This window comes from Pedobacter antarcticus (assembly GCF_900103515.1).
Classification (GTDB): domain Bacteria; phylum Bacteroidota; class Bacteroidia; order Sphingobacteriales; family Sphingobacteriaceae; genus Pedobacter; species Pedobacter antarcticus.
The window spans coordinates 173,014-230,684 of record NZ_FNGZ01000004.1; the positions used below are offsets into that span (position 1 = coordinate 173,014).

Consider the following 57,671-nt stretch of genomic DNA (forward strand, 5'->3'; position numbering starts at 1 on the left):
CATAGAATTATTAGGCCGACATCAAACTTACTTAACTGCCTTACAATTTCAGATCCTATAGATCCGGCAGCTCCGGTAATTAAAATACGTTTATCTTTTAGTTGACTACCTATACCATCAATATCTATAGTGATAGATTTACGGTTCAATAAATCTTCAATATTCAGTTTTTTGATCTGTCCCGGCTGAATCTTACCACCCGTCCATGCATTCGGAGGTGGGATATTTAAGACTTTAATACCATTCTCCAGACAGATGTCAACAATATTAGCCTGTACATCGGCAGGTATCGAGTAAGTGGCGAATATAATTTCTTCTAACTCGTGCTTGGCGATAATCTGTTCCAGGTTCTTCGCATCCAGAATTATAATCCCCTCAATAGTTTTTCCTACTTTACGGGTGTCATCATCCACGAAGGCGACGATCCTTTTGTTCACTTTAGGATCATGATCAAATGTACGTTTCGTCAAAATACCAGCTTCACCGGCACCGTAGATCATTACTTTTACCTTATCCAGCTTCATGTTTTTGATATACATGAAGAAGTATTTAATCAATATGCGGTAGCTGATTAGCAAGCCGAAACAGGTTAGCGCATTTACTACAAGAACTGTTGTTGGAATCAAGGGATGTGAACCAGTGGCTACGAAAGCCATATTCACAACGAAGTATAAAGAATTTGAGAATAAAATAGAATATAAGATACGGAAAGAATCTTGTGCACTCGTGTAGCGAATAATTCCCGAGTAGCTTTTCATTATAACAAAAACTATAGCATTCAGAGAGGTTAATATCAATACATTTCTACTGAATTCTACATAATCTAAATGATTGAGATCAAAGTTTAGCCTAAGTAAATAGGCAAACGTAAGTGAAATAATACAAATCGCTAAGTCAAGCGTAAAAATTATCCAGCGAGGAACTATATTAATCTGTGTAAACAAAATGCTAGTTATTTATGTTAGTTAAATTTAGCTAAAAAATCGTACCAAAAATGATATTAATATAATTATATCTAAATAACGTCATGCTAAAGTTGCTTTTGGCAACTTTAGCATGACGTTATATTAGCATTCTATCGATTTGAGAATATACCTGCAAGAACCTTTTTTATGCGATCCAACTCTGTAACTGTTAGATTAGAACCAGAGGGTAAACATAAACCATTCTGGAACAATTTATCAGACACGCCATTTCTATAAAATGGTGCTCCATTAAACACAGGCTGTGCATGCATTGGCTTCCATAAAGGCCGACTTTCAATATTATCTTCTTGCAAAGCCAATCTGATTGTCTCCTTAGTCACCCCGCCCGACACCTTCGGATCTACCAAGATTGTACTCAACCAACGATTAGAGAAGTAACCTTCCGGCTCTTCCAGCATAGAAATCCCATCAAATGGAGCGAAGGCATCTTTATAAAAAGCCCAGTTTCTGCGCCTTAAATCAATATGTGCATTAAGCACTTCCATCTGTCCCCTTCCAATGGCGGCACAGACATTGCTCATTCTGTAATTATAGCCGATTTCACTATGTTGGTAATGTGGTGCGTCATCCCTGGATTGTGTAGCCAAAAACCGGGATTTCACGATATACTCTTTGTCGTCTGAGATAAGGGAGCCACCTCCAGAAGTCGTTATAATCTTATTTCCATTAAATGAGAGAACACCCATTAGGCCGAATGTACCCATTGCCTTTTGATTAATACTAGATCCTAAAGCTTCCGCAGCATCCTCCAAAACCGGAATGCCGTATTCGTTAGCTACAGCTAATATCTCATCCATTTTAGCAGGCATCCCATACAGATGGACAGGAATGATTGCCTTAGGTTTTTTACCACGGGCAATTCGATCATTAATAGCTTCTTTCAACAATACTGGGCACATGTTCCAGGTTTCTTCTTCGCTGTCTACAAATACCGGCGTTGCGCCAAGATAGGCGATAGGATTTGCTGAAGCAGAAAAAGTCATAGACTGACAAATCACCTCATCACCCGGTTTAACATCCAGCATAATTAAAGCTAGATGTAAAGCAGCTGTTCCTGAGCTTAGTGCAGCGGCATGCGTCGCACCAGTATAAGTAACTAAATCATTTTCGAAGCCATCCACATGAGGTCCTAGTGGAGCAATCCAATTGCTCTCAAATGCTTCGTTAATATATTTCTGTTCCGTTCCTCCCATGTGGGGAGATGATAACCATATTTTTGAGTTCATATCCTATCGTTGTTCAACTATAATTTTAAGGTTGATTGTACTTAATTATTTTGCCAGGGTTTCCGACCACCACTGCAAAGTCGGGTAAATCATTAATAATAACGGCACCAGCACCGATTATTGCCCATTTACCGATTTTTATGCCCTGTATAACCACAGCGCCAATTCCTACGTGCGTACCCTCACCAACAAAAACATTCCCAGCTATCCCTGCCTGAGGAGATATATGTACGAAGTCGCCGATAATACAGTCATGGTCTACAGAAGCCATTGTATTGATGATTGCATAGTTCCCAATCACTGTGCAAGAATTAATAGTCGCATTTGCCATGATGACCGTACCTACCCCAACCATTACACTATTAGCAACAGCAGCCTGCGGATGAGATATTACAGGAGTATTTCCCGTTAAATGTAATGAAAGCTGTTGACGAACTCTATTATTTCCGATTGCAAGGACAGCATTCTTCTGAGGTATTGACTCTATAAACTTAGAGAAGTTGCCATTTATAGGATACCCCATTAAAGAAGTTTTTTCAAGATCTTCATCCCATATTCCTTCTATCAGAATTTCAGATCTTTCCAAAAGATCTATAATTACTTTTGCATGGCCTCCTGCCCCTATAATATGCATTTATTTTCCTTTAAATTTCTCCATAGTAACTGATGTGTCCGAAGATATGCCTTCTTTAATGACTACTTTTTTTACTGTCAAAAATAAGATCTTCAAATCTAACCAAAAACTAACATGCTCAACATACCAAGTATCAAATTTAAATTTCTCATTCCAACTGATGGCGTTACGCCCATTGACTTGTGCCCAACCAGTAATCCCAGGCCGAACGTCATGGCGTCTCGCTTGTTCTTTTGAATAGAGTGGTAAATACTCAGGCAGCAGGGGCCGCGGACCTATAAGACTCATCTCTCCTTTCAATACATTGATCAATTGAGGGATTTCGTCAAGCGATGTTTTCCGAACAAAATGACCTATTGGCGTTAATCTGACTGCGTCTGATAATAAATGGCCATTCGAGTCGAGCTTATCATTCATCGTTTTAAACTTAATAATCTTAAATAATCTGCCCTTTCTTCCAGGACGGATTTGAAAAAAGAAGGGCTTGCCATCATTTGCAAAATAAAGAAAAGTAAAAACTAACAACAGTAGTGGACTGAGTAAAATTAATCCAAATGATGCTATAAGGAGGTCAAATAAACGTTTGACATAATTTCTATACATTATTGCAGTCCTTTCTTGTTTAATAGGTTTTTATATTCGTTTAACAGAGCATCCCATACAACATGTTGCTCATACCTATTTTGAATCATTGGTCTAGCGTTTGAACGTAATATTTCATAATAACTTTTGTCAGTTACAAAACGTAACATCGCATCTGAAATGGCTTTAACATCTTTAACGGGAATAATAGTTCCATTTAGACCTTCAACAATAATCTCATTACAGCCGTTTATATTAGAAACAATACTGGGTAATTCCATTGCACCAGCTTGTATAACCACATTTGGAAACCCCTCTCGATAACTCGGAAAAACTAAGGCATCGGATATTGAAAAATAAGGGCGTACATCAGTTTGAAATCCCACAGATATTATGTTAGGATTCGAATCAATTTCTGTTTTTATATAATCCTGTAACGGATCTAAATCTTCCTCTAAAGGCCCAACAAGAAGTAATTTAACGCCTTTTGATAATCCCAATTCTTTGGATAAGATTGAAAACCCTTCGACAAGTTCATTAATACCTTTATCTCCGACGAGTCGACCAACAAAAATAAAAACAAAATCGCTAGGATTTATTCCCAATCTTGCCCTTAAATCTTTAGTACTTTCTAATATATCACTGTCAACTGCAAAATGACGTAAATCCACTCCATTCACGTTGCCATTTGCAATCACTTTAAGGGGTTTAGAAGTAATTTTATATTTGATCAGATCATACATAACCCCCTGTCCTTCCGGATAAATATTTGTTGCTGACCAACAAAGTAAGCGATCCATTTGTATCAGTAGTTTCTGTGTAAAACCTTTTTTTACAGGAAAAATCAGCCCTGTAAAAGTATGCATTCTTATGGGGACGCCAGTGAGTTTAGCGGCCACCATACACAAAAGACCAGCTTTTGGAGTAATAGAGTGCACAATCACTGGCTTCTCTCTGTTAAAACATTTAATTAGCCGTAACAGAGATACTAAGTCTCGGGTTAGACTAATACCTCGTTCCATGTCTATTGCAATAGTTTTTACACCTTCGCGATCTCCAACTTTAGAAAGTAATTCGCCATCGGATGAAAGGCCTATAATTTCGAAATAATTTGATAAAAATTTGAGCTGTCCCTTTAAGAGTACATCCAGGGATAATGGTATTGTTGAAGTACGGATTATTTTCATTACAAATATAAAGCTCGTATATCACTAATCAATCTGTTTCTACTTTCTGCAACTAAGTTCATTGACTCGTGTAATGATTTTTTAATATTGCTGTAATTCTCAATAGCATCATCAAACATCTCAATCAAACTCTCTGCATCGACCTCATGAATTTGTATAACATACTGCTCAAGAGAAAAATCACCCATAATTCCCTTGGCTTTATTGCCTCCGTATCCAATTGCTATTGACGGCACCAGCGACGTTAGTGAGAAAATTATTGAATGAAATCGAGTACCTACAAAAAAGTAAAAATTGGAATACAGGGCTTTTAAAACATCACACGTTATATTTTCATCAATCCAAACAACATTAGGGTGCTTAACTCGAGTCAAAAGTTCTCGTATAGCATTACGGTCGTCTTCGTGCGAATTTGGTCCTAGGGACTGATTGCAAAGCGCAACTTTATAACCTTTCTCCAAAATATGATTAGTTAATTTTTCCACGCTACTGATATAGTTTTCATAACGCTCTTTAGGATTTGAATGACCGGGAAATCGCCACGGTCTTATAGTTATTCCAACGATCTTATCTTCTTCAGATAAATTGTAATCTTTTAGGATTTTCAACGCTTCATCCTGAGAACCTTGCTCAAGAAAGAAACCTAAATCCATCTCAACAGGTATTTTTTTATCTAACAGCTCCCCAAGACTTGCAGCAGACACATATTCCCTAGCATATACGAGATCTAGCTTATTGAAGACTTTTCTTACCTGACTCTTAACTGTCAAGCCATCGAAAGGTCCATATGAGTTTGGTAAAAAAAACGACTTCTTTCCCCATAGCTTTCGCCAACCGAACATAAAATAAGAAATACCACATCAGATATGGTGCAGTTTTTTCTCCATAAGCATGGATAAACCCACCACCTTTAACAAAAATAGTCTTCGCTTTATGAAACTCCTCAACTGTCCGATATGTTCTAGCGTCAAAATGCTTTTTTACTTTATCCAAATCTTTACATATCCGAATAAGGAACCATGTATTATAAAAATCGACCCCTGCATTCCTAATTTGCTTGATTAGTTCGAACTTTGACTCTTTTATATGTTCGCCGCTCTTATGCCGGCCGCGACGAGGATGTTTGAGAATGTTTTCCAACAGTTTAAATCCGCGATCTTCAGATTGTTTACATAATAATTTTCTTTCCTCATCAGTATCTCCAGCGTCTAAGATGAGAATCTCATCATAGAGGCCAGTATCTTTAGCCAATCTCCAGCTTTCCCACACTAAAGCTTGATCCCCTTTATTAAGGTCTGTTACTCCTGGTACAATTATAGCGTTCATCTTAATTCTTGATTTCTTTTTTTATCTTTTGTAAAAACTGATATCTCGTTTTGTTAATCGTTTCAAAAATATAATCTTTGGAGCGAATGAAATTACTCTTACTCATTTCTTCCAACGTCTCTCTATCTTTCAACACCTTATCAATCAATTCACTTAATCTATTACTGTCTTTCACATTATATGTATAATTTTCAGGAATTAACTCAGGAATACCCCCGGCATTAGAAGCAATAACAGGACATGCCCTCGACATTGCCTCAATAACACTTCTGGGCAATCCTTCGGTTAGTGATGGCTGTACATACAAATCAAGTTCATCAAGAAAATTGTAAATTTTTTCTCTTTCATTTATCCTACCTAGGAGTATTACTTTATTCTCCAGGTGAAACCGGCTAATAAGTTGTTTGATCCATCTGGTATCTCCCCCACCTACGATGTAAAATTCAAAATTTATGGTAAGTTTCTTGAGGGCGTCAAAAAGAACTTTATATCCTTTATAAGGCAGAGCAACGTTACCTATCATACCTAATCTAAAAAAGGGTTTTATAATTTTCAGATAACGAATATGTTGGAACAGTACATCATCATCAAACCTATTAATTACAACGTTTGAAGCATTGATTTGCTGATTAGGATTGGGATATCGTCGTTGCAGATAATTTTCGGTAACATACACCGCTGCTTTTGCTTTACTGATAGCTTGCCTATTTTGTGCGGATATAACAGGGGCTAGCAATTTACCTTGAAAACTGCCAAAAAACCACATACTATCGTACGCGCAGCCTACAACTTCGACAAAATATTTTTTATTGAATTCATTACATAATGCAGCTGCTATTACCCCTATATTAGAAGGTAACCTTAATACTATATAGTCTGAATTCTGAATATAAGGTTTTAATTTTTCGATGATTTTTTTCTTATATCTGAAATAGTCCAGGCCCCCTTTAATCTCATAAAACAAATCAAAGGTAACATGCTCTGCGTTTGCACTCTTATGTTTATGTAATTCGTCGTTTAGTTCTACACCTCGGCCGATAACGGTAAGATTACCATAGTTGTCCGTGAAACGAGACCAAACATCTGCAGTCAAGGTGCCAGAAGTAAAAACATTTTGACTTTGGTCTACATAAAATGGATGATCATTAATAAAAACTATTGACATTCGAATCGTTTGTAGAACTGTTGAAATAATCTTTTTGAATCATAATTCTTTATAACCCAATCTTTAAGGTCTTGATTTACACCAGATTTGTAGATTTTTAAAATTATATCAGCTGCTTTATTTGAATCTAGCGGATTAACTAAAAATGAATTTATGCATTCTGGTACAGTTTCTTTTATAGGTTCGATGTTAGATGCAACTACTGGAACACCCATCAGCATAGCTTCAATTAAGGCATTGGGCTGCCCTTCAGTGAGGGAGGGAAAATAATAACAGTTCATTGTATTTAAAAATATTGGAATATCGCTTCTATTTTCAAACAGCAATATCCGATCACTGTACTCAGTTCTATCTATGACTTCTTGTAAATTATTTTTAACGCCGTTTCCACAAAGGATGAAATAAATGTCAGATTTAGCCGCGACCAATTTTAAAGCGACTTCGATAACTGTCTCATGATTCTTAGCCACATTATATCTCCCCGTATGTCCTATTACGAAAGCGCTTTGAGGAATATTCAATTCTTTCCTTAAGTTGTCCCCGTTTCTAACATCGAATTTTAAAGAATCTATTCCGTTATATATAACTTCAAAACGCTGATCTTTCTGCCACTGATGAGTGTAGAAGAAGTTAAGTGCCGCTTTCGAATTGGATAAGATATCCGTCGCACAACTATAGACTAATTTTTTAGAAAAGTTATTATATTTACTTTTAAAAAAGCTAGATTTAAAATGATCTGTTGACCCTCTGTAAAATGCAATTCTTTTCTTTATACCTGCGAGTTTTGCCAGGTACAGAATTACTCCCGAAAAATTACCCGTAAAGTCACAGACTGCATCAGGATTATTTGAAATCAAAAAAGATTTTAATTTCAAATAATGAATAGGGTTTATGAAACTGATCCTACTCTTTACAATCTTGACATTGTATATGGATCGATACCTGTTCTCTAACTGTCCTCCAATACCTCCCTTACAAAAAACAGTAATTTGGCTGAATTGTTGATGTTTCTCTTCAATAAAGCGTAGCAAGTAATTTTCAATTCCTCCGCTTTGCAAACTGGTTACAAAAAAAATAACATTAATCATTAATCATCATATATAAAATGAAGTTCGAATTTTATTTAGCCATTTTTTTATTAGTTCTTGGAAAATCTTTCATAGGTCAATCTAATAGTTTCTCAGTAAAGGATTATGGTGCTATCGGCGATGGAAAGCACGACGATTTACTAGCTATTCAGAAAACATTTGACGTTGCTAAAAATACAAAAAATAGTACAATATACTTTGAAAAAGGAAAACAATATCTAATTTCAAAGCCAATAAAACTGTACTCTAATCTCAATGGCAATGGCTCCGCCATAAAATCGAACTCAACTCAAGCATTATCCATAATTTCCCCTAATATAAAAATTGAAAATGTGACTATTTCAGGTCCTGCATTTAAATATTTGCGAATAGACCAGAATAACATAACTCTGAATAATTGCAATATAAGTGCCAACATTTATTTTGCCTTATTAATAATAAATGCCAATTCATTTACATTGACAAATAGTACTTTGAAAAACAACTTTACAAAAGAGAAGAGTTATGCTTTACATTCATCTAGCGGCGTACAGGACATTCAGATAATCGGCAATAAAATATATGGAGGGATAATTTTTAAAAATAACTCCCAACGGAATAGCGGAGGATTTTTATTTGAAGATAATGATTTCAGCCTGGACTATAGTGGATTGCCACAAAGTGTCAAGCTGCAAAATGACGCGTTCACTTTTTATAGCAATACTAATGTACAGTTTATCAATAACAGGTTTAAAGCCGTTGATATTAATAGATTATTTAAAATATCTGCAAATGCTGCAAAAGATAATGCGAATACTATGAAAGTGACAGGCACTTCTCCTGACAACTTCAGATTTGAGGGAAATGTAATTGACGCCACATCGTCTAACGGAAAGCAATTATTTGATTTTTATATTGGCACTAAGAATGTGACTTTGAGCAATAACACTATCACGGCCAAAGGCTTCAGTACACTTTTCGAAAACAAGACGAAAATAAACATGGGTGAACGGCTCTTTTCGCTAGTCGGCAATACTATAAATTTCGACTCAGAAATATTGTACTTTGATGGTCAAGGCAAAAGCAACCTCGTATTGAACGCTATTGAAATCAAAAATAATACTTTCAACTATGATTCGCAGGCATTCAAATTCATGTCGAGAAGAGCAGGGCAGTCCAATGATCTTAAATTTAACTTTGTATTTAATGTTAGAAATGTAGACCGTTTTATTTATGATAATAACAAACTAAAACAGAGCAATAATAATTTAGATTTCTCAAGTAGATATTTCTTTTATATCGCAAATTCTATAGAAGTCGGGATTACAAACAGCTCATACATAGGTGGTCTAAAATTTGAACCATTGAGAGAAAACTCTGTTGTTAAAACTGTAAACAATACAGTTCTAAAAACCAATTTTAAAAACACGATAATTACCAGTAAAGACAATAAAATTAAATATCAATCATTTAAGAACTAATAAGCCTCTTTTTGAAACCCTTATACTCAACAAAATAGCAAATTACGAGTAAATAGACAATGTCTCTTAAAGGCATTAGAAACTGAGCTCTGTTAATATAAATAGCTGTTGAAGTAATTACAATTAAAATTAGAAAATATTTATCTGAATGTTTTTGCAAAGCGTTGAAACTTACCTTGCTTGTAAAATATCCATAAAAGAACATGATTAGGAAAACTCCAAAGATTCCAAAATTGATATAGATATCTGAAATAATTTCCGTCCCCTCCCCATAAGTGATGTTATTACCTTGCCCGATATATGTAAATAGACGACTTGATGCAGTAAACTCGGTCGGTATATTATAAAATTGAATGAAGAGCCCCGAAGCAAATGGGATGAGACCTAAAAAACCTATAATAAACTGTAAACCATACATGTAATCGATATTCGATGGGAAATAGGTTAGAGCTCTATACATTATCCTTACACTCGTGGCCAATTCCTCTGTTGGGTTGGTTTCCGAGTTTTGCAATTTTTCCAACCCTGCTTCAAATATATTGCCGTCTTCAACGCTTCTTCCTAAACCTATAACAGATAACAATAAAGCACCAGTACAAATTAGGAAAAGAAGACTTCCCAAACTTATTCTCTTTACAAACACGCCAAAACATAGCATAATTACGATTACAACCTGCATAAAAGGTCCTCTATCCCCAATAAGCATAAAAGTAAGCGTATAAAGAAGAAGGATAGACAAAAACATTATATTACCAATTAATATACTTGAAATGGTAACCCTTTTCAATTCCTTGAAAAAGACAAATATCCTAAAATAAAGGCTCACTCTAAGTATAATCATAAAATAAGACGCTCCTTCACCCCAAGATCCCATACCATCGTGAGAACCATTTAATAGTGATCCCCCTGCTAAACCGTAAAACCCAATGAAAGAAATTAATAAAATATTATCTAGTTTTTTAATGCTATAAGCACTTCTTATCGGATTGAGTTTGTTTTTCACTCTCTTAGAATTTGATATAGTTGATAGAGTGGATCCAATCATCCATAAATGAATAGAGAACGAACTTAGCCATGTCGCATAATTCACTACTTCTTTGTTCAACCAAACAAATGATGGATTACTAGGCTCTATACCAAAACTAAATAGAAAAGGGATTTGGAAATGCACAATTAGGTACCCAATGAGGAATAACGTCTCAAATCTGACCCATGTCGGATATAATTTAATAAAAGTAAATAGATAAAGGGCTATTGAGATAATTGAGATGAATGAATATGCAAAGTTCTTCCCCGTATCCATCGGTTCATTTAAATTAGGAATAAAAATGCAGATGAATACTGATACTAGGATTAAGTATGCTAATAAATTTTTATATCTCATTGATTATATTTTAAGTTAAATATTGGCATTAATCCATCTAGGAACTTTTCTCAAAATCTTCTCACTCCTTGTAAGGATAGCCTAATTATTTATGTTCAAGTTTATTCGAGTTAGTTAATATAATAATTTCCAATTAACTCCGACCACCTCGCTTCGCAATGAACAATCAAACCCTGTATTTCTTTAATTTCAATAGCAAATGTCATATTTTGAACTTTCTAGATATACATATTGACTTGCCGACAAACCAACAGTCTCAATTTAATTAACAACGCGACGATTAGACATCTGGCGTTAGATCTACCATATAATAGGAAACTAATACCTTTATCAAGATAGGCTCTAAGCTAATAGCCTAATTTTTATTTTAAGTTTCTAACTATATTGAAGCAGGTAAATCTGAAACAGTTTTGACTATATCCTATTCATATTGTGATTATAATCGAATGATTATTTTCTTCAATAATGTTGGTAAAAAGGATGTCGATTTTAATATCCTCCACTGAGTTTTTGATAAATGCATCTTGTGTGAGTGCTTCATCTTACTATTTCTTGAGTAATATCCTTTAATAGCTCGAGTATTGAAATATGAGATATACCTTTTTAGCTTCAATTTATTCTCATCGTCCATTGTTCTAAAAATATCAAACTGTGCTATTTTCTCATAGAGGGACAAATAATGATCCTGGCAAGTTGAAGTGTTTTTGGTTAAAGAATTTGAGTCATCCAGAATATAAATCGATAGTATCTTTCTGATGTAGTAGGGCGACTTATCTATGCAGCAGATTTTGTACCATACCTCTCTATCTTCTGAATTATTTACACCTTCCCTAAAACGCAAATCAGGGTATTTATGAAAAAAATGCTTACTGACGCATACAGTACTTGTGTGGATTCTCAGCCCGTTTAAAAGATCATTAAATACATTATCTAATCTACCTTCAGTATCGTATAGTTGGGCAAACTTTTTCGTCCCTTTTTTCGATACATAACCAGAAATCACCCAATTAATACTTTGGGTTTTGATCACTTTTGCATATTCTTCCAAGTGATTAGCCACCCACGTATCGTCGCCATCTAAAAAGGTAATCCATTCTTCTTTTGATTCAAATATGCCTCTGTTACGTGCAGATGATACACCGCCATTCGGTTTATCAATTATCCGGATTCTTGAATCACTAATATCCTGCACAATAGACAAACTATCGTCAGTCGATCCATCATTGACAATTATTATTTCAAAATTCGGATTGGTCTGACCAAGAACTGAATTCACTGTTTCAAGAATGAAAGACCCTTTATTATAAAGTGGTATGATTACTGAAAACATACTATATATTAATTGCGCTGAAGTTTAACTTAGCTTGTTCCACCTTTTCTGAAAGCAAAGATAATTTCGGGAACAGATTACGATTAGATATCCATCCTAAGATGATATCAGTTTTTTCTTCAATATCAAATTCCGCATCATAGATGCGCGCATCATCATTCTGTCCTATATCTTCTAGGAAATCAGAGCATTTTTTATGATATTCTACTAACATGAAAGGTGTTTGTCCAAAGCATGCAAAAATAGCGGCGTGCAATCTCGTCGCTATCACAGTATCACATGAATTGATATCATGCCAGGTCGCCCGCGTTACCTCATTGTATTCAATAATCTCATATTTTTTTGGCTGGACATTCTGTATAATTTCTAAAGTTAGTTCTCTATCTCCATTTTTAACATTACCATTTATAATGTAAAACTTGAACAGAATATCCTCCTTTTGATTCAAGAGTTTTATCAAATTGATTATTTGAGAATTTCTCCTTTTTTCATTTTGCACATTTCCATTTCGATGTAATGATTCGTACGGGCACACGCTGATACCAATGGTTTTTTGAGCATTCGAAGCTCTGTCGATATAATTATATCCATACATTTCCGGCATTAAAGCTGCAAGATCAAATGCATTGACCGGCTGGTAAGGTGTATCTAATGACTTTACATAGTCGTAAGATCTTTTGTCACGCAAAGCTATAAAGTCAATCTCCTTTAAATATTTCTGAACAGCTTTTTCATCACTAATTGTTTTAAATGGTCCAACAGATACACCAATCGCACCTATTTTTATTCTCTTTCCCTTATTCTTAAGGTCTATAGCATATTGTTTGGCATTATTTGCATCTAATTTGCTATGTATCGTTGAGCCCCCCGCCGAGATTAAATAATCCGTATTGCGGACTAATATTTTCTTTTGCAAGTGATAGGTTTTAGGAAACTCTATGGGATAGCCTTTTATATCCATTATAGTTCTAGGCAATTTGGATTTCATTCCCAAGAATCTATTGTTTCTTTTTTTCCAGAAAGTGTCAGCTCCCCAGGACACGACTTCAACAAAAGCATCGTCACCAGTATTTAAATGGCCGTAGTAACCAGTAAATAATATGTCTGAATGTATCATCTTTTTAAAATCATTTTTATATCGTTAAGTAATGCTTTATTGAAAATCAGCATTAGCGGTAAATAAAAAATTGTATAAACCGATATATTAAAGAGTATTGAAATGTAATTATTAAATTTATAGAACCAAAATTCATTGGCAACATAAGTTAAAGCATAGGGAATTACAGAAATCAGAATTACGTTGAAACTGTGAAGGATTTGTTGGTGTATACTATAATTAATCAGCTTACCACTAAAATATCCGTTTAAGTAAGCAAAAAATATATTGGTAATGCACAATGACCAAACAATCGCGTTAATTCCAAACGGTATGCATACCAATAAAAATACTACTCCAATTATTTTTTTAATTAATTCTACACGTAGGAATAGATCGGTCCTTCCTTTGACCTTTAATATATTGAGATTATAAGTTCCTAAAGGCAAAAATACTGATGCTATACAGAGAATTTGGAAATACGGAACAGAAGATATCCACTTTTCTCCAAATACAACAAGGAATAAGGGTTTAGCTATTAAAATAAGCATTATCATTAATACCGAAGAAAACGATAACACCAGACGCGTTGACGAAATATAAGCTTTTTTAAGTCTCGCATCATCATTTTTTATACTTGCGAATAATGGAAAAGCAACTCGGTTTAAAATCGATGATAACTGATTTACTGGAAAAAGACGGAGACTGTCCGCCTGGGTAAAATACCCGACGCTGGTTGTTGAAAATCTTTTACCTATAATTACTTTATAAAGGTTGATGTAAATTGTATTTAGAATACTAGATAAAGTAAGTTTATATCCATAATCAAAATGATATTTGAATATAGATTTGTCGAATATCAATTTAGGCCTCCATTTATAAAAAAGCCACAGAAATAATGAAAAAGAAGCAGCTTGAGCAAGATTCAATCCTACCAAGCTCCATACTCCAAAACCCTTGAAAGCCATCAGTACACCTACGCCAGCACTTATAATTACGGATGGTAGCTGATAAATAAACTGGGATTTAAAATTTAATTCCTTCGTGAACTTAGCTAACTGTACAACGTTAAATGAAGAAATGATAAAAACCAAAGAATAAGCCCTTAATAGACTAGTTAAGATTTCTTGCCGATAAAAATCAGCTACAAAAGGTGCCAAAACGTAAGCGAGACCGAATAGGAGTACACTGATCCCGACATTCGTAATAAAAACAGTCCCATAATCATTCTCGGTATTCCTATCATTACGGACAAGAGACGACGTCATTCCACTATCGCTGAGGCTCTGTCCCAGAGCTACAAAAACAGTAATCATTGCAATCAGACCAAAATCCGACGGTAATAAAAGTCTGGCTAAAATAATCTGAACACCAAGATTTATAAGTTGTACACTGAACTGTTGTATGAAGGTCCAGACAACACTCTTTTTTGCTTGCTTTACTAAACTCATATAACAGATTTAAAAGCAAAATATTTCATTCTCACTTTTAAACGCCTACAGCCGTGAGTCACATTCTTTTAGAATGCCTTTTACATCATAGATTATTCCGCCTTCTTTCAAATATAGTTTGAGATCAATATCCAGGAACTCATTATGTGCAACGGTCAATACGATGGCGTCATATTTTTCTCCTGTTTCAATTTCCGAATGAGATTCAAGATTGTACTCGTATTTAACCTCTTCCGGATTTGCCCATGGATCGAAGGTGAATATTTCCACCGAATAATCTGCCAACGCGCGAATTACATCGACTGCTTTAGTATTTCTTACATCAGGACAATTTTCCTTAAAGGTGATGCCGAGATTTAAGATTTTAGCCCCATTTACGTTAATATTTTTATTAATCATAGTTTTAACAACCTGAGAGGCAACGTACTGTCCCATTGAATCATTGAGTCTACGACCAGCTAAAATGATCTCAGGATGATAGCCGTGTTCTTGTGCTTTTTGCGCCAAGTAATATGGATCAACACCAATACAGTGACCGCCAACAAGTCCTGGTTTAAAAGGTAAAAAATTCCATTTAGTACCCGCAGCTTCTAATACCGCATGGGTATCAATATCCAAAATGTTAAATATTTTAGCCAACTCATTGACAAAAGCAATGTTAATATCCCTTTGGGAATTCTCAATTACCTTGGCAGCTTCAGCGACACGGATTGTAGGGGCAAGATGAGTTCCGGCCGTAATAACCGTTTTGTATATATCGTCTACGACTTTACCAATCTCCGGTGTAGAACCGGAAGTGACCTTTAGGATCTTTTCGACAGTATGTTCTTTATCTCCAGGGTTAATTCGCTCCGGAGAGTAGCCCGCAAAGAAGTCAACATTAAACTTTAACCCTGATACACGTTCTAATACGGGTATACATTCCTCTTCAGTTACTCCGGGATAGACAGTAGATTCATATACTACAATATCTCCCTTTTTCAGTACTTTACCTACTGTCTCAGACGATTTATACAATGGCGTTAAATCGGGTCGATTGTTTTTATCTACAGGTGTAGGAACTGTTACTACGTAAAAGTTAGCCTCTTCTAAATCGCTCAACTGATTGGAGAAATAAAGCCCACTGAAAGTATCTGAAATATTTTCAGTCTGCATCAAAAAAGGATTTTCAGCAACGAGAACAGATTGTAAAATATCTTTTTCAACTTCCAAAGTAGAATCCTTACCTGCACGCAATTCTTCAATTCGCTTTTGGTTAATATCAAAACCCACTACCCGATATTTTGTAGCAAATAAACGTGCCAATGGCAATCCAACATAGCCTAAACCTATAACAGCAATTTTTTTCATTATTTTAAGTACCCAATATTTATAAAATTGATTCTTTTATTTTAAGTTTTCCCAGTACCAGTTTACTGACTCTCTCAAACCTTCTTCAATATCATGGCTGGGTTTATATCCCAAAAGATCTTTTGCCTTGTCTATTGATGCTAAAGAATGTGGAATATCTCCCTGGCGAGCAGGCCCATAATTTATTTCAACATTTGCAATCCTTCCGTCGTAAACCTTCAAATATTCTTTAAGGTAGCCAACCAATTGATTTAGGGTGGTTCGATCTCCAACGGCGGTATTGTATGTCGTATTGCAAGCAACTGGATTATCAGTGAGCATTGCCAGCTCATTCATTTGAATCACATTATCGATATATGTAAAATCACGAGAATATTCACCCGTTCCGTTGATGACAGGGCTTTGTAGATCCATAAGTTGTTTCACGAATAAAGGAATAACAGCTGCATATGCCCCATTTGGATCCTGCCGGCGTCCAAATACATTGAAGTAACGCAAGCCTATGGTTTCTAAGCCATAAGTTTTTGAGAAAATATCAGCATATAATTCGTTTACATATTTTGTTATCGCATATGGCGATAATGGCTTTCCAATCACATCCTCAACTTTTGGTAAAGATTTGGAATCGCCGTAAGTAGACGAGCTAGCTGCGTATATAAACCGTTTGACTTTTGCATCTCTGGAAGCTACTAACATGTTAAGAAAACCGGATACGTTTACATCATTAGTAGTGATTGGGTCATTTATAGATCGCGGCACTGATCCTAGCGCGGCTTGATGCAAAACGTAGTCCACGCCAACACAAGCTCTAACACAATCATCAAGGCTCCGTATATCACCCTCGATAAGCTCAAAATCATCACGCGTCAAAAACGAGTCGATGTTGTGTCTATGTCCAGTCGAAAAATTATCAAGAACGCGAATATGATAATTCTTGTTTAAAAAGTATTCACATAGATTAGAGCCGATAAAACCTGCCCCACCTGTTATTAGAATCACAACCTTACTAGTACTCATAAAAATATATAAACAATTAAAAACGTTTGAACAATTCTCTAAAGGAAAGTTTAATTCCCTTACGTGTAATATCGTCAGAATAATAGCCGTACCCATACCCATAGCCGTAACTACCGCCCTGTTGCACTCCATTAAAGACAACGTTCATCTTTGGAAATTTACCGGTAGCATTTAACTTTTCAATACTCCTAATTTGCTGCTTAAAGGTAACCCCATATCTGACTATATAAATTGTTGCGTCTACGAGTCGGGCTAAAATCTGGGCATCAGTGACCAAGCCCACCGGCGGAGTATCTACAATGATCTCATCAAAATTATGTCTTAAATAAGCAAAAAGCTCTTCAATCTCACCGCCAAGAAACAATTCTGAAGGATTAGGAGGAATAGGTCCCGAACCGATTACCATTAGATTTTCATTAATGCCAGATGGTTGTATAATATCTTTAATCTCAGCTCTTCCAATAAGATAATTGCTTAAACCTATTTTGTTATTCAAATCCAAATATTTACTAACTTTAGGTTTACGAAGGTCGAGTTCCAGTAGAACGGTCTTTTTTCCTCCAAGTGCTAATGCAAAAGCAATATTAGTTCCAACAAAACTTTTTCCTTCTCCCGAAGTGCTCGACGTTAGCAAAGTAATTTTCCCCTGCCCACTATTCCGTTTGCCTTGTATATATTGCAAATTTGTCCTGATAGCTCTAAATTGCTCTGCAATGGCGGTACGCTTGCCAACCTGTACGACGATCGCATCCTTTCCGTCATGAAATACCAACTCACCAAGCAAAGGTACCGAAGTATACTTTGATATATCGGATGCCGTGATGATCTTATTGTTAATTAATTCCCTAATATAGATATACCCTACTGGAATCAAGATTCCTAATACCAAAGCGGCAAGGTATGTTAATGAACGTTTAGGTTTAACTGGGGTATCTGGAGAAAAAGCTACATCAATTACGCGACTGTCGGCAACAGACGATGCATAAGAAAGAGCCGCTTCTTCTTTCTTCTGAAGCAAATATAAATAAAGACTTTCCTTGATTCCTTGTTGTCTCTTTATGCTAATAAATTTTCGCTCCTGACCAGGAATTTTTCTAATGGACCCTTCGTATTGATTGTTATATGCGGTCAATTCACTTTTGGTATTTTGTAAAGAAGCCTTAATGTTCTGAATATTAGCTTTAATACCGGCACGAGTTGACTCTATCTGTTGATTAACCGATTCAAAAACAGGGTTACCAGGCTGGGTAGTGGCGAGAAGATTTATTTTTTTTAACTGTAACTCACCCAATTGGGTAATCTGACCAAGTATTACAGGATCATTTATCCCTAAAGTGCTTGGTAGTTTTTCTTGCGAACTCTCGGAGTTGACATATGATTGAATACCATAAATCACTCCTAATTGAAGATTAACTTCACTGAGCTTAGCATCATTAGCCTTCACATTTTCTAGATACGATTGTGCTTCAGAAGTAATATCGGTTAGTCCCTGACTGCTTTTGAAACCTTCGACATCTTTCTCGACCTCTACTAATTCTCCAGTAATTAGCTTCAATCGCTCATCAATAAACTGAATTGTACTCTGAGTAGTTCTATTCTTATCCGATAGCGCAGCCGCATTATACACCTGTATTAACGTATTTAATATATCCTTTCCTTTTTCAGGAACCGTACTTTGGAAAGTAAGCTTTAGTACTGTTGATTGCTTTGTAACTATGGTAATATTCAAATTAGCTAAACAATTAGCGACAACAACATCTGGATTAATAAATGAAACCGTAAACTTTCGATTTTTTTGCTTGTTAAAGTATGCAGTCTTATCTAATTTGTAAGTACCCAATTTATTTATTTGAAGTTGATTAAGAGCACCAGTTATCTTAATATTATTTTCAACATCCTCCAACGTATATTGGTCATCCTTTGGAAAACTCAAATTAAATTCTTTCCCAAAATACTCTTTTTTCATATCAAGAGTCTGAAATAGAACAGGTCTTGCACTATAAATATCTGAACTTACTATCCTCCCTTCAGACCTAAAATTCACGTTTAGATTCTCTCGCTTTACCACTTCTGCCATCAGTGTCTTGGACTTCAAAATCTCTATTTCGTTCTCAACAACTTTAGAGCCGCCGAAAAGATCCAACTGGTTTAGAATGTCCTGTGTAGGCGCGCCCTTTTTCTCGTCCTTTATCAGCAAGGTCGTCGTGATTTCATAAATTGGTTTAGTATACCTGAGGTATAAAAAAGCGATTGTCAGAGTCAGGATCAGGCCCAATACGAAAACAGGCCAATGATATAAATATTTTGATAAGATTTCGTTTAGATTGATGGTCTCCTCCTGCGTCATTTCCTCATCTTTCGAAACAGAGCTATTTAATATATTCATAAATCTCCTTAAAGTCGCGTAATAATTAATGCTATGACAGATAGTGCTGACAGAACAATACTCACATTTCTATAGCTTGCGTCTACGCTAGCGTATTTAGCTGTACCTGGTTGTATATATAACACGTCATTATTTTTCAAGTAATAATAAGGAGAGTTAAATAATTCCTTTTTCTGTAGATCAAGACGCACGTATTCTCTTTTCCCTTGATTTTCACGAATCAGCAATACATTATTTCTGACAGCGGTGATGGTTAAGTCCCCAGCCATGCTCAAAGCTTCACTAATTGAAGCCTTTTCATTTTGCACAGGATAAACCCCGGGCTTAGCTACGTCCCCCAATACTGTTACTTTAAAATTAATCAGGCGCAGACTCACCACAGGCTCCTTCAAATAATTAACTAATTTGTTCTGAATGAGTTCTCGAGCTGCAGTAGTAGTAAGATCTTCCAAGTGAACATCTCCAATTAACGGCAATTGTATATTCCCGTTTTGATCAACCATAAATCCATTGGCGGTAAGCCTGGGATCTGTATTGCTACTTGTAACGCCCTGAGTTGAACTCGTATTACCTAAATTGAATATCGCACTGGCTTCTGCGTTTAAGCTACTCACGGTGATGGCTAGAATATCATTTTTCTGAATCCTCAACTGACTATGATTATTAATCTGCTCCTGAAGAATGCTATCCTGAGGCAAGTCTGTGAAATACGGAACGGATTTATATTTCACTCCGCAACTGCTGAAAATAACCGTGGCTATTATCAGATAAAAAAAGTGTTTCATAGGCGCTTATAAGACCATATAGATTTAAGATTAGCAAATATAGTATTATAGAATGAATTCAGTTGAAATTGATTTATTTTCTTATAAAACACTTAGCTACAGAAGACCTTCCACATTAAAAATTAAATTCTGCATGAGATGTAAGCCATCTTTTTTTTTAAAAAAAGCCATATCTTAGTAGCTCAAAAAATTCTGGTTAATGGGCATCTTTAGTTTTACTAAAAGAATAAAATACAAAGATTTTACTGCTATAAACGTTGACATGCACTCCCATCTAATACCCGGTGTAGATGACGGTGCGAAAGAAGTAGCAGATAGTATACAATTAATTTCCGGACTAAAAGAACTTGGCTACCAAACCCTTTATACAACTCCGCATACTTTACAAGACATCCATCCTAACACTCATGAGACACTGAAAAAAGGATATGCAACCTTGGAGGGAAAGCTACCGCAGGGCATTAACCTTCAACTTTCATCTGAATATTATATGGATGAGCAGTTCATTAATCAGCTAAATGAGGGTACACTCTTGCCTATGCCGGGCAATCGCCTGTTAATGGAGTTCAGCCAGATTTCAAAGCCGTATGATCTGGAAGAAGTAATGTTTAATCTTAGAATAAAAGGTTTTCAAGTTGTTCTTGCACATCCCGAACGTTATCTTTTCTTTCATAAGCACTTCGATTACTATAGCAGATTAAAGGAAATGGGGTTGGAATTGCAAGTAAATGCCTTGTCACTTACCGATCACTACGGAAAAGGCATCCGAGCGATAGCAGAAAAATTAATTGAGAAGGATATGATAGACTTTTTTGGCACTGATATTCATCATATAAGACATTTACCTGCTTTAAAGCATGTACCTGAGTCTAAATTTTTCACCAGGCTTGTAGACAGCGGCTTGCTAAAAAACAATACACTTAATAGCTAGGAACTCAATGTTTTGTTCTTTTTTACCCACACATACCGATTGCTGGTGCATTTTGGGCACCAGTAAATTCTTATAGGCAGAAAACCAAATACCGTTTTCAATAAAAAGCCCCGGGGAACCTGATAATGAAAATCAGTGTCGCATTTCCTGCATTTGTATTCTTGGAAACTCATTTGTAAATTATTTTGGCGCTAATAGATATATAAATTTAACATTAGCTTAACAATAATTAATGCTATTTGTTGGCTTAAATAATACTATTTAATCAATTAGATTTGATCCTATACTTTATTAATATTCATTTATCAAGATTATGGCGTGAATAATCTAAAATCTATAACTCACGCCAAACTGACCCACGAAATTGAAAACGTCATTTTTAGGAATGTAATACTGATCGGGAGTATAGTTCTTTAACCTCCATTGATAATTTAACGATTTGATTCCCTGTAGCTTAGCGTTAAAAATAAAATTCTTATAATCCCAATTTCCCTGAAGAGCAAATGCAAAATCTACCCACCTTCTACTATTGCCATTTAGGTTGTTGAAATATCTTTCATATAATTCTGTTTGATGTTCAAATCTCTCAAAACCAATTCCTACCCGTTTCATTCCTTTAACCCAGCTAATGTCAATCGACTGAATATTCCCACCTGAACCTGTTCCCGCCCCTAATATCTGACCTAAATGCGTATAACCTTGGCGCACCACGGAATGCGAATAAAAGTCTCCTGCCTCTCTAACCAACCTGTCTACAGATTGAGACATTTGAGTAATTTCTGCATTCACATCTATGAATTGGTCTGTTTTGGACTTAATAGGAACCATTTTCGAAAATCCGAAGACATACGAGCGACTATGGTCTGGTGAGCCCACGAAGTCTCTTAGATTATAAGCGTTATCATTTATCCCATATTCAAAATACACTTCAGCATGTGCCTTAGGAAATAACCATCTACTATAAAATGAGAGACGTTGGTCTCTTTCGATAGGACCTATATCTAAGCCAGCATTAACCTTCTGAACTGGTGTGAAAAAAGGAAAATAATCCTTAAATCCTTTCAGATCCTCCTGATAAGCCATGAAGTCTCTCGTGAACCCTAAGAACAATCCAGGAATCCATTTGGGCTGATAGCTAATATTAAAACCACTTAATAAGCGCCAGTCATCATTATATGGTTTGAATAACTCACGACCATTCGCATCCGCAGTCATTGACAGTGGCGTATATCCAGAATTTTCCAACTTGCCCGCTATAATTTGCATTTCAATTGATCCAATAGGCGTGCGAATAGGCCTGATTGTATTCAGCGTTAAGTGCTTAAACCCTGGTGCATTGTTGGTCATCATAATAGAATTTCTTCTTCCAGGACCCCACCACACGTTTTCATTACTCAACCCCAATGACATCGGCCCAGCATTTAGCCTGATACTACTCTGTCCCCAAAACAATTTATTATAAACCCCGCTGCCAAATCTCTCAGGCGCGTCCAAGTTATTAGCGAATACATAATATTGCGCTAGCTCCAGATTTGTCTTATCCACAGCAAACCCATCAAAAGCCCTATTCTGTGCCGAAACATATTCCGGTCTTAACTGAATAGTTAACGGTCCTATCTTCGCATAAAACCCTCCACTAACCATTGTTTGATAACCTCTTGCAGGAATCATCGCGCCATCATTCCATCCATAAGGATGGTGAGAATTGAATTGATTCTGCCAGGTGAATGGGAGAATCTGAAATTCACCATGCCCATTAGCAAAACGATAAGGTCCGGATGATTTTGTAATCCCATCGTTAACCAGACTACTGTCCGGATCAAAAACGTTCCTAACCTTAAACGCCACTGACGGCATTAATGGACGAATTGAAAAAGAAACTGAGGAATCCAGTTTACCTAGTAACTGCTGACGACGGTAATAATCTTCGAGGCCAGGCGTACCAACAGGTATGGACTGTGCATAAGCATTCGCGCCTGCTAAAACAGAAAGCCCAAGGGCAAAAAGTGCTTTGTATATCTTGTTCATGTGATAGCGAATTAGAAGCGGTAAGTTAAACCAGCCTGCATTTGTAAATTGAAAGCATCACGACCATTTACCCAGATAATATCTCCCGGCTTTTGCAGAAGGTACCACTGATAGTTCAGTGACTTTATGCCCTGCAGTTTTGCATTGAAAATAAAATTCTTATAGTTCCACTCTCCATTAAAACCAAGACTAAAATCTACCCAATGTCTCCTCGGGTCAAGACTATCTTCATAAGCATAGTAATAGAAGTCATTATTATGTACATAACGCTCCAACTGGATACCTAAACGTTTCAGGCCTTTTACCCAACTAACATCAAGCGACTGCATGTTGCCACCGGGACCAATACCTGCACCTAATACTTCACCTCTGTTTGTATAACCATGTCTGACTTGTTTATTTACGTACCAGCTATCAGCCGAACGAATATCCTCAGGAGAAGTCATCTGCATTTGTGTAGCCTCTATACTAAACAACAAATTCTCATTGCGACTCTTATTGAAAGGAATCATTTTACGCATTCCGAAGATGTAAGCTCTGTTCCTTGCAGGCTCAAGCATTTGGTTACGGTTATTTCCTTTATTATTATCGTTTCCGTATTCGAAATAGATCTCTGCCTGCTCTTCCGGCCATAACCATCTCATGAATACCGAACTGCGCGTGTCTCTTTGCTCGGTTGGTTCATCTGCATTAACCTTCTTACTTCCGGAAAAGAATGGAAGATAATCACCGAAACTATTCAGGTCATTATGGTAAGTCTGAGCACTTCTTGTTAAGCCTAAAAATAAGCCTGGGATCCATTTCGGCTGGTAGGTAACGGCTAATCCAGAAAGGTATCTCCATTCATTTCCTTTAGGCACATATAGGTTGTCTCCAAAAAAATCGCGTTCTGGCTCCAATACACCAAAACCAGAGCTTTCCAGTCTTCCCGCGATGATTTGCCCTTCAAATGAACCAATTGCAGTCTTAACAGGCTTACGGGTATTCAAGGTAAGGTGTTTAAAACCAGGCGCACTATTACTCATTAATAATGAATTACGCATTCCAGGGCCCCACCACAGGTTCTCTGTAGACAAACCGAAGGAAACATCCTTGTAATTTAACCGGATACTGCTTTGCCCCCAATACGCTTTTGAATATTCCCCATTTCCGAATCTTGCAGGTAAATCTATATTATTATAGAAATCATAATATCTGCCAGCAATAACCTCGTAATGGTCCTTATCAAAAGTATCAAACTTATCATTTGTAGCCAGGACTACCTCTGGACGGAACTGAATACTTAGTATTCCATATTCCAGAAAGACACCGGCACTTAATACACCCTGCAAACCCTTCGCAGGAATCATAGCTCCGTCATTCCAGCCATAAGGATGGTGAGAGTTGAATTGTGTTTGTACGCTTAAGGGTAATAAACTGACTTTAAGTTTTCCATTTTTGGAAGTGAAGTCACTGCTAACGTCCATTAGATTAAACCTAGCTTCCGAAGAATCAGGATAAAAAACGTCTTTAGCTTTGAAACTCAGTTTAGGAAGAATCGGCCTGATCATAAAAGAAACAGATGAATCTGCCAGTCCCATTAACTGTGCCCGGCGATAGTAATCTTCAAGGCCAGGTGTGCCTACCGGGATAGTCTGTGTATAACCAATCTGTCCTGTAACACAAAACAACAGGATGAAAAGGCTTATTTTTAAGTGTCTCATGAAATTCTATTTGAGGTTAATAACCCTGACTTTAATATTGTCTACCGACCAGCTCTCGTCACATTTCGGGTCTGCTACGTCTTTCTGCAGTAACTTGTCATCACATTGGATTAACAGATTGGCAGATGTGTGCGCAATACGCTTTTTGATCTTATATAAAGAAGTTCCGGTTGGACTTTTCGCCTGCGAACAAAAACCAGGAAGCCGCGTATTTGCAGCGCCTACTCTTGGATTATTATTATTGTTTGGATAGTCTGCGGGGTAAGATTGTGGCGGACAAATATTGCCTGGGAGACATTCCGCGTTCGAAAACGTGGTGTTAATGTAAGTTTTACCATCGACCTGCATTCTCCAGATATCAGGACCAGCTACGTTGTCCTGCATTTGTATATTTCCATTCCAACTATCATGGATATACAGGTCAAAAGTTACTTCAACCATCTCGTGAGCAGGCAGATCGTTTAAGGTAAGATCAAATCCCCCATTATTAAACTGGCCTAAAACTTTGCCCCCATTAAATGTACCGATTTCGGCCTTAGTTATGCCGGTCAGATCACCACTTTGAAAATCATTCGAATAAACTTCCACGTCACTATTTACGCTCTTTGCACAAGAGAAAAAGAAGGGTAAAGCCAGTATACAGAGTATTTTTTTTATCATATTTAAGATATAACATGGAATTGCCAAAAGCAAATCCATTTGCTGAGCAAATTTAGTGCCCTAATAATCGTACTCCCTTTCTGCGAGAAAAAGTTGTGGAATAAAGCGAATAAGGACTATGATCCTCATGATTAACGTTATGATTACATATAAAACATTTTTCACAACAACTCAATAAGTAATAATCCAACACTCACAAACATTAAAGATTTAATTCAATTTGAGTTGAATTCATCCGATTTGTTTTACTAATTTTTTTCACGTCGCCAATTTTTTCTTTTCGATATTTTAATATACGAATCCCCGAAAAATCATCATTTTTCGAAATAGAATTTGAATAATTATTATAAAGAATAAGATACTTCAATTTTCCGGGACTTAAAACCTTATTAAGGTTATCATTAATTTTAATATCGTCGGCTTTAATGTTAACGATTGTATTGGAGAAATAGTCATAATTTCCATCAATTGTAATTCGGTTCTTCTCAATTATGCTTCCGGCCCGTGAACCACCGCGAGCAACAAAGTTTAATAAAGAACGGTCACTCAAAGCTGTGATATCACGCACTCTATTTAAAGAATTTCCTTTTGGGAGTCCTTTGTTGGTAATCAGATTTCCACTAATTACTACGGGATTATTATGTCCTTCAATTGGATCATTTTCAAGGACAATGCCCATATCTGAACCCGATAGTTTATTATTAAGTATCTGATGCCCGCCATAATCCGCCTCCAGATGGATCCCACGGTCATATCCGAAGATATCGTTACTAGCGACCACACAATTTTCTGCCATAAATTCTAGGACTATACCACATCTACCTAATTGTTTAGTTTGGGTGAAATCATTATGAATTAGATTACCGGTAATTTTTGCAGAAGCTACGTTGGAAATATAAATGCCATCACCATAGTCGTCAAGAGCCGGATTGTACCCCCAACAATTCAACACCTTACACCCGTTAATCTCTACTGAATCAAATCGTGCCGTAACAGGAATTCCAGTTTGTGCCGTCGTACTGATATAAATACCTTCTCCATAGATGTCCGAAACACTTAGGTTTTCTAACCTAACTGTTCTTTTATCAGTGATGGAAATGCCATAGTACCATACATCTTTTAAAATAAATGGGCTCATTTTACCGTATGGATGAATACCAAAACCACCCTTTAATTCTATGTTGTTGATTGCAATAGTCCCTACAGCGTCAGTGGCAATATAGCCTCGAACTGCAAGCAAAGAAATAGTTGCCTTACTAAATATTAAAGGTAATTCCCCTTTTTCCCTCAGCCCTGTAATTTCCAATTGATTATCCAGGTAATGTGCTATCAATGTTTTACTGATCTGATATTTCCCTGCAGGAAATAAAATCTTTGAAGATTTTGTTTTCAGTGCTGCATCAATGCAGTCCTGAATTGCTTTGTAGTCATCTGCAATCCCATTTCCCTTGGCCCCAAAATCTTTTACGTTAAAAGTTTCAGTTACCTGAACAGCCATTGAACAGTTGAAATTGACCACTATAATAGATAATACGAAAAATAGTCTATTTAAGAGTTTCATATACTTTAATAAATTGATCAACCATAGTATCTATTCCAAAATTTTTAGCTCTGATTCTGCATTTTTCCGCTATTTCCGCATAGTATATCGGATCCTGAATTACATGTTTAATCTGCTCTATTAAAGATGATTCATTTCCTGCTTCAAATAGAAGTCCGGCTTCGAACACAATTTCTCTTAAGCCTGGAACGTCAGACGCAATGACGGGTTTGCCAGCCGCCATTCCTTCAACAGCTGATAAACCAAAGCCTTCCCAGAATGACGACTGAATAACAATATCACTAGTCTTCAACAACTGCGCAACATCCATTCTTACACCAAGAAATTTAACTCTGTGTGTCAATTGCAACTTGTAAACCAGATCTTCGCATTGCTGCCGGCCATCGCCAGTTCCGACTAATAATAATTTAAACTCAGAACTCAAGTTTGCCATCGCCCGGATTACAGTCATCTGATCTTTTTCCAAACCGAAACGTGAAACCTGAATTAGGATTTTTGAGTGCGGGTCATCGAAAAAAATAGATCTTACATAGGGTGACGCTGTATAAAATTTTTCTGGGTCAATACCATTCGAAATTACCCTGATCTCATTTTTCAACCGGACCTCTTTAACCAACATTTCTTTAACCTGGGGTGTTATTGCAGTAATCAGATTATAACGTTTATATATAAAACGGTCAATGATACGGAATATCGGCGATTGTACCCTTCTGTTGCTTGTACTGTGTTCCGTAAAAATAAGTTTTGTTTTACTGAAACTTAACCACTTGGCAAGACTTACAAAATACATGGCCGGGAAAAGATGAACATGTAAAATATCATATTGCCTTAAATATTTCATCAGCTGGAAAATTGGATAGGGGTGATATACGGATTTACTCCCTAACACAATCACCTTTCCTGTAAAACATTTCTCTAATTGTGTTTTAAAAGGAGTTTGATCTCCATTAAGTAGTAGCACATCCACATCTACGTTTTGAGCTCTGTATTTGGGTAGAGTATCAACAAGTAACTTCTCAGCACCTCCGATACCTAGATTATTAATGACATGAAGTATCTTTAATTGCATAGATTATAACTAACGCTTAAACGGATAAAAATTGACAGGAACTAACAGTGATAATTAGTAAGATATACCTTGTCGTAGATTTGGGTAAATTATAGTAATTCTCATATTAGTTAATTGGTTTCCTCATCAGCGTTTTCATCATTAGAGCAAAGATACTATTATATAAAGTAAATTTATTGTTAATAACAAGCTGTATCCTCCGGAAGAACCCACTTTTTACGTATTCAAAATAACCTTCGAATAGAGCTATTTGTTCTAATTTTAATTGCGTTTTATAAGTTTCAAAAAAAGCAAGGTTTGCCTCGTAATGCTTACGGTCAACAACTGGAACGTCACTTACGAAAATGGATTTTATTCTACTTTTAAGGCTATAATTTATATTTGCAGTTACTTTGTTATCGTGAAATTGCCTATATAACATTAAATTTTTATCTACATAAGACATTGTGCCGAAACATACAACAGCCATTGAAATCAAATGATCATGCATAGCAACATATGAAGGCTTTATAATTATTTTATTAAGTAATGCCCGGTTAACCATCAGAGAGCATCCTTGTATTCCCCCGTTCATAAATAATTGTTCATTCAAGTCTTTTGGATTAACAAATGTAATTTTATCGCTAATAATACCTGTATCCGTTGAATAAGCAAAGCCATTACAAAATACACCTTGTGGTAAATTGGCATCCGGTCCAAATGCCGCAACTAGCAATTGTAATTTATTCTCGAACCAAATATCATCTTGATCACAGCAAATCATGAGCTGAGAGGTGGAGAATTTTAAGAGGTGAGTGAAATTATCAGCAGCGTTTCCGAATTGAATATTATCCTCAATAAAGGTTATACGATCATCCATTAGAACGAACTTCCTAATAATGGCAACCGTTTCATCTGTTGAACCATCGTCATGAATAATAAGCCGCCAGTCGGTTAAAGTCTGAGATAATAATGAATATAACTGGCTATTCAGATATGCTGAACCATTATAAGTTGCCAGTAAAATGTCAATAGTTTGTTTCATGGCCTTATTGGAAATATGGTCTGATCAATATAGGTTCAATCAATTTACATCCATAGTAAAGGAAAAAGCAATTAAACAGGAAATGCATCATAACAAAATAATATTTATAAGTAGATTTCTCTAACTCTTTTAAAACGTTTGGAAGGAACAACACGCTACACTGGAAAAACAAATGTGAAAAACGCTGAAATATGGAAGCTTGGATAAATAACAAATTCAGGGACACCCCAACTGCAAGTAAACGATAATACATACTGAAATTAAAGTTTTCACTCATAATCTTGCGGTTAAAAAAAAGATAAAGAGCCATCATTAGTAACCCAATAAATGAAACTACAAAGCCGCCACCACCTTCTTCATCAAAATATATTTGCATATGCTCCGGCACACCACCTAGACTCAATAATATGGGAAATGGGTTTATCACAAGCCCAACTAGACAAAAGACTGGTAGAATAGCATATAAATACCGGTTTTTTATCAGGTAACAGATGGGTAATACCAATATTAAAATGAGAGAAGTACTGTGTATCAATAGAGATAAAACAAAAAATAAAAAACCTAGGAGATAGTGCGGCTTTAAAAAGTAATATACAGACCAGAAAACCAGTGCACAACTTAAGCCATATCTAATTTGGGTAAAATCCCGATAGAGATAAAAAAACGATATGTAGATTAAAACCGCGGTAAATGGATATTCACATAACTTATAGAATAAAGTATAATTTAATACTCCCGTCAGCAAGGCTACAACTAGAAATAGCGAGTTGATATCGCCACCCAGAGAATTGACTACTTTATTCAGCAGCAGATAGCCGCGTTCTGTATTTTCTTCATACCGGCCAGCAAAGCCATCACTATAACTTATTGCTGCACTGATCCTAAAAATCTCTTCATAGTTAGAACTGTCATTATCCGTACCGATACTTTTCAAGCCCGGTAGTAAAATCAATATGGTGCAAAAAGATATGTAAATACCTCTTTTTACGATTCCATCATCTATGTAGTCAAATGTACAGAGCAGGAAAGCTAGAATAAATACGGCATAGTAGACAAACATTGCTAGTTACTTTCAAATTCATTTAACAGGTATTCCCTTATATCGGTACCCTCCGACTTATCTTTCAGGCTAGATATAATGCCTATATTTTTTTTACTCTTTTGTGCTTTCAACGCCTGAAGACTAAAATCTTCTAAAGATAAGTAATCATAACCCATGGTGTCAAAATCACCAATATTTTTACTTTTGATAATTGGGATCATTCCATAAAACATGTATTCGACTAATTTGGTCGGACATGCTACTCTGTTTACCGTGATGTCGTCTCTCAAGATGAAACCATAATGAGCTTTTTCGTAAAATTTATGTAATTCATTCGGAGCCACCGAATCGACAAATACCTGCTGTGAATCAGATAGGCCTTTTTCCGCCAATACAGTTTTCATCTGATCAAGACTGCCTGTTAATATGGTATAAATAATATCAGGTGAAATATGTTTACTAATCACATCTATCATTAAATCTATATTTTGCCAGGACTGGAGGTTTCCACTATATACGATATGAATCTTGTCACCGTCTTCATGCCGAGGTATCTCATAATTATCAACCATGATATTAGACGGCATAATTGGATAAGATATGAGCCTAACCTTGCTGCTTGGATATTTTTCTCGGAAATGATTAGACATCGCATCGGTTACAGAGATTCCAACACTTAAATATCGGAATAAATAACTTTCCACCATGGCATAAAATCTGGATTTTCTTTGCTGCCCTGCGAATTCATGTTCTTCAGGCACTACACCGTGAATGTCCAAAACTAATTTTTTATTCGCCTTCAAAAACTTTAAACACGGGAAAACTGGTAGAACATTCTGTAATGAATGAAAATAAATAAATCTGCTTTGACTAAGCAGCTTCATAATGAGAAAAAAATGCAAAAACAAATTGCATTTATACTGCAATACACCTTCCTTTATTGGATAAATCTGTTTAGTCGTGAAAAACCGATGAGATACGAAAAGATACAGTCTTTGATCGTCTCTAAACTGCTCGTCTACCGCAGCCATTCGTTGAGACATCCCTTCCTTTATTGTTTCGCTATTAGGGTATTCTGCAACAAATACTATATTTTTCTTTCGCCTACTCATGAACGAACTCCTGATACGATTCGTGAAGAGGAAAGACCATCACCATAAGGATTATGTGCCTTGCTCATTTTAATATATTGCTCATCATTATCTAATAATCTGGTGACTTCAGTAACAATCATATCCAGATCTGTTCCTACCAGTTTTACCGTACCGGCATCTACTGCTTCAGGCCGTTCTGTATTATTTCGCATGACTAACACCGGCTTACCTAAACTTGGGGCTTCCTCCTGAACACCGCCACTATCTGTTAAAATCAAATAACTCTGGTTCATTAACCACACAAATGCAGGATATCCCAATGGATCAACTAATTTCACCTGCTTAATATTTCCTAAAATATCATAAACAGGGCCCTGAACATTGGGATTTAAATGTACCGGATAAATAATCTGTACATCGTCCCGCTTCGCAATCTGCTGAAGAGATTTACAGATATTGATAAAGCCATCTCCAAAATTTTCTCTTCTGTGTCCGGTAACCAGTATTATTTTTTTAGTTATATCTATAATCTTGCGCAAGGAGACGATTTCTTCATTTTCATAAGTTTTCAACTTTTCGGATGCCCATAATAGGGCATCAATTACGGTATTACCTACAATGCTGATTTGTTTGTCGTCAATTCCCTCTCTGCATAAATTATCTGCTGATACCTGGGTCGGTGCAAAATGCAGGTCTGTTATTCTACCGGTGATTTGCCGGTTCATCTCTTCCGGGAAAGGTGAATGTTTATCAAACGTTCTCAATCCGGCTTCGACATGGCAAACTTTCGCTCCTGCGTAAAATGCCGCCAATGCTGCACTCATTGATGTCGTTGTATCTCCGTGTACAAACACAAAGTCAGGTTTGAAATCTTCAAGAACCGGTCTGAGGCCGATTAACAGATCAGCAGTCAAATTATATAAATTCTGCCCGTATTTCATAAGATCAAGATCATAATCCGGATCAATCTCAAAAAATTCAAGAACCTGGTCTAACATCTCACGGTGTTGGGCGGTGACACAAACTTTAGTCAGAAACTCTGAATCATTCTCTTTAAATAACTTGACTAAAGGAGCCATTTTGATCGCCTCTGGACGAGTTCCAAAAATTAATAGTATTTTCTTCATTTTGTTAGTATCAACTTAAACTTCTTCTAATTTTCCGAATAATATATGCCTGAATATGTAGACCATAATTAGGAAATATATAATATAATTTGCGAAAAAAGCAATTGTTACGCCTTTTAAGCCAAACATGTCAACAAATAGATAACCAAAAACAACCCACATTACCGCAAAAAATGTCTCGGTAAACATTGCGGTCTTAAACATAGCCTTTGCCACCAATAAATATCCAAGTATGAGTGATGCAACTTTCATAACATCGCCAAGAAGCTGGTAAACAAACAGATCTTCCATGGCAAGAAACTCTGGCGTATAGAGTGTTTTGATGATAAAAAAACGTAAAAAGTAAATAATTAAACACCCAAAAATTGTTACCGGCAATATAATCTTGAAACCATATAATATTTCCTTTCTAATGTCAATTTCATTTTTAAGGGAAGACAACTTAGGGAGATAGTAAATACTAATCGATGTATTAATCAGGAGCAGATACCCATCGGAAACCCGCATCATTCCCTGCCAATAACCTGCACTATCCACACCGAGTTTTTCGGTCAGCATGTTTCTGAGTAATATTTGAGAGACTGGCATTGTTAAAGCCGAGACTAAAGCGATTAGCCCATATCCACCCAATTGCTTAGCTAATGGGATATCAATTATTTTGCCGAAATAAGCCCGATTAAACCAGGATTGGCGCCGAATAACAAGAACGGTAACAAGTAATGATAACGTTTGTGTAACAATTAAAGCATATAATGCGCCTTCAATCCTGAAAAAATAAACAAGGATAACAGTAAGTACTAGGCTGAAAATTGCACCTAGCGTGTTGACGAACGTGTATAATTTAATCTCTTTACGACCATTCAGAATTGATATAAACAAAATATTAACTGCATAAAACAGCAACGTAAGTGCTAATGTTCTAAACACATTAGCGTATATTCTGGAGTACAAGATAATTTCAGACAAATAGGGAGCCAGGCATAAAATTATAATTCCGGTGAAGATCGCTGCAATCAAAGATATCCGGAGCGACGTGCTGAACAATGTTTTCAACCGTTCGCCGTCACCTTCATATTCTGCGGTGTATTTAACTACTCCATTGCTGATCGCCCCGTTAGAAACTGTGAGAATAATAGCCAAAAAACTGGTGAATTGACCAAGCAAGGCTACCCCTGCCGGCCCGGTTATCATTGCAATCACTTTAGCTGCAATAAAACCAGAGGCTATCTTAATGAACGTAATTATACCTGAAAATAGAGATGTCTTGATTAATTTCATCCTGGTTATTCAGCAATTAGAAGTTGTTTGATACTTCTTCTGATGACCAGTATCATAACTACCAATATAAAACCCAGAAACCCGCCTACAATAATACCTTTTAGTTTTCCAAAATTATCTCTTTCAAGCGGATAAATAGGAGAATCAATAACCTGAATAAGTGGCACTTCTTTTCTTCTGGATATTTTCGCCAGTTCAAGGTTTTTCACCAGTTCCGTCAATATTGCCTTGTTGGTTTCCGCAGAAAATTGATAGCGTTGCGCAGGCGCTCTCAATGCTTGCCTTGAAGGATTTAGATTAGGCGTTGCATCTATAGTGGAGGCTGCCGAGTAGATCGAGTTGTTCATTACCCCCATTACCGAATCTACTTGTTTTTGTAAAATACCAATGTTAAACAGCGACTTCTTTGTTTTAGTCTGAATATAAAAATCAGTCACATTAGACACCAGATTATCTGAGAATATTTTGGCAAAAACTTCGTCTTTAGACTTGATTTTAACGTCAATAATACTTAGTTTCCTATCCGGTTTAGCAACTTCGAGTATATTATCTTTGATATCTTTTACAATCACCGCCATTAGACTATCGTGTTTAAGAGTCGTTCTAGACGAATCACGGAAATCTATACTTTTTAATTGCGGATTACTTGCCCACTTCTCTCTGAGTTTATTGTATTGAATATATCGTTCAATAATCCGTATTTCGCTACCATTAACAAAAGCTTTGCTTAGCAAAGTTTTCCTTATCATCGAGCGAGATTTGTAGAGTTCAATTATATTATCACCTTGAAAAAGTCCACCTCCACCGCCCAGTAAATCTACTCCAGCCATTGACGCTAACCCGGTTAGTGACCCCAACGCACTACCACCTGATTTTTCTTCTTCCAATACAAACGAAGTTGAAGCAGTATAGATTGGCTTTCTGGTGTAGGCATACGCAAATCCTAGCAATGCTCCTACAACACAGCACAACAAAATAGTCAACCATTTGCTTTTAAGATAAGCAAACCATTCCATACATTTTACAATTATACCTTTCAGATCTGCAGGATCCTGATCTTGCCTATTACCTGTTTTTTTGTTTTCCATATTGCATTAAAGCACTTATCTGATCACACTAATTAATACAGCAGCCACAGTTGCAATTGCCGATGTTATACCAACCACTCCCGCGACCCCTAATTTTTCTCTAGGGGCCCTTTTTGGCACAAATATTTCGGCCCCCGGTTTTACTTTCGGATAATTATTAAACAAGAAGAATTTTCTATTTGCATCCACCGAGCCATTAGCATACTGGATATAAGCACCTTTTTTATTAGCATTATAAGTATATCCGCCGGCTCCGTTGATATAAGATTTCATGGATTTGTTTGGATTATAAACAATGCTGATCGGCCTTAACACTTCTCCGGTAACTTTAACTGTCTGCAGTTGTTTTGGAACTTTTACAACATCACCGTCTTCCAGTAACAAATCGTACCTAGATCCAGGTTTCTTCATGATCCGTTCCAAATCAATACCTACCAGATCACTACCTAATATCTTGACTTCTTTGACCAACTGCGCTGTATCGACCGCGCCACCACCTTGTTGCAAGCGCTTTAAATTAGCCAGTTTCTGCATTTCCTCTTCTTCTTTTTTCTTCGCAGCCACTCTGGAGGTTTTGGATTCCTTTTTTATTATCGGTTTACCGTTTCTGTCAAATTCAGCTTCGTCCTCTTCATCTATTTTTTCTGGCCCAGGTCTTTTTAAAGAAGCCCCTTCTGCAAAAGATAAAGCCGTTAAACCACCTGCACGCTTAATTAAGTCAGATATGCGCTCATCTTTACGGGTTATTGTGTAGATACCCGGATACAAAACTTCTCCTTCGATTTTAACTTGCTGCTGAACCTGATAGCCTTCTGAGCTACGGATCGATACAATGTCAAAAGGCTGTAATACAGGAGCTGAATCCATTAATTGCAAATCCGGCGATATACTGACATTGATAACCTCGGCAGTAATTGCATTTACTGAAGTTGCGTCGCTGTTTTTTATTCTTCTGGCAATTTCAACCCGGTTTGGAGTGGCGCCTTCCTTAAAGCCTCCAGCCATCTGAATTAAAGACTCAAGCGTCATTCCTTCGGCAAAATCAAATTTACCAGGGTTCCTAACTTCACCCTTGATATCAACCTTGTACTCATCCCGCAAATCAAAAAGGGAGGAGATGGTAACCTTATCTTCTCTTTTTAGCGGAATATCCTGTTCGGTACCATTTAATATTTTACTTACATCAAAAGATTGTAAGGCTAAAGTGTTGTCTGAATTGAGTCTGGAAATATACCCTCTATTTAAAAATGCATCTTCTTTCAACCCATCAGCCTTCAAAATCAACTGCTTTAATGTTAAACCATTCTCCAGCTCATACTGACCAGGCCGAAACACCGCTCCGATAATTTCCACCCGATTTGCAAATCTGTCCAGAATTTGTTCTACTACATACTTATCACCATTCAGCGGGTTGTATTTATTAAAGTCATCTGCAAAAACGTCGGTTATTCTTCGTTCTTTATTAGTGTTCTGCAGTACTTTAATTCGCGCAGTATACGCCTTATTAGAGAAACCACCTGCAAACCTGATCACGTCTTCCAGACTCTCTGTGCTCAACACTTCGAATAAAGCAGGTCTTTTTACCTCACCTGACATTTCAACTCTCGATTGATAAACCGGAATATTGATAATATCTTGATCTTGTAACCTCACATTTCCTTTCTGGATGCCATTTAGTAGGAAATCGTAAACATCAATAGTCGCGATAACCTTATTATTTCGGACAACCTGAATTTTACGGAAGGAACCATTCTCATTGGGCCCTCCTGATGCATTTAGCGCATTAAAAACAGTCGATAACGAAGACAGAGTATATGAACCTGGCTTAACTACTTCTCCCAATAAGGTGACTTTAATGCTTCTAATATTCCCCAAATTAATTGCGACCTGTGTTTTCCCTGTTTTCAAAGCAGGATAGGTAGAACTCATTAAAGATTTAACTTTAGACTCCGCCTGCTCAATAGTCAAACCAGATACTGAGATTAATCCTACATATTGTAGTCTGATATTTCCATCTGCACTAACCTGAAGTTTATAATTCGCCTCATTATCACCTGTCAAATCAATTAACAACTGGTCATCAGGGCCTATAATATAGCTTTTTGGCGTAGCCATTCTCAAATTTGGCTCGAATTTGATATTGCTGTTAGCGAACAGTTCTGCACCAAATATTTTGGGAATTAAATTGCCAAAAGCATCCTTCAATTCTTTATTTTTTTTATTCAATTGATTTGTTCTGGATTTGCTGATAGTATCAGTATTCAGTTCATCTTCATCATCATAGCTTCTAGCGCTAAAATCGTCGTCTTCGAATCCCGATTTCGGCTTAACCTGAGAGGTTTTATCAGAACCGCCTTGTTGCTTTTTTAACTTCTCCACCCGAACTCTTAACTTTTGAACTTCCTCTGGCCTCATACCCTGAGCAGCTGCCATTTGTTCTAGTTGCGCATCGGTATAACCCACCGACTCTGCACGCTGTATCAGCTGCTGGATCTGTGCATCAGTTAAATCGTCAACCCTGACATCAGAATAATTTGTCTGTGCATAAGCTCCAGTGGAAAAAGCAATTGCTATCACCAGAATTAAAGACGCAATAATTTTTTGAAAATTCATATAAGGTAATCGTATTAAAATATTATTCGAAAGAATTTAAAGTGTTGAAACCACCCTTTTTCAGGTATTCATCTTTTCGCATCAATAGTAAATCTGCCTGTACCATATCCTCTACCAGCATAGCCAGATCATATTTAGGCTCCCAGCCTAATTGTTTTTTTGCTTTAGAAGGGTCTCCCAATAAAAGGTCAACTTCAGTCGGGCGGAAATATCTTGGATCTACGCGTACAATGGTTGTACCTAATTTAAGGTTAGCATCGTTCAGACCCAGTGCAATAACTTTTTCGGTATCAACGTCAATGATTACACCTTTTTCATGTTCATCTTTACCCGAGAACTCTACATCAATTCCTAATTCGGCAAAGCTCATTTTCACAAATTCGCGGACTGTAGTAGTTACACCAGTTGCAATTACATAATCTTCAGCCTTTTCCTGTTGTAAAATTAGCCACATCGCTTCTACATAATCTTTAGCATGGCCCCAATCGCGTTGTGCAGAAAGGTTACCTAAATAAAGACAGTTTTGCAGACCTAAAGCTATTTTAGCAGCGGCCCTGGTTATTTTACGCGTGACAAATGTTTCACCTCTTAACGGGCTTTCATGATTAAATAAAATCCCATTGGTCGCAAACATTCCATAAGCTTCCCGGTAATTAACCATAATCCAATAACCATACAATTTAGCAACGGCATATGGCGAACGTGGATAAAATGGTGTCGTCTCACTCTGGGGTACAGCTTGAACTAAGCCATAAAGCTCTGAAGTAGAGGCTTGATATATTTTTGTTTTCTTCTCCAACCCTAATATTCTGACTGCTTCCAGTAACCTCAATGTTCCGATTCCATCTGCATTAGCTGTATATTCCGGCATTTCGAAACTCACCTGCACATGGCTCATCGCAGCAAGGTTATAAATCTCGTCTGGCTGCGTTTCCTGGATAATCCGAATGAGGTTAGTAGAATCGGTCAAATCGCCAAAATGAAGTTTAAACCTCACAGCGTGTTCATGCTGATCCTGGTACAGGTGATCTATACGTTCGGTATTAAATAATGAAGAACGTCTTTTCAATCCATGTACAAAATATCCCTTTTTCAAGAGAAACTCTGCCAGATAGGCCCCATCCTGTCCCGTAACACCCGTTATCAAGGCAACTTTCATCAGCGTATATTATTAAATTAATTAAAGTCTTTCCAACGCGCATAAGCGCTATCGAATAAATGACTTCCAAATGATTTCTTAACTAAGGAACAAATATAGAATTATTAATGATGCAATTTGAGTACAATTGGAACACCGAAACAGTAACAGTTCAGCTATTATCTATCTTGATACTGAGATTCATAATATTTCTGATATTCTCCGCTAGTAATCTGATCTACCCATTCTGCATTTTCTAAATACCAGTCAACTGTTTTAGCCAAACCTTCTTCAAACTGCAAGCTAGGAATCCATCCTAGTTCTTCCTGTAATTTGGAACTGTCTATCGCATAACGCAAATCATGGCCGGCACGATCTGTTACATAAGTAATTAATTTTGCAGATTCTCCTTCTGGACGGCCCAGCTTCTCATCCATTATCTTGCAAAGCAGATTGATCAGATCAATATTCTTCCACTCATTATGCCCACCAATATTATAGGTGTGGCCAGATTCTGCTTTATGAAATATTACGTCGATAGCACGCGCATGATCTTCTACCCAAAGCCAGTCACGTACGTTTTCTCCTTTACCATACACTGGTACAGGTTTATTATTTTTAATATTGTTGATGGCTAATGGAATCAATTTTTCCGGAAAGTGGTGTGAGCCATAATTATTGGAACAGTTGGAAATAACCACGTTCATACCATAAGTATCCTGGTAAGCCCTCACAAAATGATCAGAACTTGCTTTAGATGCCGAATACGGGCTGTGCGGATCGTAAGCAGTTTCTTCTGTAAACATACCAGTCTCTCCTAATGCACCATAAACCTCATCTGTAGACACATGATAAAAACGGTGAGCGGCATAATTATCTTTCCAGACTTCACGGGCAGCATTCAGCAAGTTAACTGTACCAATGACATTGGTCATTACAAACTCCATAGGATTAGCAATAGAGCGGTCTACATGTGACTCGGCAGCCAAATGAATAACTGCGTAAGGCTGTAGCTTTTTAAATGTCTCTAGAATGAAAGCCGCATCGGTAATATCGCCTTTCAGAAAGGAGTAATTATCCTTGTATTCAATATCTGTCAGATTTTTAAGGTTTCCAGCGTAGGTAAGCTTATCCAAATTTACAATTTGATACTCAGGGTAGTTCCGAACAAATCTGCGGACTACATGAGAACCAATAAATCCAGCTCCGCCAGTTATAATAATTGTATTACTTTTAATCATTTCTATTTTAATATTTTTAATAGATAAGCACCATAGCCGCTTTTAATCAACGGGGTTGCAATTTCGCGTAATTGGGTATCACTGATGAACCCCATTCTATAGGCAACTTCTTCTATTGCCCCTATTTTCAAGCCTTGCCTTTCTTCAATTACCTGCACAAATTCTCCTGCCTGCATTAAAGAAGCAAATGTTCCGGTATCGAGCCAAGCTGTCCCTCTGCTTAACACACCCACTTTTAAATTGCCCTGGGCTAAGTATACTTTATTTACATCGGTAATTTCATATTCGCCTCTAGGGCTAGGTTTAATATTCTTCGCAATTTCCACCACACTATTATCATAGAAATACAAACCAGGAACTGCGTAATCGGATTTAGGCTCCAATGGCTTCTCTTCAATAGAAATAGCCTGATTATTTTCATTGAACTCCACTACACCATATCGTTCTGGATCTGACACGCGATACGCGAAAACGACACCACCTTCAGGGTCGGCACTCGACTGTAACAATTTAGCCATACCATCTCCGTAAAAAATGTTATCTCCAAGTACTAAAGCAACTTTATCTGTTCCAATGAATTCCTCTCCAATGACAAAGGCTTGTGCCAATCCATTTGGCTCATGCTGAACTGCGTAGCTGAATTTACAGCCCAATTTACTGCCATCGCCTAATAGTTTTTTGAAATTAGGCAGATCGTGCGGTGTTGAAATAATCAGAATCTCATTAATTCCTGCCAGCATTAATGTAGACAACGGATAATAGATCATCGGTTTATCATAAACAGGCATCATCTGTTTACTCATTACCAGCGTAAGCGGATGCAATCTGGTGCCACTACCACCAGCTAAAATAATTCCTTTCATCTATTATAAGTTTTGTATGCAGGTATTCAGACTGTCCCTCCAATAAGGGATTTCAATATTTAAAGCCTTTTTGATTTTGGATTTATCCAGTACCGAGAAGTGCGGACGCTTAGCTTTTGTGACAAAAGCAGCAGAAGAAACCGGACTAATTTTCATATCTATTTCTGCAAATTCAAATACAGCTTTTGCAAAATCATACCAGGAAGCAACGCCTTCATTACTGTAATGATATAATCCATATGCTGGCTGATCCAATTCTATAATTTTGATTATAACTTTTGCGAGGTCTATTGCATAAGTCGGCGTACCAACCTGATCGTAAATTACATTGAGCTGATCTCTGTTTTTTGATAGATTCAACATGGTTTTAACGAAGTTATTGGCTTTTTCGGAATATAACCAACTTGTTCTGATGGTATAATATTTTTCCAGTATCCGTTGAATCTCTTGTTCGCCTTTTAATTTAGAAAGACCATAAACATTAACTGGATTTACTGGAAGTTCTTCGGTTAGGGGAATACTATAATCGCCGTTAAACACAAAATCGGTAGAAATATGGATTAGTGTCGTATCATATAACCTGCATTGTTCAGCTAAATTCTTCACAGCATACTGATTTACCGCAAACGCCTGTTCCTGTTCATCTTCGGCAAGATCAACTGCAGTGTAAGCAGCACAATTAATGCAAAAAACAGGAGAGTACGTCTTGAAAACGGCAGCCGTTTGATCCTTATCTGTGTAGTTCAAGTCTTTACTGGACAGGAAAACAAAATTATAATCCCATTTTTTCGACCGGATAGTTTCCTGCAAACACTGCCCCAGCTGGCCCGTACCGCCAACCACTATGATATTTATGTTCATTAATTAAAATTAAAACGTAATTCCCTGCAAAAATATTAAATTAACAGAGTAAGACGCTATGTTTTAACTAAAACCCTATTTTTTTTGTGAAAAAAATAATATTCAGGGTAGTATAAAATAATATCTGACAAATTTAGTCGTTATTTTTTACCTAAAATGAAACTGCACACCTACTGCGACCGGATTCAATAAGAACTCTCCTTTTTTAAACTTATGCGAATTCGTCGGCTGGTCTGCGCCGTCAGCAGTTGAACGCTCCTTTCCGAAAGCATAGAAGAATTCCATATTACTTTCCGCAAAGATGGATAGCTCTTTTATCGGACTAATCTTAATTCCGAGTACCGGCGTAACGGTGATTCCACGTTTTCTGAAATCTACCGCAGAAGGAACTCTTTCTGCCTGGAATCCTCTGCCATTAAATTCAGTTGAACGGTACCCTAAATCAAAGGCGAAATAAGGCTGGATACCTGTATAAGAAAAGTTTTTTTCGAAACCAGCCTTAAAAGCATAATCTTTCACTTTACCACTGGTTAGATCGCAGCCGGTACAGTTATTATCAAACTGCAGGGATTTATTGATATAATTACCGTTAAGTCTATAACTGAAGAGCCCGTCATTAAATTTAATGATATAACTATTGAATTTTGTATTGATAAACTGATGATCTTTCGCCTGATTGAATAGTTGAGGAAGCTCGGTATAGTTATAGCCCCGGACACCAAGACTAATTTTAGCGTCGCCATCTTTCTGTGCAAATGCAAATGTAGAGCAGCACATAAGTGCTATCAGTAGTAATTTTTTGATCATATAACAGGTTAGTAAGGTTTATTAGTCCAAAATGAGTTCAAATTCTATGCCCTTAATTGTTTAACTGAGATATCCCTGAACGGGAATATCCAGTTCTTCCAGATCTTCGATAGCCTGAGGACAGCGTTCTATATAAATCCGGAAATCTGCTCTTTCCCGGTAAGCTTCCTCTCCGGGATAATTCGGTACGTGCTGCCATTGCGAAGCGGTTTCTGCAAACAAATTCAATAAGGCTGCTTTACGGGATGGTTTCTCGCTCTTGAGAAAATCAGCATAATTACTGATCATGATCGCGAAGTTATTATCCTCCAGACAGCTCATATCATTTAATATTTCTTCCAGGGAATCCAGGTTGTCACTAAAATAATCTGGAAAGCTGAATTTTTCCGCTAACAAACCTACAAATGTCTTCAGGTCCATGCATTTTTCACCGTCGGCGACAGCCGTATTATGCAGGGGCTTAATTAGTGATGCCGAATCATATATATAAAAACCATTCTTCATATCTCTCAAAATTTTATAAAATGCCTGTAGTGATCTGCAGTGTAATATCTTGATCCCCGGGCAGATAAGATCAATCGTTCCGGCCCCCTGTTCTTCCCCCTAATTTTCGGATTTACATCGTATTCTTTATAAGAATCCTGTACAGGTAGCAATCTTTCTCTGTTTTGAAATCTTCGTCCGCCAATATATCCCTCCATCGGCCGCCCGTTACGTTCGATATATCCGGCGATACGATATACTTTCTGCGGAACTTTTGATACTTGCTGTGTCTGTGCATTCAGATTCCCCTGAAATTTGGTAAAAGAAATAAAACATAACAGGAAAAAGCCAATCCATTTATAATACCTAAGCGCTTTCATATGAGTTGAATTCTTCTGTTATCCAAAAATAACATTTAATACAGCTTTTCAAAATTTAGCCGATTAAATGTAAATATGAAAAATCACCTTTAATATACTGGAAGTTCGTTAGAGTTTTGGTCGGGTCTTGGTCGGGTCTTGTTCGTAGTTACCCCAATTTTTCACCATAGTTAACATATCCTTACCCCATCGTTGACCCAATTATAGATAAAACACAAAGATAAAGAATATATAAATTCATAAAAAGCAATAAGTCATATTAAAACCATAATAACAGTAACCTATAATAATAATAATTGCGAGATATGTTTTTATTATATACTTTGGGTTTAATTGAAGAATTAATATAATATTAAAAACATTAGATGAATACAAAAGAAAACCTTCTTGAAGAGAAAAAACAACCAGAAAAAATGATCCAATACTTGCTTAACGACCAAATTGTTAATCGCAAAGTTGGAAAAAGGAAAGCTCCCATTAGTTTAAAGGAAAAATCCTCCCAAAAAGGGTTCGCAATTAGTAGCAAATTTATGTCGAAACTTAAATTCTTCTTAAAGAAAGGATTTGAGGTAGAAGCAAAAAAAGTAGCGCGTTCTCCGTATCATTTGGCATTATCCTATAATAATCCGATGATCATAAGGGGCATCTTTCCAGATATTAAAATTGATTATTCAAAAGCTATCCTAAGCATGGGAAATATGCCGCTACCGAATAATATTCTTGCCAGTCTCCACAAAACAGGGCTTAGATTCTCCTGGGATCCCAATTGTGATATCCCTGGATGCAAACCTGATGATCAAGTAATGCTGGTGGCCTATTTCCCAGAGAAAGGCTATGGCATTGAATTGTTAAACGGAGAAAAACGTCACAAAGGTGAGCACTTACTAGAATTACCCGCATCTGTTAATCTTACAGAAGTACATACTTATATGTCTTTCATATCTGCGGATCATGGCTCCATTTCAAACAGCACTTATTTAGGGCAGTTCGATTGGCAAACTCCTTTAACCCCCTAACCAGATTACCACTAAAAACCCTAAACATGACTATAAAAGCAATTATTATGAAAATTAATAGGTTCACCGACCTGATCTATTATCTGATCGAACTGGCCGAACAGCAGATTATTAACCAGAATCTACAACCTGCATATGACCCTACAGATGAATTGCTGAGCCAGAAAGAAGCTGCACACCTGCTCCGTAAAGACCCGAGAACTATCCGCAGGTATGTAAGAGCAGGACTGGTCCGTCAGGTGATAATTGCCAATATACCCTACTACAGCAAACATGAAATATACAAGCTGAAGTCTGTACCGGCAGAATTTTAAGATTTTACCAAGACCTGGCCAATTCAGCGTCAGGTCTTTAAATTTAAAATGAAGTTTTGCATGATACCAGCATCATGATAATCTAATAATGAATAATTTATGTTTTAATATATCATGGGATTTTATTGAAAAAAAATTAAAAAAAAGCGTTATTTGGCTTTATTTTTGCTTTTTCGTAAACAACGTCTTTCCCCAATTAAATATTAGGATATTATGCTACTTGTTAAAGTTGCCGTCCGAATTTGATTTATCCGAAGAAGTTTTTAACGAAAATTTATGCAAAAGGATTAATGAATACGGATACGCTTAGCAAATATCTTAAAACGGACTTCCTATATGACCAACTGCCGGGTGGATTCATCTCTTACCACCCTGATGGCAGTATTTTACGCGTAAATGAGAACTTCTGCAAATGGATGAACATTAGCAACGAAGACATTTGTAAATTAAACTTCAGGTCTATTCTCAACCAAGCTTCACAACTTTATTATGATCGGGTAATCATTCCTATCCTCGATATAAATTGTGAGGCCAATGAAGTCAGTCTTACTTTTAATTCTTCAAATGGAGAAGTTAACACCTTGTTTAATGCAGTGAGCTATAAAGATGAGTCGGGAGGTTTGATCTTAATCAACGCTAGCATCACAAAAATAACGGGCAGGGAAAATCATGAAATACTGTCCAATAGGCTTCCAAACCAGATCTGGACGATTTCTGCTGATGGTGAGTGTATTTTTGTTAATGAAAAAGTGAAAGATTATTTTGGTGAGCAGCCAATGAGCTTCTATACTGAATTTGGTGGTGTAGCAGAGGCAGACCGGGCCAAATGTCACGAAGTATGGAAATCTTCTCTGGAGAAAGGGAAAATTTTTGAGAGGGAAATCAGGCTGAAGGGCATAAGTCAAAAAGAAGAATGGTTTTTTGTTTCTATAATACCTTATTTTAATGAAGAAGGGAAAATAGAATCTTGGTTTGGTTCATGTACAAATATCCACAAGCAGAAAATGCTCCAGATTGCCAACTATTCTTCTCTCAGTCTCAGCCTCACGAGCGCTCATAAAACACTGGCTGAAAACAGGCAGCTGTTCACTAATTTGGCCTACAGTCATTCTCACATGATACGGAAACCACTCGCAAACATAATAGGCTTAACGCAACTATTGGAATACGAAGAACTAACGGAAGAAAGCCGGGATTTATTCAAAATGCTGCAAACTAGTGTTCAGGAACTAGACGAAATGATAAAAATTGCTTCCAACACAATGATTACGCCTACATACTAATTTTCCTATCTATCGCGTTTGCCTTGTTGTGCAGTGATTTTGCGGCAGGTGTATTTAGATCCTATTTACCTAACTTTGCAAATTCTGGAACGTCATAATCGTACACTATTTGTTTATACATGAAAAAGAAGATATTTCGGCGCTATAAATATATGAGTAGTGCTTTAAGCGACACCTCTCTTCTTCGTGCTCAGTTACGATTATTTACCCTGATGCTCTGCGCCAACATTATCAAGGGAGGCTTATATCTTTATGACGCTGTAATTAACCATGCTAACAATGGCAGTGGCCGTGCGATACGCCTAATGGTTTCATCGGCATTGATCATTCTTCTCCTGCGAAAGTTCCCCCGAATTGTACCCTGGGGAATACATTATGCAGTGATTGCTACCATCGCTCACGTTTACTATCGCGTATTTACTCCATCTGTCGGACCGGACATCGTTGCGATGCAAGCTATTTTTATGGTTATCCTTTCTTCATTTTTTGGACTAGGTAAAAAATGGGGTACCTTTTACACATTAATATCTGCTGCCTCGGTGATCCTTGTTCACTATATTCCTTCAAAATTCGCCGGGCTACAGCCGTTACCGCAAAATTTAAGTGATCTCTATATTTCGGTTAACTGGTTGGTGATCCTGCTTTCATGTTTTTATTTCTACGGGGTTCTTTATGAAAATATGAGGGCAAGCAAACTCTTGAATGTACAGCTTGCAGAGGCGGCCGACGCCAAAAGCAACTTCTTATCGACAATGTCTCATGAACTGCGGACTCCTTTAAATTCGGTGATTGGTATAGCCGGCCTTTTAAAAAGTGACTATACTAATGTCCAGCAAAGAGAGCAGCTTGACGTACTTAAATTTTCTGCGGAAAGCCTTTTAACACTGATCAATAATATCCTCGATATTAATAAAATGCAATCGGGAAAACTGGAACTAGAGTCCACTTCTTTTTCATTGGAGTTGCTTTTAAATGGTATTGCTAAAGGGATGGAGTTCAATGCACAGGAGAAAGGATTGAAATTTAACTTGTCTGTGAATAACCAGATTAAAGGTAAAAACTTCATAAGTGACCCCACACGCCTTAGTCAGGTCCTTTACAACCTGATTGGTAATGCTGTAAAGTTTACAGAGCATGGTGAAGTTACCTTAAGTACCGAAGTCGAGCAAAGTGACGCTTCGTATATGACAGTTAGATTTAATGTGACTGATACAGGGATTGGAATTTCAGACGATCAGTTAAAGCTTGTATTCGAACCTTTTCAACAAGCTACAGCGAGCACTACCCGCAAGTTTGGTGGGACAGGATTAGGACTGGCTATAGTTAAGCAGTTAGTGGAGATGTTTGGAAGTCAGATATGGGCAGAGAGCCAGTTGGGTAAAGGAACGAAATTTCATTTCAGTATCCGGTTACAGCTGGACAAGCAAAAATTGCCTGACACGCAAGGCTCTGCTCCCGAGGCCGCTGAAATATCTTTGAGTAGCCTGCGCATCTTGTTAGCAGAGGACAACATGATGAATATTTACTTTATGAAACAGCTGTTCAAACGCTGGAATATTTCTGCCGACATTGCAGAAAACGGAGCTGAAGTACTTGACTTGCTGGCGACCAACGATTATGATGTGGTATTAATGGATATGCATATGCCTGTAATGGATGGAGTACAGGCAACTCAGGAGATCAGAAAATTAACAAATCCGTTAAAAGCCACTGTTTATATTATTGCTTTAACAGCTTCAGTTTCCGATCAAGTGCAAAAGCGCGTAATAAGTGCCGGAATGAATGATTATCTGCAAAAACCTTTTCAGCTAGAGGAACTTAGAATTAAGCTTGAACAGAGATTAGTTACGCCCGAGATCACCTGAGCGGTCAGGTTACCCAGCTGCCCCCACTAACTGCGTAGTTTTACTCATCTTGAACATTAAAAATGGATTGGTGGAATTGCCCGCGACTTTTTTGCTGGTGACTGATCCTGTATTTCTGAAACAACAAAATTCAAAAGCCCCCTGTTGATAATTAATTAGTTAGGCTAACCATTTTTTGTACAATCAAAGTGATGGATATTAACCGTTTAATGACACATGAGGCAGTTCAAGATATACAAAAGATTTCTATGTTGTAACTGATGCAATTAATTGAATTACGACAACGCCTACCTGATAATTTTGGAGATCCAATAAAACATGTTTTACAATTGATGAATACATTATCTCAAGCAAATAAAACAGAGAAAATTGTATTGGATTATAAAGACGCAAAATTTACCAGTCCATTTTATCTGTCTTTGCACACCAAAAAAAGAAAGGAAAACCACCATGTTTACTTCAGAAATTAAAATTACAGAAATACTACCTCCCACGTTAGATTCTCGCGAAGCAGCTACTAGACTAGTGAACTTTCTGAGAGGAATTAAGGAGAATAATAAAATTGAACTTGATTTTACTGGCGTTGTTTTTATGTCGCGATCATTCGCCGATCAATTTCACAAAGATCTGCATGCAGATGAGGAGAAACTAGATTTGAACTTCAAGAATGCGTCTTTTGATGTTATCGCTATGCTCAGAGCTGTATCTAATACGCAAAAGCATAGAAAAAAGGTGGCGAATGTCTATAAAACATTTATTTTTAATAATTTATCTAACTTAGAGGATATCACCTTTTCTTGGTAAAGTTAATTTCCTCTTCATACGTCAGATTAAGAAGAGCAGAAAAACTTATGATTATCTGCTTGCTGTGATTTTACCCGATAACCTACTGAAATGATGACATTAAGGTTGTAATGTTTTACGGATTTTTCTTGCGTTTTTCCTTCTATAGCACCGTGCGGACTGGTGTGTCGGAAATCCCGACATACCACTTTTTCTTCAATTCTGCTTCTTCAAAAATGTTTTTGATGTGTTTGGTAATAGTTGTTCTACCTTTTCCAAATAGTTTGGCCATCTGTGCTTGAGCAAGCCAGACAGTTTCTTCTTCCAGCCTATTTTTCGCTGACATCATTTGTTAAACCAAAGATTTAAATCATCTATCTTAAATTTGATCAATAAACCTTTCATATACTACCGTTAAAGCTACTTTTTGCCAGCCAGAACTTGTATACAAAGATTTGGAGGTCCTTACTTTTATATTCTGATTGGGTAAAATCTCTACCGAATCCGGCAATGGGAAGGATGAATCTATATTTTCCCTAGTCAATATTAGCTTTGATTGTTCTGGATTTATAGTAAAAGAAGACACTGTAGCCTGATTTACATAGTTGACGATAATACTGGGATCGTAAACGCTTGGCATTTTACCATCTACACTATCGAAATATTGATTCTGCCAAAACTGTGAGAAAACATACGATTTTACGTTATCACGGATAATTAATTCAAGATAAGAATCTTTTAATGTTGTTATCTCTTTTAACAGCTCAGTATTTGCAACGCCGTCAAAGTTAACATCCACCTGTTTGTCTACAGTTGCACTCACAATTGCATATTTGCCATTATACTTCTGTTTTAACTCATTTATTGATTGATCTTTTTTACATCCGAAAGCTAAAAATGTAGTTAAGAATAGCAAATTAAACCAAGAGCGATAATTATTGATCCGTTTCATAGGAATAAACTAATTTTAATTAAAATGTAATTATAATTAATCTAAATCTAACACTAATTTACAATTATAGATACTTTCCCATTCTAGCTAATTCTGCTAGCCTCATCTTTAAAAGATCATCGACCTCCAGAGGTTATCCTAATTCCGTATTACTCATCAGATACGAGTTCATAATTTCAATACAAAATTGATTCTTTCGCCTATTTCACGGACAAAGCTGGACACCACCAGACAAACAAGGACACAACATCCTGATTTATAGGTTATTAAAATACACTGACATACATTCGTTTAACGAGTCGGAAGCTACCGGTAGCCAAACAGGCTTGATTTATTATTCATCATTAAACATTTAAAATTATGTCAAAAATTAAACCAGGTCAGATAGGTGACTTCAGTGGTAAAATCGGTCAGGTTGTGATCGCAAAATGGAGAAAATTAACAGTCGGCCGCAGTGCTCCAAAAAAATCGGGAAAGAGTCCTACAGAGCCACAGGCCAGGCAACGCTCTAAATTCGGTCTGATGACTGCGTTTCTCGGGAAATTTGCAGAAGCTATAAATCTTGGCTTTCCGGCTTTAACCGGAAACCTGTCTGCGAGAAATGTCGCTACAAGCCTGAACATTAGAAATGCGATCGGCGGAATTGCTCCGGCCTATGTGATTGATTTCGCAAAGGTTCTATTGGGAAATGGTAAACTCAACGGTGTATTTAACCCGCTCGCAGAAAGTGTTCCTGCAGAGGCTGCTTTAAAAGTAGACTGGTCTATCAACGAGATTGATGCCCGGGGAACGAAGCCGGAAGATACCATCTGCATGATGGTCTACAATCCTGAAGATGGATCTTCATTGACTCATCAGTCTGTAGCCAAAAGGGAAGATCTGACGGCTACGCTTCGCCTTCCTTATTCCTATACAGGTCATGAGGTTCATGCATGGCTCATGCTCGTAGCCGAAGATGGTAAGTCTGCTTCGAGAAGTACTTACCTGGGCAAACATCTGATTATAGATTAAAATCCCAAACCCCGGCCGGATCGCCTGGCCGGGGTTCTTTAATGTTTATTTCACATTTCTCTTAAAGAAGATTCACATGTCTATATTATTTAATAAGAATCCCATAATTCTTCCGCTAAGTCTCAAAAAACAGGGCTTTTCTCTTAAACTCCAGCAATCTATTCACCCGGTAATCAGGTTGCTGCTTCTGCTGTTAACCATCTGGATCTTCGCACCGGAATGGCTGCACCGGCTGGATGAAACAGCTGCGTCTGTAGACCAGTCTGTATGGCTGCTGATTATTCTCAGCCTGATTACTTTCTTGCTAATACTACTTATCTGCTGGTGGCTAATGCAATATCTCTGGAGCAGCAAAACTATGCCAACTCCGCATCAACTGGCTTTACATTTTAAAACCCTCACATTATGGCAACAAATCAGCTTCTATTGGGCCTCTTTTGCTTTACTCTTGCTAACAGCATCAATATGCCTGGTGGCAATTTGTTAAAGGAACAGGCAGAAATTTACACTGCTGATGCGGCCACCGAGGATAACTGCAGGGCCGCAATCCTTAAAATCGCCCGCGCAGAACTCGGTGTCAGAGAGCTAACAGGCAAAAATGATGGCCCAAGAGTGGAGGAATATCTAGCGGTAGCGGGGCTAAAAAAGGGACAACCCTGGTGCGCTGCTTTTATCAGCTGGATATTCCGTCAGGAAGGTTTTCATGAGCCGATAACCGGATGGTCGCCTTCACTGTTTCCGGCCTCTCGTTTAACGTCTAAGTTAAAAGCGGCACAGGTATTTGGCATCTATATTCCGCAGAAAAAACGGATTGCACATGCCGGTATAATTGAAAGAATTCAAGGTGACTGGTACCTGAGTATTGAGGGGAATACGAACCTGTACGGGTCTATTGAAGGTGACGGAGTTTACCGAAGAAAGCGCCATACAAAAACTAGTTATCGCACAGCAGATTGGGTAAAAATGGTAAAAACAGGATGGTAAATAACAGTTTTTTTAAAACGATCATAACTCACTGTAAAGCAAGCACAAACAGGCATCATGCCTTATCGCCAGGAACTAACCATCCAGGGTACAGTAAAAGATGAGACAGGTTTAGGCCTGCCGGGTGTAAGTGTTAAGGTTAAAGGTACCCAAACCGTAGTCTCTACAGACAGCAAAGGTAACTACAGTATTAAAGTTCCGACTTCGGCTGCAATTTTAGTATTTAACTTTATCGGATACGAGGCTCAGGAAGCACCTGTAGGCACTAAAACAACTATAGATGTACAGTTAAAACCAAGCAGTACAACTTTAGAGAACGTAGAAATCGTGAGTGTTGGTTACGGAACACTTTCCAGTAAAGAAGTGACTTCTGCAGTTACCCACGTTAGTGCAGAAAAGTTTAATCGTGGTGGATCCCGTAACCCACTGGATCTGATTCAGGGTAAGGTTGCCGGTCTGCAATTAACAAGAAGAGGTGGCTCAAACCCAAATTCAGGAGTGGCTACCCAGTTAAGGGGAGCAGTTTCTGTACAGGGAGCTTCTGCACCATTGTATGTAATTGACGGTATTCCAGGTGGTAACCCAGATCTGTTGCAACAAGATGATATTGAATCGATTGATGTCTTGAAAGATGGTTCAGGTGCTGCGATCTATGGTACAAGTGCCAACGCGGGTGTAATTCTGATTACCACGAAAAAAGGTAAGGCCGGACCTCCAACATTTGATTACAGCACTTATTTCCGTAAGGAGTATGTACAAAACAGACAAAAGTTTTTAACGGCAGATGAATACCGTCAGAAAATAGCTTCCGGCGAATTGAGACAGCAGGATTATGGTAATAACACAGATTTTTATGATGATCTGATTAACCATGATAACCTGTCCATGAACCATAATCTTTCGCTTTCCGGTGGTACAGACAAAACAACTTACCGTGCCAGTGTGAATTACAGAAACCTGGAAGGTATAGCTAAAGAAAACGGACGTGAAGAATATACATTGCGTTTAAATGTGAATCAGAAAGGTCTGAATGATCGTCTGAATGTGCAATTAAACCTGGCGACGAATATTAACAAATCCAACCTACTGGGTGGAGATGGAGACCTGGATGCAGTACGATCATGGGAAAGTGAAATGGCTAAAAACCCAACGTTATCTAATTTCAACCCGGATGGTTCTTACCGGTTTGACCTGACAAGCACCAATTATTTTGCACGTCTGGCACAGGAAACCAAATATCGTAAGCAACAGACGACTTCTGCAGACGGTAAAGTGGATCTGGAGATTATCGATGGCTTAAAAGCTTCTGTTTTTGGATCGGTTACCCGGAATAATAACAATGACGGAGCCTACAGGGTTAAAGCAAGTGAAGATTCTCAGGAAAATGCCGACTTCCGTGGTGGGGGTTTTGCTGCTAGAGGAATGGAGCTCGAGCAAAAATATGCTTTCGAACCGACTTTACAGTATCAGAAAACTTTTGAAGAAAAGCACAGTCTGACAGCTATCGCAGGTTACAGTTACCGCTATAACATCAGAGAAGGTTCGTTAATGGAGAACCGTGGTTTCATTAATGATATCTTCCATGAAGATCGTATTCAGGAAGGTCGTGCACTAGGTTTGGGTAAAGCCAGAATGGAAAGCTTCAAAGAAGATAATACTTTAGTTGCCTTCTTTGGTCGTGTAAACTATGCATTGGACAATAAATATCTCTTACAATTTATCTTAAGACGTGAAGGTTCATCTAAATTCGGTGCCAACAACAGATGGGGTAATTTCCCGGCTGTATCTGTAGGATGGAATATTTCTGAAGAGAGCTTCATGAAGGATATTAAATTCGTTAATTACCTGAAATTAAGAGCAGGTTACGGTGTTACAGGTAATACACCAAATGATAACAACGTATCAAGAGTTACCCTGGGTGGCGGTGGAAAATACCTGTTCCCGGACGGAAATTATTACGAGACTTACGGTCCTGACCGTAACCCTAACCCAGACCTGAAATGGGAAACTAAAAGAGAGCTAAACGTTGGTTTAGATTTCAGATTAGCAGAAAACCGTTTATCAGGTTCCATCGACGTATTTAAAAGAACAACCAAAGATCTGCTGGATACCTATACATCTCCGCAGCCTCCTTTCGTGAGAAACACGATTTTCGCAAACGTCGGAACTATTTCCTCAAAAGGTATTGAACTGGCATTAAGTTATGCTGCTGTTAAGAGCACAGACTTCTCATGGAGCATGGATGCAACAGCGAGCACAATTAAAAATACGCTGGATTCTTATTCAAACGACCAATATAAAGTTCTTTACAAAACATTTGGCGACATAGGTGGCGCAGGTGATTTGGGCAGAGCTATTACAACTTATGAAGGTGGTGAAGTAGGTACATTCTTCGGAAAAAGATTTGCTGGATTTACACCGGAAGGTAAATGGTTATTCTACAACCGTAATGGTGAAGCAGTGACGAATGATAAGATTAATGTTTCTTATGATAAGAATCTGTCTGACCTTGCACCACTGGGCAGGGCAACACCTAAATATTACCTGTCATGGACGAATAACTTTACTTACAAAGACTTCGATCTGCGCATCTTCTTACGTGGTAAATTCGATTATAAAATCTTAAATACAACAGCGTTGACTTATGGAAACAAAACCTGGAGCGGTAACTTATTAAAAGAGACGTTTGGTAAATATTCTGGTATCAATGATACTTATATGTATTCTGATTACTATCTGGAAAGTGGTACAAATGTTAAACTTGACGAAGTTACACTGGGTTATAATATCAAATCTAAATCTACCTGGTTCCGCAATGCAAGAGTTTATGTTTCAGGACAAAACCTGGCGACAATTACAGGATACTCTGGAAATGACCCTGACCTGATTTCAGATACAGGTTTAGGCCCTGGTGTGGATCTAAGAAACATGTATCCGAGAACCCGCTCTTTCCTGGTTGGTCTTAACGTTGGATTTTAATTAAAGAAATAATGATAAAGAAATCAATACTTTATACAGGTCTGGTTGCTGTATTAAGCCTGGCAAACGGGTGTACTAAACTAGACGAGAATGCGTACGATAAAATTGTATCGGATGACTTTTATAATAACGAAACTGAAGTGCTTTCTGCAGTGCTCCGTCCTTATACGCATGCTGGTGCATGGGCTACTCCTGCAGGACAGGATGGATGGTGGAGACCGGCAGAACTTTCTGCAGATCAGCTGGCCTGGCCGACAAAAGGCCGTCATGGTGAAGATGGTGGTAAATGGAAAAGATTACATTACCATACCTGGACTGTAGATGAATCGGGACTAAATAATGCCTGGAACCTAATGTATTGGGGAATGGGTCTTTGTAATGATCCTATCGGGAATCTTGAGAAAAGAGACGCTACCGCTATGGGGATTACGGAAGAAAATAAGCAGGCTTACCTTGCTGAGCTGAGATTATTCCGCGCATTCCATTACTTGAAACTGATGGATATGTTCGGTAACATTCCAGTGGTTACACAAGTAGGTATTCCTGCAAAACCGGAAACTCTTCCACGTAAAGAGGTCTTTAATTTTATTGAAAAAGAGATTAAAGAAAATATTGATAAGGTTCCTGCCCTGTCTAAAAACATGACTGGTAGAATGACCAAAGCAGGCGCTTATGCAATGCTGGTTGAATTATATCTGAACGCCGAAGTTTGGAGTGGTGAGCCGCGTTGGGACGACTGTATTGCTGCCGCAAATCAGTTGATCAGCGGTGCTGCAGGTGGCCAAAATGGTGCAATGGCATTGGATAATAACATTACGGATCAATATAAAACAACTAATGATTTATCTAAAGAGGTCATTTTCTCTTTGGTACGTGACTATCAAGTTGCACAAACAGAACCTCCTTTCCCAGGAGAATTCTATCATTTTAAACAACGTGCAATTTATGGTGGTGGCCGCGACGGAAACAATGGTATTGTGTTGATTCCGGGTGTGTTCACAACCTATGATGCAGATGATGAGCGTAAAACAGGCTGGTTCCTTGCAGGTCCTATGGTGCAGTTTAAAGATGGCAAAACACCGGTAACGGGCTCTGAGGAATACTTAGATAAGCCTTTAGTGTTTGTAGATGAAATTCAACGTAATTCTACAGGTTCTAAAGTTTCCAACATGAGTGAGGGAGAAGAGAATTCCGGTATCCGTTTTAACAAATATAAATTGGGAAACACAGATCCGGGGCCATCTGCTCCAGCTGCTGATCCTAAATACAACAGTAATGACTGGAACATCTACCGTTTAAGCTGGATCTATTTTGCAAAAGCAGAAGCAATCATGCGTAAAAGTGGTGGTACCGCAACAGCAGAGGCAGTGGAATTAATCAATACGGTTAAAAAGCGTGCTTATAAAACTGATAGCTGGGCTTCACATGCTTATACTATATCTAGCCTGACTATGAATGAGCTGCTTGCAGAACGTGGCCGCGAGTTTATCTTTGAAGGCTTCAGAAGAAATGACCTGATCCGTTTCGGTAAGTTTACTACTGAAAAATGGTGGGACCATAACCCATCGGCTGCTAATCGTAACTTATTCCCTATTCCGCAGCAACAGCGCGATATGAATGAGAACCTTAAGCAAAACCCGGGCTACTAAGTACCCGTTTTTATATTAAATTTAGCTGAAGGGCTTCCGGAAAACCGGAAGCCCTTTTTGCTGCTTACTTAACCCCCCAATTATCGGCAAGCATCTTGATAAAGAACCCTCCCACGACACTTCTGGCGCGGAAATTCATGACTTCTCCATTAGTAGTCTCATACCAGTCACTAAGTGGTACACGGCTTTCGCTTTCGGTGGCGAACCGGTAAACCGGGTTAACCAGCTTTTCAAAATCTTTCCGGTCATCTGTCAGTGTAGCTGTCCAGACGATCCAGTCTGATTTTGTATAGGTCTTGCGGCTGTCGAGCGGGATCCCGAATTTATTACCCTTCTTCAGATACCAGGCCACTTCTTTTTTGTATACTTCCTTCGGGAAAAGATTTAACCCCAATAATTTATCCCATACCAGATTATACTTCTGACTCCAGGTATTCTTATCATCAAATACCAGGGCATAATGATCTCCTGCATCTGCTTGTTTAACCCATTTATCTGCCATTTCCTGCGCCGCCTGACGGTATTTGGCCGCTTCTGCTGTCTTACCTAATTTTTCGGCAAGCTGTGCATAACCGCCGATAGCAACGATAGCTTTTATTGAAAGGTTGGTATTGTGTGCAAGGTGACCGGCGAAATCGTCTGTACAAAGCTGGTTATCGGGGTCGAAGCCTTCTTTAACGAGATAGTCCGTCCAGGTTGTTAAGATTTTCCAATGTTTTTCTGCATAAGCGGCATTGCCTTCTGCTTTGGCAATCGCTGCAGTTAAAATGAGCATATTACCGGCTTCTTCTACAGGCATATCTTCTCCGTAAGTCTGGCCATTCGCAAGTGGATAGGTACCCAGATCATGTGCAGGGTATGGTTTTGCCCACTTACCGCTTTCACTATAGTAGAAAATACCGTTCATCATTCCTTTTAGCAGATCGGGGTTATATAACAGGTATTGCGGTGCAGAGGGATAAGTAATGTCCACCGTATTAATGGATCCGTTGCTAAAATTCTCTTTGGACATAAACAACAATTCTCCCTGAGGGGAACGAACCAGACGGTGCGCAGCAATGCTTTGTCTGTATGCGAGTTTACAGATCGCGGCATATTTCTCTCCGCCTGCTTTCACAGCTTTGGCATAAAGCTCCTTGTCGAAAGCGACGCTTTGCGCGCGTACCTTTTCATACTGGTTTTCTGCAAGCTGCAGCTGCGTGATGAAAGTCTGTGCCGGCTTTTTCTTCCAGAGCGGCTTAAGATTCTGCTTGAAATACTGAATTGGGTTGATATCATCATAACCGAGCATGATGTGTTTTTCGACCGGAGCAACACCTATCAGGCCAAAATTGATATTGGTATTTAGGTTAACCGATTTTTTGTTCAGCAATTTCAGCTGACCGGCCGGC

General features: G+C 37.6%; 52 protein-coding genes (2 of these 52 only partly in view). 12 read left to right on the plus strand and 40 right to left on the minus strand.

What is annotated here, in order from left to right; genetic code table 11:
* From BLR53_RS10650 to BLR53_RS10690, 9 genes are all read right to left on the minus strand, one after another.
* A protein-coding gene (locus BLR53_RS10650) for a polysaccharide biosynthesis protein (protein ID WP_425312220.1) crosses the window boundary here: on the minus strand, positions 1–758 show its beginning. Its footprint begins 991 nt before the window's first position; the window shows 758 of its 1,749 coding nt (coding positions 1–758); the start codon lies at positions 756–758; its stop codon lies off the left edge, out of view.
* Positions 759–1,075: 317 nt separating this feature from the next.
* Positions 1,076–2,179, minus strand: coding sequence for a DegT/DnrJ/EryC1/StrS family aminotransferase (locus BLR53_RS10655; RefSeq protein WP_280513383.1), 1,104 nt, complete (start codon positions 2,177–2,179; stop codon positions 1,076–1,078).
* A 58-nt stretch (positions 2,180–2,237) separates the two neighbouring features.
* Positions 2,238–2,846, minus strand: a complete 609-nt coding sequence (locus BLR53_RS10660) for an acetyltransferase (protein WP_074589481.1) — start codon at positions 2,844–2,846, stop codon at positions 2,238–2,240.
* The gene (locus BLR53_RS10665) at positions 2,847–3,449 is read right to left on the minus strand and encodes a sugar transferase (protein ID WP_074589485.1); all 603 of its coding nucleotides are present in this window, start codon (positions 3,447–3,449) and stop codon (positions 2,847–2,849) included.
* On the minus strand, positions 3,449–4,615 hold the full coding sequence (locus BLR53_RS10670; protein WP_074589490.1) for a glycosyltransferase family 4 protein: 1,167 nt from the start codon (positions 4,613–4,615) through the stop codon (positions 3,449–3,451). Before BLR53_RS10670 ends, BLR53_RS10665 begins: the two co-directional genes overlap by 1 nt.
* Positions 4,615–5,457 carry a polysaccharide pyruvyl transferase family protein gene (locus BLR53_RS10675; RefSeq protein ID WP_074589494.1) on the minus strand — a complete coding sequence of 281 codons (843 nt, stop codon included), beginning with the start codon at positions 5,455–5,457 and terminating at the stop codon, positions 4,615–4,617. Before BLR53_RS10675 ends, BLR53_RS10670 begins: the two co-directional genes overlap by 1 nt.
* A complete protein-coding gene (locus tag BLR53_RS10680; protein ID WP_074589498.1) occupies positions 5,375–5,941 on the minus strand; it encodes a hypothetical protein in 567 nt (188 codons plus the stop codon). The genes BLR53_RS10675 and BLR53_RS10680 overlap by 83 nt, the downstream gene beginning before the upstream one ends.
* A gap of 1 nt (position 5,942) precedes the next feature.
* Positions 5,943–7,106 carry a glycosyltransferase family 4 protein gene (locus tag BLR53_RS10685; RefSeq protein WP_074589501.1) on the minus strand — a complete coding sequence of 388 codons (1,164 nt, stop codon included), beginning with the start codon at positions 7,104–7,106 and terminating at the stop codon, positions 5,943–5,945.
* Positions 7,097–8,194: a glycosyltransferase gene (locus BLR53_RS10690; RefSeq protein ID WP_074589504.1), complete on the minus strand. Its 1,098-nt coding sequence runs from the start codon at positions 8,192–8,194 to the stop codon at positions 7,097–7,099. Before BLR53_RS10690 ends, BLR53_RS10685 begins: the two co-directional genes overlap by 10 nt.
* 17 nt (positions 8,195–8,211) lie before the next feature.
* On the opposite strand from BLR53_RS10690, the gene BLR53_RS10695 reads away from it, so the two are divergent.
* The gene (locus BLR53_RS10695) at positions 8,212–9,654 is read left to right on the plus strand and encodes a glycosyl hydrolase family 28-related protein (RefSeq protein WP_074589506.1); all 1,443 of its coding nucleotides are present in this window, start codon (positions 8,212–8,214) and stop codon (positions 9,652–9,654) included.
* On the opposite strand, the gene BLR53_RS10700 is transcribed toward BLR53_RS10695, so the two are convergent.
* The 8 genes from BLR53_RS10700 to BLR53_RS10735 all read right to left on the minus strand — a co-directional run bounded on the left by BLR53_RS10700 (position 9,644) and on the right by BLR53_RS10735 (position 20,453).
* Positions 9,644–11,038 carry an O-antigen polymerase gene (locus BLR53_RS10700; protein WP_074589509.1) on the minus strand — a complete coding sequence of 465 codons (1,395 nt, stop codon included), beginning with the start codon at positions 11,036–11,038 and terminating at the stop codon, positions 9,644–9,646. The two genes, BLR53_RS10695 and BLR53_RS10700, sit on opposite strands and share 11 nt — an antisense overlap.
* Positions 11,039–11,474: 436 nt before the next feature.
* Positions 11,475–12,368, minus strand: a complete 894-nt coding sequence (locus BLR53_RS10705) for a glycosyltransferase family 2 protein (RefSeq protein WP_074589511.1) — start codon at positions 12,366–12,368, stop codon at positions 11,475–11,477.
* A 1-nt stretch (position 12,369) separates the two neighbouring features.
* A complete protein-coding gene (locus BLR53_RS10710) occupies positions 12,370–13,485 on the minus strand; it encodes a polysaccharide pyruvyl transferase family protein (RefSeq protein WP_074589513.1) in 1,116 nt (371 codons plus the stop codon).
* Complete coding sequence (locus BLR53_RS10715; RefSeq protein ID WP_074589515.1) at positions 13,482–14,915, minus strand: lipopolysaccharide biosynthesis protein; 1,434 nt, start codon at positions 14,913–14,915, stop codon at positions 13,482–13,484. Before BLR53_RS10715 ends, BLR53_RS10710 begins: the two co-directional genes overlap by 4 nt.
* 45 nt (positions 14,916–14,960) lie before the next feature.
* Positions 14,961–16,265 (minus strand): nucleotide sugar dehydrogenase, encoded by a 1,305-nt coding sequence (locus BLR53_RS10720; RefSeq protein WP_074589518.1) that lies wholly within the window; start codon positions 16,263–16,265, stop codon positions 14,961–14,963.
* Positions 16,266–16,301: 36 nt separating this feature from the next.
* On the minus strand, positions 16,302–17,282 hold the full coding sequence (locus tag BLR53_RS10725) for an SDR family oxidoreductase (RefSeq protein WP_074589520.1): 981 nt from the start codon (positions 17,280–17,282) through the stop codon (positions 16,302–16,304).
* Positions 17,283–17,298: 16 nt separating this feature from the next.
* Positions 17,299–19,668, minus strand: a complete 2,370-nt coding sequence (locus BLR53_RS10730) for a GumC family protein (RefSeq protein WP_074589522.1) — start codon at positions 19,666–19,668, stop codon at positions 17,299–17,301.
* A gap of 8 nt (positions 19,669–19,676) precedes the next feature.
* On the minus strand, positions 19,677–20,453 hold the full coding sequence (locus tag BLR53_RS10735) for a polysaccharide biosynthesis/export family protein (RefSeq protein WP_074589525.1): 777 nt from the start codon (positions 20,451–20,453) through the stop codon (positions 19,677–19,679).
* Between the two features lie 199 nt (positions 20,454–20,652).
* Here BLR53_RS10735 and BLR53_RS10740 point away from each other — a divergent pair, with 199 nt between their 5' ends.
* On the plus strand, positions 20,653–21,384 hold the full coding sequence (locus BLR53_RS10740) for a tyrosine-protein phosphatase (protein WP_074589527.1): 732 nt from the start codon (positions 20,653–20,655) through the stop codon (positions 21,382–21,384).
* A gap of 327 nt (positions 21,385–21,711) precedes the next feature.
* Here BLR53_RS10740 and BLR53_RS10745 read toward each other — a convergent pair whose 3' ends face one another.
* The 19 genes from BLR53_RS10745 to BLR53_RS10835 all read right to left on the minus strand — a co-directional run bounded on the left by BLR53_RS10745 (position 21,712) and on the right by BLR53_RS10835 (position 43,444).
* Positions 21,712–23,412 carry a capsule assembly Wzi family protein gene (locus tag BLR53_RS10745; RefSeq protein WP_074589530.1) on the minus strand — a complete coding sequence of 567 codons (1,701 nt, stop codon included), beginning with the start codon at positions 23,410–23,412 and terminating at the stop codon, positions 21,712–21,714.
* 11 nt (positions 23,413–23,423) lie between these two features.
* On the minus strand, positions 23,424–25,115 hold the full coding sequence (locus tag BLR53_RS10750) for a capsule assembly Wzi family protein (RefSeq protein WP_074589532.1): 1,692 nt from the start codon (positions 25,113–25,115) through the stop codon (positions 23,424–23,426).
* A gap of 6 nt (positions 25,116–25,121) precedes the next feature.
* On the minus strand, positions 25,122–25,775 hold the full coding sequence (locus BLR53_RS10755) for a hypothetical protein (protein WP_074589806.1): 654 nt from the start codon (positions 25,773–25,775) through the stop codon (positions 25,122–25,124).
* A gap of 202 nt (positions 25,776–25,977) precedes the next feature.
* Positions 25,978–27,273, minus strand: coding sequence for a glycosyl hydrolase family 28-related protein (locus BLR53_RS10760; RefSeq protein ID WP_176763533.1), 1,296 nt, complete (start codon positions 27,271–27,273; stop codon positions 25,978–25,980).
* 46 nt (positions 27,274–27,319) lie between these two features.
* Positions 27,320–28,405 carry a glycosyltransferase gene (locus tag BLR53_RS10765; RefSeq protein ID WP_074589537.1) on the minus strand — a complete coding sequence of 362 codons (1,086 nt, stop codon included), beginning with the start codon at positions 28,403–28,405 and terminating at the stop codon, positions 27,320–27,322.
* A 106-nt stretch (positions 28,406–28,511) separates the two neighbouring features.
* Entirely contained in the window at positions 28,512–29,429 is a 918-nt protein-coding gene (locus tag BLR53_RS10770; protein WP_074589539.1) for a glycosyltransferase, read from the minus strand.
* A 4-nt stretch (positions 29,430–29,433) separates the two neighbouring features.
* The gene (locus BLR53_RS10775) at positions 29,434–30,489 is read right to left on the minus strand and encodes an EpsG family protein (protein ID WP_074589542.1); all 1,056 of its coding nucleotides are present in this window, start codon (positions 30,487–30,489) and stop codon (positions 29,434–29,436) included.
* A 2-nt stretch (positions 30,490–30,491) separates the two neighbouring features.
* Entirely contained in the window at positions 30,492–31,250 is a 759-nt protein-coding gene (locus tag BLR53_RS10780) for a glycosyltransferase family protein (protein WP_143007863.1), read from the minus strand.
* Between the two features lie 329 nt (positions 31,251–31,579).
* Positions 31,580–32,692: a non-hydrolyzing UDP-N-acetylglucosamine 2-epimerase gene (wecB, locus tag BLR53_RS10785; protein ID WP_074589548.1), complete on the minus strand. Its 1,113-nt coding sequence runs from the start codon at positions 32,690–32,692 to the stop codon at positions 31,580–31,582.
* 15 nt (positions 32,693–32,707) lie between these two features.
* Positions 32,708–33,970 (minus strand): O-antigen translocase, encoded by a 1,263-nt coding sequence (locus BLR53_RS10790; RefSeq protein ID WP_074589552.1) that lies wholly within the window; start codon positions 33,968–33,970, stop codon positions 32,708–32,710.
* Positions 33,971–33,975: 5 nt separating this feature from the next.
* Positions 33,976–35,058 carry a Wzz/FepE/Etk N-terminal domain-containing protein gene (locus tag BLR53_RS10795; RefSeq protein ID WP_074589554.1) on the minus strand — a complete coding sequence of 361 codons (1,083 nt, stop codon included), beginning with the start codon at positions 35,056–35,058 and terminating at the stop codon, positions 33,976–33,978.
* A 15-nt stretch (positions 35,059–35,073) separates the two neighbouring features.
* Complete coding sequence (locus BLR53_RS10800; RefSeq protein ID WP_074589556.1) at positions 35,074–37,671, minus strand: SLBB domain-containing protein; 2,598 nt, start codon at positions 37,669–37,671, stop codon at positions 35,074–35,076.
* A gap of 22 nt (positions 37,672–37,693) precedes the next feature.
* Complete coding sequence (gene gmd, locus BLR53_RS10805) at positions 37,694–38,830, minus strand: GDP-mannose 4,6-dehydratase (RefSeq protein ID WP_074589559.1); 1,137 nt, start codon at positions 38,828–38,830, stop codon at positions 37,694–37,696.
* Between the two features lie 158 nt (positions 38,831–38,988).
* On the minus strand, positions 38,989–40,050 hold the full coding sequence (gene rfbB, locus BLR53_RS10810; RefSeq protein WP_074589561.1) for a dTDP-glucose 4,6-dehydratase: 1,062 nt from the start codon (positions 40,048–40,050) through the stop codon (positions 38,989–38,991).
* Positions 40,051–40,052: 2 nt separating this feature from the next.
* The gene (rfbA, locus tag BLR53_RS10815) at positions 40,053–40,913 is read right to left on the minus strand and encodes a glucose-1-phosphate thymidylyltransferase RfbA (protein ID WP_074589563.1); all 861 of its coding nucleotides are present in this window, start codon (positions 40,911–40,913) and stop codon (positions 40,053–40,055) included.
* Positions 40,914–40,916: 3 nt separating this feature from the next.
* Positions 40,917–41,774 carry a dTDP-4-dehydrorhamnose reductase gene (gene rfbD / locus BLR53_RS10820; RefSeq protein ID WP_074589565.1) on the minus strand — a complete coding sequence of 286 codons (858 nt, stop codon included), beginning with the start codon at positions 41,772–41,774 and terminating at the stop codon, positions 40,917–40,919.
* Between the two features lie 147 nt (positions 41,775–41,921).
* Positions 41,922–42,581, minus strand: a complete 660-nt coding sequence (locus tag BLR53_RS10825) for an outer membrane beta-barrel protein (protein ID WP_074589568.1) — start codon at positions 42,579–42,581, stop codon at positions 41,922–41,924.
* Positions 42,582–42,641: 60 nt separating this feature from the next.
* Positions 42,642–43,085: a barstar family protein gene (locus BLR53_RS10830; protein WP_074589570.1), complete on the minus strand. Its 444-nt coding sequence runs from the start codon at positions 43,083–43,085 to the stop codon at positions 42,642–42,644.
* Positions 43,086–43,090: 5 nt separating this feature from the next.
* Positions 43,091–43,444 (minus strand): guanyl-specific ribonuclease, encoded by a 354-nt coding sequence (locus tag BLR53_RS10835; RefSeq protein ID WP_074589572.1) that lies wholly within the window; start codon positions 43,442–43,444, stop codon positions 43,091–43,093.
* A gap of 365 nt (positions 43,445–43,809) precedes the next feature.
* On the opposite strand from BLR53_RS10835, the gene BLR53_RS10840 reads away from it, so the two are divergent.
* The 5 genes from BLR53_RS10840 to BLR53_RS10860 all read left to right on the plus strand — a co-directional run bounded on the left by BLR53_RS10840 (position 43,810) and on the right by BLR53_RS10860 (position 48,726).
* Entirely contained in the window at positions 43,810–44,460 is a 651-nt protein-coding gene (locus tag BLR53_RS10840; protein WP_074589574.1) for a DUF6266 family protein, read from the plus strand.
* Positions 44,461–44,507: 47 nt separating this feature from the next.
* On the plus strand, positions 44,508–44,774 hold the full coding sequence (locus BLR53_RS10845) for a MerR family transcriptional regulator (protein ID WP_143007864.1): 267 nt from the start codon (positions 44,508–44,510) through the stop codon (positions 44,772–44,774).
* Positions 44,775–45,064: 290 nt separating this feature from the next.
* Complete coding sequence (locus BLR53_RS10850; protein WP_074589579.1) at positions 45,065–46,057, plus strand: PAS domain-containing protein; 993 nt, start codon at positions 45,065–45,067, stop codon at positions 46,055–46,057.
* A gap of 119 nt (positions 46,058–46,176) precedes the next feature.
* Positions 46,177–47,922 carry an ATP-binding protein gene (locus BLR53_RS10855; protein ID WP_083332054.1) on the plus strand — a complete coding sequence of 582 codons (1,746 nt, stop codon included), beginning with the start codon at positions 46,177–46,179 and terminating at the stop codon, positions 47,920–47,922.
* Positions 47,923–48,291: 369 nt separating this feature from the next.
* The gene (locus BLR53_RS10860; protein WP_143007865.1) at positions 48,292–48,726 is read left to right on the plus strand and encodes a hypothetical protein; all 435 of its coding nucleotides are present in this window, start codon (positions 48,292–48,294) and stop codon (positions 48,724–48,726) included.
* Positions 48,727–48,752: 26 nt separating this feature from the next.
* Here the strand turns inward: BLR53_RS10860 and rhuM are convergent, their stop codons facing one another.
* From rhuM to BLR53_RS10870, 3 genes are read right to left on the minus strand one after another with little or no spacing between them, the layout of a single operon-like run.
* Complete coding sequence (gene rhuM / locus BLR53_RS20315; protein ID WP_218122977.1) at positions 48,753–48,914, minus strand: RhuM family protein; 162 nt, start codon at positions 48,912–48,914, stop codon at positions 48,753–48,755.
* Complete coding sequence (locus BLR53_RS10865; protein WP_218122980.1) at positions 48,869–49,054, minus strand: virulence RhuM family protein; 186 nt, start codon at positions 49,052–49,054, stop codon at positions 48,869–48,871. The genes rhuM and BLR53_RS10865 overlap by 46 nt, the downstream gene beginning before the upstream one ends.
* A 30-nt stretch (positions 49,055–49,084) precedes the next feature.
* A complete protein-coding gene (locus BLR53_RS10870) occupies positions 49,085–49,657 on the minus strand; it encodes a hypothetical protein (protein ID WP_074589587.1) in 573 nt (190 codons plus the stop codon).
* Positions 49,658–50,017: 360 nt separating this feature from the next.
* Here BLR53_RS10870 and BLR53_RS10875 point away from each other — a divergent pair, with 360 nt between their 5' ends.
* The 5 genes from BLR53_RS10875 (at position 50,018) to BLR53_RS10890 (ending at position 56,280) form a co-directional block, all read left to right on the plus strand.
* Entirely contained in the window at positions 50,018–50,668 is a 651-nt protein-coding gene (locus BLR53_RS10875; RefSeq protein WP_037441810.1) for a DUF6266 family protein, read from the plus strand.
* 76 nt (positions 50,669–50,744) lie between these two features.
* Positions 50,745–51,155 (plus strand): hypothetical protein, encoded by a 411-nt coding sequence (locus BLR53_RS19775; RefSeq protein ID WP_143007866.1) that lies wholly within the window; start codon positions 50,745–50,747, stop codon positions 51,153–51,155.
* Positions 51,134–51,652 carry a C40 family peptidase gene (locus tag BLR53_RS10880; RefSeq protein ID WP_244889486.1) on the plus strand — a complete coding sequence of 173 codons (519 nt, stop codon included), beginning with the start codon at positions 51,134–51,136 and terminating at the stop codon, positions 51,650–51,652. Before BLR53_RS19775 ends, BLR53_RS10880 begins: the two co-directional genes overlap by 22 nt.
* A gap of 57 nt (positions 51,653–51,709) precedes the next feature.
* Complete coding sequence (locus BLR53_RS10885) at positions 51,710–54,631, plus strand: SusC/RagA family TonB-linked outer membrane protein (protein WP_074589592.1); 2,922 nt, start codon at positions 51,710–51,712, stop codon at positions 54,629–54,631.
* A gap of 11 nt (positions 54,632–54,642) precedes the next feature.
* Positions 54,643–56,280 carry a RagB/SusD family nutrient uptake outer membrane protein gene (locus BLR53_RS10890; RefSeq protein WP_074589594.1) on the plus strand — a complete coding sequence of 546 codons (1,638 nt, stop codon included), beginning with the start codon at positions 54,643–54,645 and terminating at the stop codon, positions 56,278–56,280.
* Between the two features lie 64 nt (positions 56,281–56,344).
* Here the strand turns inward: BLR53_RS10890 and BLR53_RS10895 are convergent, their stop codons facing one another.
* Positions 56,345–57,671 carry the 3' portion of a glutaminase family protein gene (locus tag BLR53_RS10895; RefSeq protein WP_074589596.1) on the minus strand. It continues 1,094 nt past the right edge of the window, so the window shows 1,327 of its 2,421 coding nt (coding positions 1,095–2,421); its start codon lies beyond the right edge, outside the window — the gene reads right to left on this strand; its stop codon occupies positions 56,345–56,347.

Excerpts from the sequence above, each read along its gene's own strand:
- gmd (WP_074589559.1), bottom strand. The coding sequence starts at position 38,830 with ATGAAAGTTGCCTTGATAACGGGTGTTACGGGACAGGATGGGGCCTAT.
- BLR53_RS10890 (WP_074589594.1), top strand. The coding sequence starts at position 54,643 with ATGATAAAGAAATCAATACTTTATACAGGTCTGGTTGCTGTATTAAGC.
- BLR53_RS10695 (WP_074589506.1), top strand. The coding sequence starts at position 8,212 with ATGAAGTTCGAATTTTATTTAGCCATTTTTTTATTAGTTCTTGGAAAA.
- BLR53_RS10735 (WP_074589525.1), bottom strand. The coding sequence starts at position 20,453 with ATGAAACACTTTTTTTATCTGATAATAGCCACGGTTATTTTCAGCAGT.
- BLR53_RS10670 (WP_074589490.1), bottom strand. The coding sequence starts at position 4,615 with ATGAAAATAATCCGTACTTCAACAATACCATTATCCCTGGATGTACTC.
- BLR53_RS10755 (WP_074589806.1), bottom strand. The coding sequence starts at position 25,775 with ATGATAAAAAAAATACTCTGTATACTGGCTTTACCCTTCTTTTTCTCT.
- BLR53_RS10840 (WP_074589574.1), top strand. The coding sequence starts at position 43,810 with ATGAATACAAAAGAAAACCTTCTTGAAGAGAAAAAACAACCAGAAAAA.
- BLR53_RS10710 (WP_074589513.1), bottom strand. The coding sequence starts at position 13,485 with ATGATACATTCAGACATATTATTTACTGGTTACTACGGCCATTTAAAT.
- BLR53_RS19775 (WP_143007866.1), top strand. The coding sequence starts at position 50,745 with ATGTCTATATTATTTAATAAGAATCCCATAATTCTTCCGCTAAGTCTC.
- BLR53_RS10685 (WP_074589501.1), bottom strand. The coding sequence starts at position 7,106 with ATGTCAATAGTTTTTATTAATGATCATCCATTTTATGTAGACCAAAGT.
- BLR53_RS10790 (WP_074589552.1), bottom strand. The coding sequence starts at position 33,970 with ATGAAATTAATCAAGACATCTCTATTTTCAGGTATAATTACGTTCATT.
- BLR53_RS10665 (WP_074589485.1), bottom strand. The coding sequence starts at position 3,449 with ATGTATAGAAATTATGTCAAACGTTTATTTGACCTCCTTATAGCATCA.
- BLR53_RS10885 (WP_074589592.1), top strand. The coding sequence starts at position 51,710 with ATGCCTTATCGCCAGGAACTAACCATCCAGGGTACAGTAAAAGATGAG.
- BLR53_RS10680 (WP_074589498.1), bottom strand. The coding sequence starts at position 5,941 with ATGAACGCTATAATTGTACCAGGAGTAACAGACCTTAATAAAGGGGAT.
- BLR53_RS10845 (WP_143007864.1), top strand. The coding sequence starts at position 44,508 with ATGAAAATTAATAGGTTCACCGACCTGATCTATTATCTGATCGAACTG.
- rfbB (WP_074589561.1), bottom strand. The coding sequence starts at position 40,050 with ATGATTAAAAGTAATACAATTATTATAACTGGCGGAGCTGGATTTATT.
- BLR53_RS10800 (WP_074589556.1), bottom strand. The coding sequence starts at position 37,671 with ATGAATTTTCAAAAAATTATTGCGTCTTTAATTCTGGTGATAGCAATT.
- BLR53_RS10715 (WP_074589515.1), bottom strand. The coding sequence starts at position 14,915 with ATGAGTTTAGTAAAGCAAGCAAAAAAGAGTGTTGTCTGGACCTTCATA.
- BLR53_RS10775 (WP_074589542.1), bottom strand. The coding sequence starts at position 30,489 with ATGTTTGTCTACTATGCCGTATTTATTCTAGCTTTCCTGCTCTGTACA.
- rfbA (WP_074589563.1), bottom strand. The coding sequence starts at position 40,913 with ATGAAAGGAATTATTTTAGCTGGTGGTAGTGGCACCAGATTGCATCCG.
- BLR53_RS10880 (WP_244889486.1), top strand. The coding sequence starts at position 51,134 with ATGCCTGGTGGCAATTTGTTAAAGGAACAGGCAGAAATTTACACTGCT.
- BLR53_RS10660 (WP_074589481.1), bottom strand. The coding sequence starts at position 2,846 with ATGCATATTATAGGGGCAGGAGGCCATGCAAAAGTAATTATAGATCTT.
- BLR53_RS10760 (WP_176763533.1), bottom strand. The coding sequence starts at position 27,273 with ATGGCTGTTCAGGTAACTGAAACTTTTAACGTAAAAGATTTTGGGGCC.
- BLR53_RS10655 (WP_280513383.1), bottom strand. The coding sequence starts at position 2,179 with ATGGGAGGAACGGAACAGAAATATATTAACGAAGCATTTGAGAGCAAT.
- BLR53_RS10740 (WP_074589527.1), top strand. The coding sequence starts at position 20,653 with ATGGGCATCTTTAGTTTTACTAAAAGAATAAAATACAAAGATTTTACT.
- BLR53_RS10770 (WP_074589539.1), bottom strand. The coding sequence starts at position 29,429 with ATGAAACAAACTATTGACATTTTACTGGCAACTTATAATGGTTCAGCA.
- BLR53_RS10705 (WP_074589511.1), bottom strand. The coding sequence starts at position 12,368 with ATGTTTTCAGTAATCATACCACTTTATAATAAAGGGTCTTTCATTCTT.
- BLR53_RS10835 (WP_074589572.1), bottom strand. The coding sequence starts at position 43,444 with ATGAAAGCGCTTAGGTATTATAAATGGATTGGCTTTTTCCTGTTATGT.
- BLR53_RS10720 (WP_074589518.1), bottom strand. The coding sequence starts at position 16,265 with ATGAAAAAAATTGCTGTTATAGGTTTAGGCTATGTTGGATTGCCATTG.
- BLR53_RS10730 (WP_074589522.1), bottom strand. The coding sequence starts at position 19,668 with ATGAATATATTAAATAGCTCTGTTTCGAAAGATGAGGAAATGACGCAG.
- BLR53_RS10870 (WP_074589587.1), bottom strand. The coding sequence starts at position 49,657 with ATGAAACGGATCAATAATTATCGCTCTTGGTTTAATTTGCTATTCTTA.
- BLR53_RS10745 (WP_074589530.1), bottom strand. The coding sequence starts at position 23,412 with ATGAACAAGATATACAAAGCACTTTTTGCCCTTGGGCTTTCTGTTTTA.
- wecB (WP_074589548.1), bottom strand. The coding sequence starts at position 32,692 with ATGAAGAAAATACTATTAATTTTTGGAACTCGTCCAGAGGCGATCAAA.
- BLR53_RS10765 (WP_074589537.1), bottom strand. The coding sequence starts at position 28,405 with ATGCAATTAAAGATACTTCATGTCATTAATAATCTAGGTATCGGAGGT.
- BLR53_RS10875 (WP_037441810.1), top strand. The coding sequence starts at position 50,018 with ATGTCAAAAATTAAACCAGGTCAGATAGGTGACTTCAGTGGTAAAATC.
- BLR53_RS10700 (WP_074589509.1), bottom strand. The coding sequence starts at position 11,038 with ATGAGATATAAAAATTTATTAGCATACTTAATCCTAGTATCAGTATTC.
- BLR53_RS10850 (WP_074589579.1), top strand. The coding sequence starts at position 45,065 with ATGAATACGGATACGCTTAGCAAATATCTTAAAACGGACTTCCTATAT.
- BLR53_RS10690 (WP_074589504.1), bottom strand. The coding sequence starts at position 8,194 with ATGATTAATGTTATTTTTTTTGTAACCAGTTTGCAAAGCGGAGGAATT.
- BLR53_RS10795 (WP_074589554.1), bottom strand. The coding sequence starts at position 35,058 with ATGGAAAACAAAAAAACAGGTAATAGGCAAGATCAGGATCCTGCAGAT.
- BLR53_RS10830 (WP_074589570.1), bottom strand. The coding sequence starts at position 43,085 with ATGAAGAATGGTTTTTATATATATGATTCGGCATCACTAATTAAGCCC.
- BLR53_RS10725 (WP_074589520.1), bottom strand. The coding sequence starts at position 17,282 with ATGAGTACTAGTAAGGTTGTGATTCTAATAACAGGTGGGGCAGGTTTT.
- BLR53_RS10750 (WP_074589532.1), bottom strand. The coding sequence starts at position 25,115 with ATGAGACACTTAAAAATAAGCCTTTTCATCCTGTTGTTTTGTGTTACA.
- BLR53_RS10855 (WP_083332054.1), top strand. The coding sequence starts at position 46,177 with ATGAAAAAGAAGATATTTCGGCGCTATAAATATATGAGTAGTGCTTTA.
- BLR53_RS10865 (WP_218122980.1), bottom strand. The coding sequence starts at position 49,054 with ATGATGTCAGCGAAAAATAGGCTGGAAGAAGAAACTGTCTGGCTTGCT.
- BLR53_RS10825 (WP_074589568.1), bottom strand. The coding sequence starts at position 42,581 with ATGATCAAAAAATTACTACTGATAGCACTTATGTGCTGCTCTACATTT.
- rfbD (WP_074589565.1), bottom strand. The coding sequence starts at position 41,774 with ATGAACATAAATATCATAGTGGTTGGCGGTACGGGCCAGCTGGGGCAG.
- BLR53_RS10675 (WP_074589494.1), bottom strand. The coding sequence starts at position 5,457 with ATGTTCGGTTGGCGAAAGCTATGGGGAAAGAAGTCGTTTTTTTTACCA.